55 protein-coding genes, 1 other RNA gene and 1 pseudogene (2 of these 57 running past the window's edge) are annotated in these 56,709 nt (G+C 71.3%); 45 read left to right on the forward strand and 12 right to left on the reverse strand.

Annotation, left to right across the window (positions count from 1 at the left end):
• Together APR04_RS10420 and APR04_RS10425 are read left to right on the forward strand one after the other, a co-directional pair.
• Positions 1-360: the end of an LCP family protein gene (locus APR04_RS10420; RefSeq protein WP_253869826.1), read on the forward strand. The gene continues 900 nt to the left of window position 1, outside the view; 360 of the gene's 1,260 nt are visible here — the last part of the coding sequence; its start codon lies beyond the left edge, outside the window; its stop codon occupies positions 358-360.
• Between the two features lie 197 nt (positions 361-557).
• Positions 558-1,874: an LCP family protein gene (locus tag APR04_RS10425; RefSeq protein WP_253869829.1), complete on the forward strand. Its 1,317-nt coding sequence runs from the start codon at positions 558-560 to the stop codon at positions 1,872-1,874.
• 59 nt (positions 1,875-1,933) lie between these two features.
• Here APR04_RS10425 and APR04_RS10430 read toward each other — a convergent pair whose 3' ends face one another.
• Positions 1,934-2,542 carry a LysE/ArgO family amino acid transporter gene (locus APR04_RS10430; RefSeq protein ID WP_253869832.1) on the reverse strand — a complete coding sequence of 203 codons (609 nt, stop codon included), beginning with the start codon at positions 2,540-2,542 and terminating at the stop codon, positions 1,934-1,936.
• Positions 2,543-2,638: 96 nt separating this feature from the next.
• Positions 2,639-3,550, reverse strand: a complete 912-nt coding sequence (locus tag APR04_RS10435; RefSeq protein ID WP_253869835.1) for a LysR family transcriptional regulator ArgP — start codon at positions 3,548-3,550, stop codon at positions 2,639-2,641.
• Between the two features lie 90 nt (positions 3,551-3,640).
• Between APR04_RS10435 and APR04_RS10440 the strand changes: the two genes are divergently transcribed.
• On the forward strand, positions 3,641-4,258 hold the full coding sequence (locus APR04_RS10440; RefSeq protein ID WP_253869837.1) for a LysE/ArgO family amino acid transporter: 618 nt from the start codon (positions 3,641-3,643) through the stop codon (positions 4,256-4,258).
• A gap of 18 nt (positions 4,259-4,276) precedes the next feature.
• Here the strand turns inward: APR04_RS10440 and APR04_RS10445 are convergent, their stop codons facing one another.
• Both APR04_RS10445 and APR04_RS10450 read right to left on the reverse strand, forming a co-directional pair.
• Positions 4,277-5,524: an aminotransferase class I/II-fold pyridoxal phosphate-dependent enzyme gene (locus APR04_RS10445; protein ID WP_253869839.1), complete on the reverse strand. Its 1,248-nt coding sequence runs from the start codon at positions 5,522-5,524 to the stop codon at positions 4,277-4,279.
• 446 nt (positions 5,525-5,970) lie between these two features.
• A complete protein-coding gene (locus APR04_RS10450) occupies positions 5,971-7,182 on the reverse strand; it encodes an ATP-binding protein (RefSeq protein ID WP_253869842.1) in 1,212 nt (403 codons plus the stop codon).
• Positions 7,183-7,598: 416 nt separating this feature from the next.
• Between APR04_RS10450 and APR04_RS10455 the strand changes: the two genes are divergently transcribed.
• From APR04_RS10455 to APR04_RS10480, 6 genes are read left to right on the forward strand one after another with little or no spacing between them, the layout of a single operon-like run.
• Positions 7,599-8,993, forward strand: a complete 1,395-nt coding sequence (locus tag APR04_RS10455) for a TadA family conjugal transfer-associated ATPase (protein WP_372496094.1) — start codon at positions 7,599-7,601, stop codon at positions 8,991-8,993.
• Positions 8,993-9,850, forward strand: coding sequence for a type II secretion system F family protein (locus tag APR04_RS10460; protein WP_253870493.1), 858 nt, complete (start codon positions 8,993-8,995; stop codon positions 9,848-9,850). The genes APR04_RS10455 and APR04_RS10460 overlap by 1 nt, the downstream gene beginning before the upstream one ends.
• Positions 9,847-10,764 (forward strand): type II secretion system F family protein, encoded by a 918-nt coding sequence (locus APR04_RS10465; RefSeq protein WP_253869845.1) that lies wholly within the window; start codon positions 9,847-9,849, stop codon positions 10,762-10,764. The genes APR04_RS10460 and APR04_RS10465 overlap by 4 nt, the downstream gene beginning before the upstream one ends.
• A gap of 40 nt (positions 10,765-10,804) precedes the next feature.
• On the forward strand, positions 10,805-10,981 hold the full coding sequence (locus tag APR04_RS10470) for a hypothetical protein (RefSeq protein ID WP_253869848.1): 177 nt from the start codon (positions 10,805-10,807) through the stop codon (positions 10,979-10,981).
• The gene (locus APR04_RS10475) at positions 10,978-11,361 is read left to right on the forward strand and encodes a TadE/TadG family type IV pilus assembly protein (protein WP_253869852.1); all 384 of its coding nucleotides are present in this window, start codon (positions 10,978-10,980) and stop codon (positions 11,359-11,361) included. Before APR04_RS10470 ends, APR04_RS10475 begins: the two co-directional genes overlap by 4 nt.
• On the forward strand, positions 11,358-11,798 hold the full coding sequence (locus APR04_RS10480) for a pilus assembly protein (protein ID WP_253869855.1): 441 nt from the start codon (positions 11,358-11,360) through the stop codon (positions 11,796-11,798). The genes APR04_RS10475 and APR04_RS10480 overlap by 4 nt, the downstream gene beginning before the upstream one ends.
• A gap of 173 nt (positions 11,799-11,971) precedes the next feature.
• Here APR04_RS10480 and APR04_RS10485 read toward each other — a convergent pair whose 3' ends face one another.
• On the reverse strand, positions 11,972-13,297 hold the full coding sequence (locus APR04_RS10485; RefSeq protein ID WP_253869857.1) for a glycoside hydrolase family 10 protein: 1,326 nt from the start codon (positions 13,295-13,297) through the stop codon (positions 11,972-11,974).
• A 192-nt stretch (positions 13,298-13,489) separates the two neighbouring features.
• Between APR04_RS10485 and APR04_RS10490 the strand changes: the two genes are divergently transcribed.
• The 8 genes from APR04_RS10490 (at position 13,490) to ssrA (ending at position 20,147) form a co-directional block, all read left to right on the forward strand.
• Positions 13,490-13,984: a hypothetical protein gene (locus APR04_RS10490; protein ID WP_253869860.1), complete on the forward strand. Its 495-nt coding sequence runs from the start codon at positions 13,490-13,492 to the stop codon at positions 13,982-13,984.
• A gap of 176 nt (positions 13,985-14,160) precedes the next feature.
• Positions 14,161-14,577: an ankyrin repeat domain-containing protein gene (locus APR04_RS10495; protein WP_253869863.1), complete on the forward strand. Its 417-nt coding sequence runs from the start codon at positions 14,161-14,163 to the stop codon at positions 14,575-14,577.
• Positions 14,578-14,724: 147 nt separating this feature from the next.
• Positions 14,725-15,834 (forward strand): peptide chain release factor 2, encoded by a 1,110-nt coding sequence (prfB, locus tag APR04_RS10500; RefSeq protein WP_253869865.1) that lies wholly within the window; start codon positions 14,725-14,727, stop codon positions 15,832-15,834.
• A 146-nt stretch (positions 15,835-15,980) separates the two neighbouring features.
• A complete protein-coding gene (gene ftsE, locus APR04_RS10505) occupies positions 15,981-16,757 on the forward strand; it encodes a cell division ATP-binding protein FtsE (protein WP_253869867.1) in 777 nt (258 codons plus the stop codon).
• Between the two features lie 2 nt (positions 16,758-16,759).
• The gene (gene ftsX / locus APR04_RS10510) at positions 16,760-17,671 is read left to right on the forward strand and encodes a permease-like cell division protein FtsX (RefSeq protein ID WP_253869870.1); all 912 of its coding nucleotides are present in this window, start codon (positions 16,760-16,762) and stop codon (positions 17,669-17,671) included.
• Positions 17,671-19,086, forward strand: coding sequence for a M23 family metallopeptidase (locus tag APR04_RS10515; RefSeq protein ID WP_253869873.1), 1,416 nt, complete (start codon positions 17,671-17,673; stop codon positions 19,084-19,086). Before ftsX ends, APR04_RS10515 begins: the two co-directional genes overlap by 1 nt.
• Before the next feature lie 90 nt (positions 19,087-19,176).
• Complete coding sequence (gene smpB, locus APR04_RS10520) at positions 19,177-19,653, forward strand: SsrA-binding protein SmpB (protein ID WP_253869876.1); 477 nt, start codon at positions 19,177-19,179, stop codon at positions 19,651-19,653.
• Between the two features lie 125 nt (positions 19,654-19,778).
• Positions 19,779-20,147, forward strand: a transfer-messenger RNA (tmRNA) gene (ssrA, locus tag APR04_RS10525).
• Positions 20,148-20,150: 3 nt separating this feature from the next.
• Here ssrA and APR04_RS10530 read toward each other — a convergent pair.
• Positions 20,151-21,038 carry a helix-turn-helix transcriptional regulator gene (locus tag APR04_RS10530; RefSeq protein WP_253869879.1) on the reverse strand — a complete coding sequence of 296 codons (888 nt, stop codon included), beginning with the start codon at positions 21,036-21,038 and terminating at the stop codon, positions 20,151-20,153.
• 128 nt (positions 21,039-21,166) lie between these two features.
• Here APR04_RS10530 and APR04_RS10535 point away from each other — a divergent pair, with 128 nt between their 5' ends.
• The 13 genes and pseudogenes from APR04_RS10535 to APR04_RS10595 all read left to right on the forward strand — a co-directional run bounded on the left by APR04_RS10535 (position 21,167) and on the right by APR04_RS10595 (position 37,218).
• Positions 21,167-22,069 (forward strand): MBL fold metallo-hydrolase, encoded by a 903-nt coding sequence (locus APR04_RS10535; protein ID WP_253869881.1) that lies wholly within the window; start codon positions 21,167-21,169, stop codon positions 22,067-22,069.
• A gap of 22 nt (positions 22,070-22,091) precedes the next feature.
• Positions 22,092-23,513 carry a carboxylesterase/lipase family protein gene (locus APR04_RS10540; protein WP_253869883.1) on the forward strand — a complete coding sequence of 474 codons (1,422 nt, stop codon included), beginning with the start codon at positions 22,092-22,094 and terminating at the stop codon, positions 23,511-23,513.
• A 210-nt stretch (positions 23,514-23,723) separates the two neighbouring features.
• Positions 23,724-25,210, forward strand: a pseudogene (locus tag APR04_RS10545) (HNH endonuclease).
• Positions 25,211-25,250: 40 nt separating this feature from the next.
• Positions 25,251-25,586 carry an ArsR/SmtB family transcription factor gene (locus APR04_RS10550; protein WP_253869886.1) on the forward strand — a complete coding sequence of 112 codons (336 nt, stop codon included), beginning with the start codon at positions 25,251-25,253 and terminating at the stop codon, positions 25,584-25,586.
• The gene (locus APR04_RS10555; RefSeq protein WP_253869890.1) at positions 25,583-26,050 is read left to right on the forward strand and encodes an SRPBCC domain-containing protein; all 468 of its coding nucleotides are present in this window, start codon (positions 25,583-25,585) and stop codon (positions 26,048-26,050) included. The genes APR04_RS10550 and APR04_RS10555 overlap by 4 nt, the downstream gene beginning before the upstream one ends.
• A gap of 109 nt (positions 26,051-26,159) precedes the next feature.
• Positions 26,160-28,040, forward strand: a complete 1,881-nt coding sequence (locus tag APR04_RS10560) for a propionyl-CoA synthetase (RefSeq protein ID WP_253869893.1) — start codon at positions 26,160-26,162, stop codon at positions 28,038-28,040.
• Between the two features lie 90 nt (positions 28,041-28,130).
• Positions 28,131-29,789: an alpha/beta hydrolase gene (locus APR04_RS10565; protein ID WP_253869896.1), complete on the forward strand. Its 1,659-nt coding sequence runs from the start codon at positions 28,131-28,133 to the stop codon at positions 29,787-29,789.
• Positions 29,790-29,864: 75 nt separating this feature from the next.
• Positions 29,865-31,787: a beta-N-acetylhexosaminidase gene (locus APR04_RS10570; RefSeq protein WP_253869899.1), complete on the forward strand. Its 1,923-nt coding sequence runs from the start codon at positions 29,865-29,867 to the stop codon at positions 31,785-31,787.
• The gene (locus APR04_RS10575) at positions 31,784-33,379 is read left to right on the forward strand and encodes an N-acyl-D-amino-acid deacylase family protein (RefSeq protein ID WP_253869902.1); all 1,596 of its coding nucleotides are present in this window, start codon (positions 31,784-31,786) and stop codon (positions 33,377-33,379) included. Before APR04_RS10570 ends, APR04_RS10575 begins: the two co-directional genes overlap by 4 nt.
• A 107-nt stretch (positions 33,380-33,486) precedes the next feature.
• Entirely contained in the window at positions 33,487-34,704 is a 1,218-nt protein-coding gene (locus APR04_RS10580; protein ID WP_253869905.1) for an alanine racemase, read from the forward strand.
• 67 nt (positions 34,705-34,771) lie between these two features.
• Positions 34,772-35,176: a RidA family protein gene (locus APR04_RS10585; protein ID WP_253869908.1), complete on the forward strand. Its 405-nt coding sequence runs from the start codon at positions 34,772-34,774 to the stop codon at positions 35,174-35,176.
• 52 nt (positions 35,177-35,228) lie between these two features.
• Positions 35,229-36,479, forward strand: coding sequence for an MFS transporter (locus APR04_RS10590; protein ID WP_253869910.1), 1,251 nt, complete (start codon positions 35,229-35,231; stop codon positions 36,477-36,479).
• Positions 36,472-37,218 (forward strand): MerR family transcriptional regulator, encoded by a 747-nt coding sequence (locus APR04_RS10595; RefSeq protein WP_253869912.1) that lies wholly within the window; start codon positions 36,472-36,474, stop codon positions 37,216-37,218. The genes APR04_RS10590 and APR04_RS10595 overlap by 8 nt, the downstream gene beginning before the upstream one ends.
• Before the next feature lie 33 nt (positions 37,219-37,251).
• Here the strand turns inward: APR04_RS10595 and APR04_RS10600 are convergent, their stop codons facing one another.
• Positions 37,252-38,235, reverse strand: a complete 984-nt coding sequence (locus APR04_RS10600) for a DUF4349 domain-containing protein (RefSeq protein WP_253869914.1) — start codon at positions 38,233-38,235, stop codon at positions 37,252-37,254.
• 307 nt (positions 38,236-38,542) lie between these two features.
• Here APR04_RS10600 and APR04_RS10605 point away from each other — a divergent pair, with 307 nt between their 5' ends.
• From APR04_RS10605 to nagB, 6 genes are all read left to right on the forward strand, one after another.
• Positions 38,543-39,697, forward strand: a complete 1,155-nt coding sequence (locus tag APR04_RS10605) for an ROK family transcriptional regulator (RefSeq protein WP_253869917.1) — start codon at positions 38,543-38,545, stop codon at positions 39,695-39,697.
• 102 nt (positions 39,698-39,799) lie between these two features.
• The gene (locus tag APR04_RS10610) at positions 39,800-41,092 is read left to right on the forward strand and encodes an extracellular solute-binding protein (protein WP_253869920.1); all 1,293 of its coding nucleotides are present in this window, start codon (positions 39,800-39,802) and stop codon (positions 41,090-41,092) included.
• 136 nt (positions 41,093-41,228) lie between these two features.
• Positions 41,229-42,176: a carbohydrate ABC transporter permease gene (locus APR04_RS10615; protein WP_253869923.1), complete on the forward strand. Its 948-nt coding sequence runs from the start codon at positions 41,229-41,231 to the stop codon at positions 42,174-42,176.
• The gene (locus APR04_RS10620) at positions 42,173-43,024 is read left to right on the forward strand and encodes a carbohydrate ABC transporter permease (RefSeq protein WP_253869926.1); all 852 of its coding nucleotides are present in this window, start codon (positions 42,173-42,175) and stop codon (positions 43,022-43,024) included. The genes APR04_RS10615 and APR04_RS10620 overlap by 4 nt, the downstream gene beginning before the upstream one ends.
• A complete protein-coding gene (locus APR04_RS10625; RefSeq protein ID WP_308292341.1) occupies positions 43,024-44,076 on the forward strand; it encodes an ROK family protein in 1,053 nt (350 codons plus the stop codon). Before APR04_RS10620 ends, APR04_RS10625 begins: the two co-directional genes overlap by 1 nt.
• A complete protein-coding gene (nagB, locus tag APR04_RS10630; protein ID WP_253869929.1) occupies positions 44,076-44,858 on the forward strand; it encodes a glucosamine-6-phosphate deaminase in 783 nt (260 codons plus the stop codon). Before APR04_RS10625 ends, nagB begins: the two co-directional genes overlap by 1 nt.
• 4 nt (positions 44,859-44,862) lie before the next feature.
• Here nagB and APR04_RS10635 read toward each other — a convergent pair whose 3' ends face one another.
• Entirely contained in the window at positions 44,863-46,305 is a 1,443-nt protein-coding gene (locus APR04_RS10635) for an AAA family ATPase (protein WP_253869932.1), read from the reverse strand.
• A gap of 158 nt (positions 46,306-46,463) precedes the next feature.
• Between APR04_RS10635 and APR04_RS10640 the strand changes: the two genes are divergently transcribed.
• From APR04_RS10640 to APR04_RS10670, 7 genes are all read left to right on the forward strand, one after another.
• Positions 46,464-46,766, forward strand: a complete 303-nt coding sequence (locus tag APR04_RS10640; protein ID WP_253869935.1) for a DUF3039 domain-containing protein — start codon at positions 46,464-46,466, stop codon at positions 46,764-46,766.
• On the forward strand, positions 46,763-48,568 hold the full coding sequence (locus tag APR04_RS10645; RefSeq protein ID WP_253869938.1) for a DEAD/DEAH box helicase: 1,806 nt from the start codon (positions 46,763-46,765) through the stop codon (positions 48,566-48,568). The genes APR04_RS10640 and APR04_RS10645 overlap by 4 nt, the downstream gene beginning before the upstream one ends.
• A gap of 108 nt (positions 48,569-48,676) precedes the next feature.
• Positions 48,677-50,125, forward strand: a complete 1,449-nt coding sequence (locus APR04_RS10650; protein ID WP_253869941.1) for a nicotinate phosphoribosyltransferase — start codon at positions 48,677-48,679, stop codon at positions 50,123-50,125.
• A 126-nt stretch (positions 50,126-50,251) separates the two neighbouring features.
• A complete protein-coding gene (gene clpS / locus APR04_RS10655) occupies positions 50,252-50,560 on the forward strand; it encodes an ATP-dependent Clp protease adapter ClpS (protein WP_253870495.1) in 309 nt (102 codons plus the stop codon).
• Positions 50,557-51,327, forward strand: a complete 771-nt coding sequence (locus APR04_RS10660; RefSeq protein WP_253869943.1) for a DUF2017 family protein — start codon at positions 50,557-50,559, stop codon at positions 51,325-51,327. Before clpS ends, APR04_RS10660 begins: the two co-directional genes overlap by 4 nt.
• Before the next feature lie 101 nt (positions 51,328-51,428).
• Complete coding sequence (gene murI, locus APR04_RS10665) at positions 51,429-52,232, forward strand: glutamate racemase (RefSeq protein ID WP_253869946.1); 804 nt, start codon at positions 51,429-51,431, stop codon at positions 52,230-52,232.
• Positions 52,232-53,059, forward strand: coding sequence for an MBL fold metallo-hydrolase (locus APR04_RS10670; RefSeq protein WP_253869949.1), 828 nt, complete (start codon positions 52,232-52,234; stop codon positions 53,057-53,059). The genes murI and APR04_RS10670 overlap by 1 nt, the downstream gene beginning before the upstream one ends.
• 6 nt (positions 53,060-53,065) lie before the next feature.
• Here the strand turns inward: APR04_RS10670 and APR04_RS10675 are convergent, their stop codons facing one another.
• Positions 53,066-53,344 (reverse strand): hypothetical protein, encoded by a 279-nt coding sequence (locus tag APR04_RS10675; RefSeq protein WP_253869952.1) that lies wholly within the window; start codon positions 53,342-53,344, stop codon positions 53,066-53,068.
• Positions 53,345-53,483: 139 nt separating this feature from the next.
• Between APR04_RS10675 and rph the strand changes: the two genes are divergently transcribed.
• Together rph and rdgB are read left to right on the forward strand one after the other, a co-directional pair.
• Complete coding sequence (gene rph, locus APR04_RS10680; RefSeq protein ID WP_253869954.1) at positions 53,484-54,239, forward strand: ribonuclease PH; 756 nt, start codon at positions 53,484-53,486, stop codon at positions 54,237-54,239.
• Positions 54,236-54,877, forward strand: coding sequence for an RdgB/HAM1 family non-canonical purine NTP pyrophosphatase (gene rdgB, locus APR04_RS10685; RefSeq protein WP_253869957.1), 642 nt, complete (start codon positions 54,236-54,238; stop codon positions 54,875-54,877). The genes rph and rdgB overlap by 4 nt, the downstream gene beginning before the upstream one ends.
• A gap of 66 nt (positions 54,878-54,943) precedes the next feature.
• Here rdgB and APR04_RS10690 read toward each other — a convergent pair whose 3' ends face one another.
• The 3 genes from APR04_RS10690 to APR04_RS10700 form a co-directional block, all read right to left on the reverse strand.
• Positions 54,944-55,318 (reverse strand): DUF3054 domain-containing protein, encoded by a 375-nt coding sequence (locus APR04_RS10690; RefSeq protein WP_253869960.1) that lies wholly within the window; start codon positions 55,316-55,318, stop codon positions 54,944-54,946.
• A gap of 9 nt (positions 55,319-55,327) precedes the next feature.
• Positions 55,328-56,539 (reverse strand): sulfotransferase family protein, encoded by a 1,212-nt coding sequence (locus tag APR04_RS10695; protein WP_253869963.1) that lies wholly within the window; start codon positions 56,537-56,539, stop codon positions 55,328-55,330.
• A gap of 107 nt (positions 56,540-56,646) precedes the next feature.
• Positions 56,647-56,709, reverse strand: partial view of a LytR/AlgR family response regulator transcription factor gene (locus APR04_RS10700; RefSeq protein WP_253869966.1) — the 3' end only. It continues 753 nt past the right edge of the window; 63 of the gene's 816 nt are visible here — the last part of the coding sequence; its start codon lies off the right edge, out of view — the gene reads right to left on this strand; its stop codon occupies positions 56,647-56,649.

Consider the following 56,709-nt stretch of genomic DNA (forward strand, 5'->3'; position numbering starts at 1 on the left):
GGTCTCGCCTACAGCATCCGGAACATCGACCCGGCAGAGATCGTGTTCACCGAGCTGCCCGTCGTGGCCTCCGCGACGGACGCCAACCGGGTGGTCTGGGCCGAGGACGCCGCGGCGATCTGGGAGCGGATCGCGGCCGACGAGGCGCCGCGCCGGGCCGAGCCGTCGGCATCGCCGTCGGGCAGCGAGAGCGGCCAGGGACCGGGTGAATCCTCGGGGGGCTCGTCGGGCGAGGCGTCGGGGCCGGCCGACGGCGCGGAGCCGGACGCAAAGACGGACACGGAGGGCGGGACGGCGCGGCCGGACACGCCTGACGCGTCTGCGTCGCCCTCGCGTCTGCCCGGCGTCTGTGCGGACTGAACCCGAAACATGGCCTGAAGAGTGCCTGGGAACGGCAGGACTTATTTACACGTTTGCCGCACTGAGGCCATAGTCTCCGGTGCGTGGTGAATGACTTCTGGACGGCGGTCCGACCTGTTGGCGAGGTACTGCGAGGCGTTCCCCGGCACGCGCGAGCGGGCGAACGGCAACCTCGTCACGTCCGCAGCTGGCGCAAGATGTTCTTGTTCCGCGGGGTCACGATGGGGGTCGTCGGCGCCATGGCGTTCGGCTCGGCCGCGGCCGCGACGGCCTATCACAACGCCGTCGGGCAGATCGATGTCCAGGACCTGGACGGTCTGGTGGCCGAGCAGGTCAAGCCGAAGGACCCGTCCGACCCGTTCAAGGACGAACCGGTCAACCTGCTCCTCATGGGTACGGACATCCGCGACGGCAGCAACGCCGACATCGGCGGATCCGTCGAAGGCATGCGGTCGGACACGACGATGCTCATGCACATCTCGGCGGACCGGGAGTGGATCGAGATCGTGTCGTTGCCCCGAGACACGTTCGTGGACATCCCGTCCTGCACGCTCCCGGACGGCAGCCAGTCTCAACCGCACCGGGACAAGTTCAACGCCTCCTTCACGGTCGGGAGCGGCGGTACGGATCTCAAGCATGCCGCCGCGTGCACGATCAACACGGTCAACGCCATGACCGGAATCACGGTGACGAACCACGCGGTGGTCAAGATGAACGGTGTCGTCGACGTCGTCGACGCCGTCGGCGGCGTGCGGATGTGCCTGCCTGAAGCGATCCACGGCGACCCGGCGTCGGCCCGCATCGACCTGCCGGCCGGCGAGAACCGGCTCGACGGCAAGACCGCCATCCAGTTCCTCCGGGTGCGCAAGGGCACCGGCATGGGGCTCGACATGGGTAGCGACATCACGCGCATCGTGCGGCAGCAGGCGTTCATCAACGCGACGCTGCGGCAGATCCTGTCCGCTGAGACGCTCGCCGACCCGACCAAGACGTTCCGCCTGATCAATGCGGCGCTCGGCTCCCTGAGCGCCGACCCGGACATCGCCAACCCCGGCAAGGTCGCGGGTCTCGCGTGGTCCCTGCGGGAGATCAACAAGCGGAACATCATCATGACGGAGGTTCCGGTGTACGACATCACCGAGGGCACCGCGAGCGGTCTGGCCTGGCAGCCGGAGGCGCAGGAGATCTTCACGCGCATCGCGGCAGACACGCCCCCGGACAGCGTGGTGCTGCCCGACGCGGAGCCGTCGGACGCACCGAGCACGAGCGGCGAGCCCAAGGAGGGCTCGGCCGACGACGGCGCAGGAGCTGGCGACGAGGGCGCTGGCACGGAGGGTGAGAGCGACGCGGAGGCAGGTGACACCGACACCGAAGCGCCGGCCGACGAGACCGGGGACGCCGGCGACGAGACCGGTACGGCCGACGAGACCGGTACGGCCGACGGTGGTACCGCGGACGAGCCGGCGAAGCCGAGCCCGAGCCCCGAGGTACTGCTCGAGGGCGTCTGCGCCTGACCCGTGTCAGGCGTACAGGTCGGTCGGGTGACCTGCACGCCTGATGTCTGCGGTCAGCTTCAGGCGCCACCGAGGATGAGGGACGCCGCCACGGCCAGCATGGTCAGCGCGATGACGGAGTCGAGGACCCGCCACGCACCGGGCTTCTCGAGCAGCGGCGCGAGGTAGCGCGCGCCGTAGCCGAGCGCGACGAACCACGTGGTGCTGGCGACGCACGCGCCGAGCCCGAACCACCAGCGGTCGTCGCCGTGCGTCGCCGCGAGCCCGCCCACGAGCACCACGGTGTCGAGATAGACGTGGGGGTTCAGCCAGGTCAGGGTGAGGGTGGTCGCGACCGCCGCGCCCACCGTGCGGTTGGTCATGCTGTGCCGCCCCATCACCACGCGCTGGCCCTTCACGGCGCGGTATCCCGCCATGCCGCCGTAGACCAGCACGACGACGGCGCCCGCCCACCGCGCGATCTCGACGACGAGGGGCGCGCTCTGGATCAGGGCGCCCAGTCCGCCGACCCCGGCCGAGATGAGCACCAGGTCGCTGACAGCGCAGATGCCCGCCACCAGCCCCACGTGCTCCCGCCGCAGTCCCTGGCGAAGGACGAAGATGTTCTGCGCCCCGACGGCGACGATGAGCGAGAGGCCGAAGGCCATGCCGGCAAGGGCGGAAAGCATGACTGAACCGTAGGAAGTCGGACAGCGAATGTCCGGTTCATGATTGGGAAGTGCGGCAGGGCTGGACCTGGGCTAATGATGGGGTATGTCCGGATTTCACGCAGGGAGCAGCCTGCGTGTTGCTTCTTTTCGCAGTGCGGCCGTGACCCGGTCGAGGACGCTGGACCGGAGCTTCCACTGCTGCAGGTAGAGCGGTACGTCGACCACCGTGTCGGCCTCGAGCGGCGTGATGTCGCCCCCGGCGGGACGGTCGCCGAGGGAGGGGCGGTCCAGCAGCATGCCCCAGCCCAGGCTGAGGTAGATGGCCTCCTCGTACTCGACGGTGCTCGGCACGTGGTGCCGCGGCGGCCTGGCCCTCGAGGCTCGCTCGCGCAGGAACATGTCCTGCAGGTCATCGGTCCGGTCGAAGACGATGACCGGCGCGGCGGCGAGCGCTTCCGGCGTCGGGCCGTGGGGGAACCAGCGCTCCGCGAAGGTGCGCGTGCATGCCGGGCGGTAGCGCATGACCCCGAGGGGGGTGCTGCGGCAGCCCTGCACCTGGGCGGTCTGCGAGGTGACCGCGGCCATGACCACACCCTCGCGGAGCAGGTCGGCGGTGCGGCTGTCGTCGGCTCGGTGCAGGTCGAAGGCGACGCCGTCGACCTGTGCCAGGGCTGGCAGTACCCAGGTGGCCAGCGAGTCGGCGCTGACCGCGAGGGGCACGGTCACGAAGCTGTCCGGCCCGCCGGACTCGTCCCGCTCGCCGGCGTCGTCCGCCCCGAGCTCCGCCGCAACCTCCGCGCCGAGCAGCTCCGTCTGCCGGGCGAGCCGCAGCAGGGCCTGCCCGGGCGCGGTGGCGACCACCGGTCGGGTGCGCCGCACCAGCACGCTGCCCGCCGTGTTCTCCAGCGCACGGATGCGCTGGCTGACCGCCGACGGCGTCACGTGCAGTGTTCGGGCCGCTGCGTCGAACGAGCCCTCGGCCACCACCGCGGCCAGCGCTTCGAGCTGGCGGGAGTCCCATCGCATGCCATCAGTCTGCCGCATCTTCAGTTCTGCTTACGCAGCCATAGAAACATGAACTGGTCTTCAGCCGCCGCGCTGCCTAGCGTGGAAGACATGCTCAACCTGCTCGCCGGACTCGGATTCGGTCTCTCGCTCATCGTCGCCATCGGCGCTCAGAACGCGTTCGTGCTGCGCCAGGGGCTGCGCCGTGAGCACGTGGCCGTCGTCGCGGCGATCTGCGCAATCTCCGACGCATTGCTCTACGCGGCGGGCGGGGCAGGGTTCGGGCCGCTGGTAGAGCGGTGGCCCGACGCGGTGGAGGTGATGCGCTGGCTGGGCGCCGCCGTCGTGCTCGGCTATGGGGCGATGGCTGCCTGGCGCGCCCTGCGCGGCGACACGAAGCTCGCGGCGGCCGAGGACGGCGCGCTGGGCGACAGCCCGGGCCGGCGCCTGCGGCCGGTGGTCCTCACGACGCTCGCGCTCACCTGGCTGAACCCGCACGTCTACCTCGACACCGTGCTGCTGCAGGGTTCGGTCGCGGCCACCTACGGCGACGACCGCTGGCTCTTCACGGCCGGGGCGATGGTGTCGAGCATCCTCTGGTTCTGCGGCCTCGGGTATGGCGCGCGGCTGCTCGCACCGGTGCTGAATCGGCCGGGAGCCTGGCGCGTGGTCGACGGCGTCATCGCGCTGATCATGCTGGCCGTGGCGGTCTCGCTGCTCGCGGGCTGACCGTCCGGGCTTCACCGGCTAGCTCAGCGGGACCCCCAGTCCGGCCAGGCGGGTCGCCGCCTCGCGCAGCACCTCATCGCGCTTGATGAAGGTGAACCGCACGTGGGAGGCGAGCGCCTTCGCCGTCGGAGAGCCGGCGCGGCAGAACGCCGCCGCCGGGATCGCCACCACGCCGGCGAGCTCGGGCAGCCGGCGGCACAGCTCGACGCCGTCGCGCAGGCCGAGGCGACCGAGCAGGTTCGACGCATCGGCCATCACGAAGTACGTGCCGGCCGGGCGGTTCACCGTGAAACCTGCCGCCTCCAGTCCCGCGCAGAGGAGGTCCCGACGCTCGGTGAGGGTTGCGGCCAGCGCGCGGGGGGTGTCGTCGTCGGCAAGGGCCTGGGCGATGGCAGGCTGGAATGGCGCGCCGGACGTGTACGTGAGGAACTGCTTGACCGTCCGGACGGCCGTGACGAGGTCGGCGGGCCCGTGCAGCCAGCCGATCTTCCAGCCGGTGAACGAGAACGTCTTGCCCGACGACGAGACGGTCAGCGTGCGCTCGGCCATGCCCGGCAGCGTGGCGATCGGGATGTGCTCGGCGCCGAACGTGAGGTGCTCGTAGACCTCGTCGGTCACGACTATCGCGTCACGCTCCTGTGCCACCGCTGCGACGGCCGCGAGCTCGTCCCGGGTGAGCACCGCCCCGGTCGGGTTGTGCGGGGAGTTGAGCACGATCATCCGCAGGCGAGGGGAGGCGGCCGCCCGGAGCGCCGCGACGTCGAGCCGGAAGCCGTCCGGCCCGGGGACCAGGGGAGCGGTCACATGCGTGGCGCCGGACATGCCGATCGCTGCAGCGTGCGAGTCGTAGAACGGTTCCAGGGTGAGCACCTCGTCGCCCGGACGGGTCAGCGCGAGGACCGAGGCGGTCAGCGCTTCGGTGGCGCCGGTGGTCACCAGCACCTCGGTGTCGGGGTCGACGTCCAGCCCGTAGTGCCGCTTCTGATGGTCCGCGACGGCCCGGCGCAGCTCCGGCACGCCGTCGCCCGGCGCGTACTGGTTGCGCCCCTCCTCGATGGCCCGGATCGCGGCCTGCTTGACGTACTCGGGGCCGTCGACGTCGGGAAAACCCTGGCCGAGGTTGATCGCACCGGTGCGGGCGGCGAACGCCGACATCTCGGCGAAGATCGTGACGGCGACACCGCCGTCGTCGGCGAGGAGACCCGCCGCGCTCGCGGTGTCCTGCCAGCGGTCCCGGCCGCGGCCGGGTGAATGGAGTGAGCTCATGGGGTCGACGATAGCCATCGCGCGTCTACCGGGAGTTCATCTCTGGCATCCCGGACAACCCTCTTTACCTGCGCGTTTGTGGACAACCCTGTGGATGTGGTGGATAACCCCGGTCCTTGGGGAAAGTTATCCACAGGGCGCCCTGCGGAGATGAACACTTGGCCTCATCGTCGAGCGCTTCGGCCTGGAGCGCGACGTCGTCCTCGCCTGCAAGGGCGTCTACGCCCTCATGACGAGCAACGTCTATAGCACCGACGGCACCGACGGTCGCTTCGCCTGGGTGCTCCGCCATGCTTGCCCGTCCGGACGTGCAGGCCGCCGCTGCGGCTCTCGCTGCGCACGCAGCGACCCGAGTCGAAGCGGTCTGACATGCAGGTGCAGGCGAGTCGGTATCCGCGACGCCGACTCGCGGCCGGACGCGGCCAGTGGCCGCGTGGCCGGCTGGTTCAGGGGCCGAGTAGTTCCGCAGGTATGACGGCGATCCCGTCGTCACGTCGGTATGCGGCGGGTCCGGTCGTGACGAGAACGGCGTCGAGCAGGTCGTCGCCCAACTTGTCCTGGAGCCACTTCAGGTGTTTGACGTCATCCCCGCCGGGGATTGCCGTGAGCTTCACCTCGATGGCCACGATCTTGCCGTCGCCGCGTTCGACGATGAGGTCGACCTCATGTTCGCCGCGTTTTGTCCGTAGGTGGCTGACATGTGCTCCGTGCGCTTCCGCGTATACCTGGACGGACAGCGTGACCAGGCTCTCGAAGAACGCCCCGATCAGCGAGCCGTTGCGGGGGAGCGGAACGGTACCGGGATTCGCACGTTCTAGGAGCGCGTCACTGCTGACGTTCAGGAGTCGTGCCGCCAGTGCGGGATCGCACATCTGGTGCTTCGGCGAGGCGCCAAGTGCCGCCATGATGCTGTCGATGCCCGTCCACGCCGGGACCTCTTCGACAAGCCACATGCGTTCCAGGATCTCGCGGTAGGCGACCGTCGTGGTACGCGCCGGCTTGTCGGCGTCCCCGGGTGTCGCGGCCTCGAGTATCGAGGCGTACGAGGCGGTCGTCGATGTCGCCGCCGCGTATGCCCGCAGCCAGGCACGGAGTGTTCCGGGACGGCGTACGACGTGACCGAGTTCCGGGAAGTCGCGATCTACCACGGCCGCCAGGTATCCGTCGAGAGCGTCCTTGCGGAAGCGCTCCGGGAGACGGCGTATCCCCGGAAAGCCTGAGGAGATGATCTCCTGGGCATAGTCCTCGAGGCTGGCCGAGGAGTCGCCCGACACCGGCGGGCGCCCTCCTGCGAGCAGTGCACCCAGCGACACCGAGGGCTCGCCGATCGCTCGCTCTGCGAGCGACATCGGACGCATGCGCAGCTGGACGATGCGGCCAGCGCCGGAGTGCATCGGCTTCTTCGTCGGGGCCGCCGAGCCGGTCAACAGGAAGTCTCCGGCATTCGCGCCGCGGTCGACGGCTCGCCGAACCGCATCCCAGACAGGCGGATGTACTTGCCATTCGTCGACGAGGACCGGGCGCTCCGCCTTCGTCAATCGGCCCGGATCATTCTGAATCAGGCTCAGCTCGAATTCGTCGCCCAGGTCCAGGACCGACCGCGCCCGCCGTGAGACTGTCTCGGTCTTCCCTACTGCCTTGGGGCCGACGATCGCCACGGCGGGAAGCCCTCGAGAAGGTCGTCCAACCGACGGTCGAGGATCCTCGGGATGTAGTCCACGGTCCTAGGCTGCAGATTTGCAGCATCCCACGCTACCGATGTTCGTACTCCTACGAGACGGATCTTCGCGGTCCTACGCTCCCGATATGCGGGATGGGCCCCTCGTGCACTCGTTGGCACAACTGCTGCATCGACTGGCGGGCATGGCGCTGGGGCGGAGATCCCGGGACTGTCCGGCATGCTCGCGCGTGGATGCCGTCGGGCGGGGCAAAAGTTATCCACAGGCATTCCTGCCGTGGCGCGCGGATACGGATAGATCCTTCTAAGGTCGGGGTCGGTGGCGATCCGCAGGGGGAGCGCGAGTAGCAAAAGCTCAGGGGGAGAACTATGTCCGCTGCGGTGGAACGGACGGAACTGCGTCGGCCGGCTCGGCCCGACGTCGGCGGCGAGCGTGCGGCCGGCTCGGCACGAGCCGACGGGATCGCCCTGCTGGAGGGTGAGGTGCGTGAGCTCGTCCGGCGTCGTGGCGTGGACCCGATGGCCGAGCCGGGACGGTTCGCCGAGCTGGTGCGCGAAGCGGCTGCGGACTACGCGGACCGTGCTGCGCGGGGTCTTCTCTCCGGGTTGCCCGACATGGAGCGCGTGGTCCGGGAGGTTTCGGACGCGGTTGGCGGTTTTGGGTCACTGCAGCCCTATCTTGATGATCCTGAAATAGAAGAGGTCTGGCTCAATTCGCCGACCCACGTGTACGTCGCACGGCGCGGTGTGCCGGAGCTGACCAGCACGGTCCTGACCACGGAGCAGGTCCGCGACCTGGTGGAGCGGATGCTCAAGACCTCTGGCCGACGGCTCGACCTGTCCAGCCCGTTCGTCGACGCCCGGTTGCCCGGCGGGGAGCGGCTCCACGTCGTCATCCCCGACATCACGCGCGCGCACTTCGCCGTGAACATCCGCAAGCACGTGGTGCGGGCGCACTCGCTGGCCGACATGGTCCGGCTCGGGTCGCTGACCGCCCAGGCAGCGACGTTCCTCGACGCCGCGGTGCGGGCGGGACTGAACGTGCTGGTGTCGGGGCAGACCCAGGCGGGCAAGACGACGATGCTGAACGCCCTCGCAGGGTCGATCCCCGGGTCCGAGCGGGTCATCTCGGCCGAGGAGGTCTGGGAGCTGCGGCTCCCCGTGCGCGACCACGTGGCCCTGCAGACGCGTCCGGCGAGCCTCGAGGGCACCGGGGAGGTGCCGCTGCGGCGCCTGGTCAAGGAGGCGCTGCGGATGCGCCCGGACCGGATAGTGATCGGCGAGGTCCGTGAGGCAGAGGCGTTCGACCTGCTCATCGCGCTGAACAGCGGCATCCCCGGCATGTGCACGCTGCACGCCAACACGGCACGCGAGGCGGTGGCCAAGATGACGACGCTGCCGCTGCTCGCCGGGGAGAACGTGTCCGACCGGTTCGTGATCCCCACCGTCGCCTCTGCGGTGGACCTCGTGGTGCACCTCGGCCTGAGCCGGACAGCGGACGGCGTGGTGCGGCGCCAGGTGCGCGAGATCGTGGCGGTGACCGGCCGTGTCGAGGAGGGCCGCATCGAGACGGCCGGGATCTTCGACCGGGACGCCGACGGCGACCTGCGGCGCGGAGACGGGATGCCGCCCGGCGAGGACCTCTTCGAGCGGGCAGGGTTCGACGTGCGGGCGATGCTCGCGGACCCACGAGCCGTCCCGGTCGGTGTGCGTCCGGGGGTCGGCGCCGTCGTCGGCCCGTGGGCGGGCGTCGGGACCCGGACGGGCGCCGGCCCCTGGACGGCCCGCTGATGGGCGTGGTGGTGGGCCTGCTCCTGGGCATCGGCGCCTTCTGCGTCTGGTGGTCGTTCTGGACCCCGATGCCGCGGCAGGCGGGGCGGGTGACCTGGCAGATGCGCACCCGCGACCTGCTGATCCAGGCCGGTGCGCCCTCCGTCACGCCCGGGATGCTTGTCGGTGCCTGCGCCGCGCTCGGCGTGGTGACCCTGCTGCTCGGGCTCGCGCTGACACGCTCGCCCGCCATCGCGGCGTGCTTCGCCGTGCTGGTTGCCCCCGGCCCTGTCGTGCTGGTGCGAGCGCGGGCCCGGCACCGCCGTCGGGCGCTGCGGGACGTGTGGCCGGAGGTGGTGGACCACCTCGCCTCCGGTGTGCGCGCCGGGCTGTCCCTGCCGGAGGCCGTCGCGCAGCTCGGCTACCGCGGCCCGGCGGAGCTGCGTGAGCCGTTCAGCCGCTTCGCGCACGACTACCGCGCCGGCGGCCGGTTCGGGGACGCGCTCGACGCGCTCAAGGAGCGACTGGCCGACCCCGTGGCCGACCGCATCGTCGAGGCCCTGCGCCTCACCCGCGAGGTCGGCGGACAGGACCTGGGCCGGTTGCTGCGCACCCTCAGTGGATTTCTGCGGGAGGACGCCGCTACGCGTGGCGAGCTCGAGGCGCGCCAGAGCTGGACCGTCAACGGCGCCCGCGTCGCGGTGGCCGCCCCATGGGTGGTGCTCGCCCTGCTCTCCACCCGTCCGGAGACGGCGAGCGCCTACGACTCGCCCGCCGGCATCACGGTCCTGATCACGGGTGGGCTCTGTGCGCTGGTCGCCTACCGGGTGATGCTGAGGATCGGCCGGCTGCCCGCCGAGCGGAGGGTGCTGCGGTGACGGGTTGGGCGGCAGGGGCGCTCGCCGGCCTCGGCGTCGCGCTGGGCCTCCTGATCGTGCTGGCCCGGCTGCGGGCGCGCGCCGTCACTCTCGACGAGCGGCTCGCGCCGTACCTGCGCCCGCGCGACGCCACGTCGACCCTGCTGCGAGAGGTCAGCCGCACCTCTGCGGTGGTCCGCCTGCTCGGCCTGCACGACGTCGGCGCGCGCCTCGAACGGTTCGGCTCCCCCCGCGCGGAGGTGCGGCGCAGGCTGGACCGCGCCGGGTCCGCCGAGTCGGTGGACCACTTCCGGGCCCGGCAGGTCGTGTGGACGGTGACCGGTCTGGCCACGGGCCTCGGCCTCGCGATGCTGCTCTCCGCGACGCGAGGGGCCGCGGTGATCCCGCTGGCGATGCTGGTCGTCGTCGCGGGCGGCTGCGGGTACGTGGCCTGCGACCAGGCCCTCACGACGCAGGTACGGCGACGCGAGGAGCGGCTGCTGGCCGAGCTGCCGACCATCGCGGAGCTGCTCGCCCTGGCCGTGGCCGCGGGGGAGAGCCCGCCGGCGGCCCTCGAACGGGTGGCCTCGACGGCGCGCGGCGAGCTGGCCGGTGAGATCAGGCGGATGGTCGCAGAGGTCCGGGCAGGGGCACCGGTGACCGCCGCGCTCACCGCGCTCGCGGACCGGTCGGGGCTGCCGCCCCTGTCGAGGTTCGCCGAGGGTGTCGTGGTGGCGCTCGAACGGGGCACCCCGTTGGCCGAAGTACTCCGTGCGCAGGCCGAGGACGTCCGGGAGGCCGGCCGCAGGTCCCTCCTGGAGGCAGGCGGTCGCAAGGAGATCCTGATGATGGTCCCGGTGGTGTTCCTGGTGCTTCCGGTCACCGTCGTCTTCGCCGTTTTTCCCAGCCTGGCCACCTTGCGGATCGGGCTCTGACATGACTCTGCGAACGGGTCTGCCGACGAAAGGAAGCGCCATGCGCGACAACCACGAGCTCGAGAGCGCGGACCACCGCGAACGGGGCGACGTACCCGGCTGGGTCCTGGTGACCTTGATGACGGCGGGACTCGTGGTCGCGCTCTGGGCGCTGGCCGGACCCCTGCTCGAGAACGCGTTCCGGCAGGCGATCAGCAGCGTCACGGGCCAGGGGTGAGGCACGGCGGTCCGGAGCACGGCTCCGCCGCTGCCGAGTTCCTCCTGGTGTCCGTGCTGGTCCTGGCATTGCTGCTCGGTGTGGTCCAGGTGGCGCTCGCGGTGCACGTACGGTCGCTCGCCACTGACGCGGCGGCCGAGGGCGCACGCGTGGCGGCCCGTGCGGACCGGGGACCGGCTGACGGCGTCGCGCGTACCCGGGCCCTCCTGACCGACGCGCTGACCGGTGACTACGCCCGCGACGTCACCGCGGGCCGCGCCACGCTCGACGGCGCCGCGGTGACGGAGGTGACGGTGCGTGCGCCGCTGCCCGTGGTCGGGCTGCTCGGGCCCGGTGGCACGCTGACGGTCCGGGGGCACGCGCTGGAGGAGGCGCCGTGACGCCGGGGGAGCGGGAGCGCGGCTCCGCGATGGTCGAGTTTCTCGGCGCCGCCCTGATCCTGCTGATCCCTTTGGTCTACCTCGTGGTGACGCTGGGCCGGGTCCAGGCGGGCGCGTTCGCCGCCGAGGGCGCGGCCCGCGAGGCCGTCCGCGCGATGGTCACTGCCGAGTCGTCGTCGGCCGGGGCGGTCCGCGCGAAGACTGCCGTCGGGATCGCCCTGTCCGACCAGGGCTTCGCCCGTGACCGCGGCGTGCTGTCCCTGGAGTGCTCCGCCTCCCCATGCCTGACGCCGGGCGCCGCAGTGGGCTCCGTCGTGCGGGTGGAGGTGCCACTGCCCCTGCTGCCCGACGCCGTGCGCGGCTGGGTCCCGTTGTCCGTCCCGGTCGAGGCGGCTCGCACCGGGACCGTCGACCGGTACTCGGAGGAGCGGCCCTGACCTGCATGGATGACCGGTTGCACCTGCCGCCTGCCACCTGCCACCTGCCACCTGCCGCCAGTGCGACCGGGGGCGACCCGCGGGTCGGTGGCGCTGCGACGGCCCGCATCTCCTCGGGGAGACGCGGACCGTCGTCGTGCCTGGCGGGCAGCCCGACTGACCAGCTCAGCCCGTCAGGGGACCGAGCAGGTCGCCGTCGGGAGGTTGGTGCTGCCGTTCTTGTAGACCGTGATGCCGAAGTTGTTGCCCGCCCCGTTCGGCGTCGCCGTCAGGGTGCCGCTGGTGCCGGAGACCGTGGCGTTCCACGAGTTCTGCAGGCTCTGCGCGCCCTGCAGCCCGATCGAGACCCGCCACGTCGAGCTGCCGGAGACCGCGAGCGAGACGTTGAACCGGTCGCCCCACTCGTTCGCCCTGCTGACGGTTACCGTGCAGCCGTCACCGGGCTCGGGGTCCGGGTCGGGTGTGCTGCCGCCGTTGAGAGCGTTGAGCGTGGAGGTGTAGGCGGCCTTCTTGTTGCCGTTGCCGTCGAAGAGGAGCGGGGTGCCGCTGGCCCGCCACGAGTCGGTGTCGCGGACGCCCCAGACGCTGATGCCGGTGCAGCGGGAGACGGCGAGGCAGGCCTCGACGACCCTGCGGTAGTTGTCGGCCTGCGCGCTGCCGGAGCCCTCGATGTCCAGCTCGGTGATCTGGACGTCGACGCCCAGTGCCGCGAAGCTCGACAGCGTGGTCTGGTAGTTGCTCGGCACGGGGCTCTGCGAGTTGAAGTGGGACTGGAGGCCCACGCAGTCGATCGGCACGCCCCGGGCCTTGAAGTCGCGGACCAGGTTGTACACGGCCTGCGTCTTCGCGTGCGTCCAGTCGTCCGTGTTGTAGTCGTTGTAGCAGAGCTTGGCGTTCGGGTCGGCTGCCCGAGCGGCGCGGAACGCCGCCTCGATCCAGTCGTTGCCGGTGCGCTGCAGGTTCGAGTCCCGGCGGGCGCCGGACGAACCGTCCGCGAAGGCCTCGTTCACCACGTCCCAGGAGTGGATCTGACCCCGGTAGTGGGTAGCGACCTGGGTGACGTGGTTGAGCATCGCGGAGCGCAGCGCCGAGCCGCTCATGTTCTGCATCCAGCCGGGCTGCTGCGAGTGCCACGCCAGGGTGTGCCCACGGACCTGCTTGCCGTTGCTGCGTGCCCAGCTCACGATGCGGTCGCCGTTGGTGAAGTTGAACTGGTTCTGGTTCGGCTCGGTCGCGTCGAGCTTCATCTCGTTCTCCGCGGTGATCATGTTGAACTCGCGGTTCGCGATGGTCGTGTAGGCCGACTCGGAGAGCTTGTTCGCCGCGATCGCGGTGCCGAAGTACCGGCCCGACTCCGCGGCGGCGGCCTGCAGCGTGCTCCCGGCGGCCTGCGCCGAGGTGGCCGCCACGCCTGCGGCGAGCACCACCGCGGTGACGGTGGCGAGCGAGATGGCTCGCAACCTGCGCCGGGGACGCGGTGGGGTGAGCGTTCGGGTCATCGTTGATCCCTTCGTGTGGGACGTGCCGTCCTTGGCCCGTCGAACATGGAAAAGGATTTCTATTCGGCTGCTCGCCTGTCAAGAGCTTCTACTAAACGTTTTCAAAGGTGAAACGTTTAGGTTGTGGGAGCCGCTGGCCGGGCCGCCCGGACCGGCCGTGCGGGAACTCATGGCTCGCCACATAATGAGCGCATGAAGCGCCCTCGCAGGCCAACCGTCTCCAACGCACCAGCGAGCGGTGTCATCGCGGCCAGGGACTTGGAGAGCGGCCGCATCATGCTGCTCACCTCGGCCTTCGTCGCGTTCGCCCTGATGCTCGTCGCGGTGGTCGCCTCGACGACCGCGGTCCACCTCGACCGCAAGGCGCTCTACGACGTCGCGGACCTCGCAGCGGCCGACGCCGCGAGCGCGATGTCTCCCGAGGCCTTCTACGCCGGTGCCGGGGTGCCTGCCGACGGCGCCCCGCTCACCCTGTCCGACGCCGACGTGCGCGCCGCCGTCGAGCAGTACCTCGCCGAGCACCCACCGGGGATCTCCGTGGCGGTGGCCGAGGCCTCGTCGCCGGACGGGCGGTCGGCCCGGGTGGCGCTGGAAGGAGTGTCCCGGCCGCCGCTGCTGCGCTGGTTCACCGATGCGTTCGGCGGCGGGATCGGGCTGTCGGCGTCGTCCACGGCGCGCGCGTGGTGAGCTCGGGCGGGTGCTCGTCGGCATGGGCTCGGCGGAGCAGTTCACTGATGGCTGCTCGACTGCAGTCGGCGAACCGGGCGGCGACCAAGTCTGCAGTCGACCCCCCGCTTCAGCTGGTCGGCGGAGGGCAGACCTGAAACCTCACGCGCCGCCCGGACGACCGCTAGATTGAGGCCATGAACGAGCAGGGCGACGAGCACGGCGCGAACGAGCAGGGCGACGAGCAGGGCGGCACGCGGCTCGAACCGCACCAGGTCTTCGACCTCGCCCGGCGGGGCGCTGACGTGCTGCTGGACCTCGTCGACGCGGGCCTGCCGGTGGACCTGGCCGACGAGTCCGACAACACACTCGTGATGCTCGCCGCCTACCACGGGCACGCGGAGCTCACGGCAGGCCTCGCAGAGCGGGGCGCCGACGTGAACCGGCTGAACGGCAAGAACCAGGCACCGCTCGCCGGGGCGGTCTTCAAGAACGAGACCGACGTGATCCGGGTGCTCGTCGAGCACGGCGCGGACGTCGACGCAGGCACCCCGAGCGCCCGCGCGACGGCGCAGATGTTCGGCCGTGAGCTGCCCGAGCCAGGAGCTCGCTGAGCCGTCGCCAGCCAGTGCCCAGGCAGTGCCGAGCCGGTGCCGGGCCAGTGTCGAGCCGTCGTCGAGCTATCACCGAGCCATAGCCGTGTCTTCGCCGCCGCGTTTTCCGGCGCCGGACATCACGATGCCCGGGTAACCTTGAACACCGTGGCATCCAACGACTTTCCCGCAGAGATCAAGGCGCTCCGCGCCACCCTCGAGTCCATCGAGGCCGTGAGCGACCCCACCGCGCTGCAGGCGAAGATCGCCGAGCTGTCGGAGCAGGCGTCGGCGCCGAACCTGTGGGACGACCCTGAGGAAGGGCAGCGGGTGTCTTCCGCGCTGTCGGCGGCGCAGGCCGAGCTCAGCCGGGTGGAGAAGCTGGCCGCTCGCATCGACGACACGGAGACGCTCGTCGAGCTCGGCATCGAGATGGACGACGCGGACTCGATCGCCGAGGCTGAGGAAGAGGTCGTCAAGATCCGCAAGGATCTCGCGGCCCTCGAGGTGCGCACGCTGCTGAACGGTGAGTACGACTCCCGCGAGGCCGTCGTCACGATCCGCTCGGGCGCCGGCGGCGTCGATGCCGCCGACTTCGCGGAGATGCTGATGCGCATGTACCTGCGCTGGGCCGAGCGCCACGGCTATCCCACCAAGGTGGGCGACACCTCGTACGCGGAAGAGGCGGGCCTCAAGTCCGCGACCTTCGAGGTCAACGTGCCGTACGCCTTCGGGAACCTGTCCGTCGAGGCGGGCACCCACCGCCTGGTACGGATCTCGCCGTTCGACAACCAGGGCCGCAGGCAGACGTCGTTCGCGGCGGTCGAGGTGATCCCGCTCATCGAGCAGACCGACCACATCGAGATCCCGGACTCCGAGCTGAAGATCGACGTGTACCGCTCGTCGGGCCCGGGTGGGCAGTCCGTGAACACCACCGACTCCGCGGTGCGCATGACGCACATCCCCACCGGCGTCGTCGTCGCCATGCAGAACGAGAAGTCGCAGATCCAGAACCGCGCTGCCGCCTACCGGGTGCTCCAGTCGCGCCTGCTGCTCCTGCGCAAGGCGGAGGAGGCGGCCACGCGGAAGGAGATGGCCGGCGACATCAAGGCCAGCTGGGGCGACCAGATGCGCTCCTACGTGCTGCAGCCGTACCAGATGGTCAAGGACCTGCGTACGGAGCACGAGTCGGGCAACCCGCAGGCGGTGTTCGACGGCGCGATCGACGACTTCATCGAGGCCGGCATCCGCTGGCGCCGGGGTACCTCGCCGAGCTGACCGCCCCGCCGGGCCGCATGCTCCGGGTGAAATGCCAACTGCGGCCGGATTTGCCTGAAATGCTGCCGCGCCTAGGGGCAACCGGGTGAGTGTCGTCGGCGTGTCTCCCCGACACGCCACCACTTCACCCCCCTAGTGTCGGGCTCGTGATCAGGTTCGAGAACGTGTCGAAGGTCTACACGCGCGGCGCACGACCTGCCCTCGACCAGGTCTCCGTGGACGTCGAGCGTGGCGAGTTCGTGTTCCTCGTGGGGGCCTCGGGCTCAGGCAAGTCGACGTTTCTGTCGCTGGTGCTGCGCGAGCAGCGGCCCACGCGCGGCCGCGTCTACGTGGCGGGCAGGGACGTGGCGAACCTCTCCGCCTGGCGCGTGCCGACGCTGCGCCGCCAGCTTGGGGTGGTGTTCCAGGACTTCCGGCTGCTGCAGAACAAGACGGTCCACGAGAACGTGGCGTTCGCCCTGCAGGTGATCGGCAAGCCCCGCCACGTCATCCGGGACACCGTGCCAGAGGTGCTGGACATGGTGGGCCTCGCGGGCAAGGGCAAGCGCATGCCGACGGAGCTGTCGGGCGGTGAGCAGCAGCGCGCCGCGATCGCCCGCGCCATCGTCAACCGGCCGCAGATCCTCCTGGCCGACGAGCCCACCGGAAACCTCGACCCCACCACCTCGCTGGGGATCATGCGCCTGCTGGACCGCATCAACCGCACCGGAACCACGGTGGTCATGGCCACGCACGACGACGAGATAGTCAACGAGATGCGGCGTCGGGTGGTCGAGCTGTCCGACGGCGTCGTCGTCCGGGACGAGGCGCGCGGCGGCTACGGCGAGCGCGAGGCGATCCTGCCCGACGTCGGCGCGTCGCCGGTGCTCGATGCCCCGGGCAGCGGCACTCGCGCCCCCGTCCAGACGGTGCGGGGAGGCTGACCGTGCGCTTCCAGTTCGTGCTGGGCGAGGTCCTCTCGGGCCTGCGCCGGAACACCACGATGGTCGTGGCCGTGGTGCTCGTGACCTTCGTGTCGCTGACGTTCGTCGGTGCCGCCGCGCTCCTCCAGGCCCAGATCGGCAAGCTCAAGGACGACTGGTACGACCTCGTCGAGGTCTCCGTGTTCCTCTGCCCGCAGGGTTCGGTGTCACCGACGTGCGCCACCGGCGAGGCCACCCAGCCCCAGATCGACGCCGTGCGGCAGATCATCGACACCGAGCTGTCCAGCGAGGTCAGCAAGGTGTACTTCGAGTCGAAGGCCCAGGCGTTCGACGCCTTCAGCGAGCGGTACCCCGACGGCTACCAGGGCACCCAGCTGACGGAGAAGGACATGCAGGCGTCCCTGCGCCTCAAGCTGTCCGACGCCGAGCAGTTCGCCGTCGTCAGCGACGTGCTCTCCGGGCGCGACGGCGTGGAGATCGTCGAGGACCAGCGTGCCGTCTTCGAACCGCTGTTCCGCACGCTCAACGTGGCGACCCTGCTCGCGGCCGGGCTGGCCGGCGTCATGCTCCTGGCCGCGGTGCTGCTGATCACCACCACCATCCGGCTCAGTGCCGTCTCGCGGCGCAAGGAGACCGAGATCATGCGCCTGGTAGGCGCGTCCAACCTGTTCATCCAGCTGCCCTTCCTGCTGGAGGGTGCGCTGGCCGCCGTGCTGGGCTCGCTGCTGGCCGGAGGTGGGCTGTGGCTCGCCGTGCGGTTCATGGTCAGCGACTGGCTCGAACGGTCGGTCGACTGGGTGGCCTACGTGTCGGAGGTCGACGTGCTCCGCGTCGCGCCACTGCTCGTGATCATGGCCGTCGCCCTGGCCGCGCTCGCGTCCTTCTTCACCCTGAACCGGTACACGAGGATCTGATGCTCGCTCCCCGAAACCTTCCCTCGAGAGTCCGTGGCCGCGGGCCGGTCGCCGCCCTGCTCGCGATCGTCCTCCTGCTGGGCGGCGCGCCCGCCGTCCACGCGGACGACCTCGACGACCGCCGCGCCGCCGCCGAGCGGGAGCAGCAGGCCAAGGAGGACGAACGTGAGGGCCTCGAGGCCGAGCTGGAGCACACGGACTCCCAGCTGGCCGCCGCGGTGCTCAAGCTGAACGAGGTCGAGGGGCGCCTGCCCGTTGCCGAGGCGGAGCTGGCCGCCGCGGAGGCCGAGCTGGAGCGCGCGGAGCGGGAGGCGGCGATCCTCGCGCAGCGCCTGGCCGACGCCGAGCTCGAGGAGGCGAAGGTCACCCAGCAGCTCAAGGACGGCTCCGGCAAGGTCGAGGACGCCCGTGCCGACATCGCGCAGATGGCTCGCGAGGAGTTCCGTGGCTCGGGCGACAACTCCACGATCGGGCTCGTGACCGGCGCGCAGAGCACCGAGGAGTTCATCGACGGGTACTCGGTGTCGTCGTCGGCCGCGCGGATCCGGGCGCGGACGCTCGCCGAGCTGCAGGACGCCGAGGCGACCGCCCGCAATCTGGAGGCGAGGCTGTCCGCCATCCGGGAGATCGTCACGGAGCTCAAGCGCCTGGCTGACGAGAACGTGCGGGCCAAGGAACGGGCCAAGCAGGCGGCGGTGGAGCGCAAGGCCGAGATCGAGCGGCTCATCGCGGAGCAGGAGCGGCTCAAGGCCCGCATCGAGCAGCGCAAGCACGTCGCGGTGCGGAACATGCGGGACAACGAGCAGGAGCTCAGCTCGATCGAGGCCGACCTCAAGGGGATCATCCGCGAGCAAGAGGACCGGGACCAGCGGCTGGCCCAGGATCGGGCAGAGCGCGAGGCACGGGAGAACGCGCCGGGCGGCGGGTCCGCAGGGGGCGGCTCGTCGGGCGGCGGATCGTCCGGCGGCGGCAGCGCCGGTGGTGGCGGTGCGGGTGGCGGCAGCGCGGGGACCCTGCCGTTCCTCGGCTACCCGACGGCGAGCCCCGTCGTCACCTCCTCGTACGGCATGCGGTTCCACCCGGTGCTGCAGTACTCCCGCCTGCACGCGGGCACCGACTTCCGGGCGTACTGCGGCACGCCGATCCTGGCTCCCGCCGACGGCACCGTGCTGTACGCGCGCTATCTCGACGGCCTGGGCAACCAGGTGCTGATCAACCACGGCTACTCGTCCGGCGGCAGCAGCGTCATGACGAGCGCGAACCACCTCACCTCGTTCGCCGTCTCGTCGGGCCAGCAGGTCTCGCGCGGGCAGGTGATCGGCTACTCCGGGACCACCGGAACGTCCACGGCCTGCCACCTGCACTTCGAGGTGTACATCGACGGTTCGGCCGTTGACCCGATGACCTGGCTGTAAAAGCCTGGTCCACCCAGGCCGGGTGCGTAAACTGGGACGTCGCGCTGCCCGCACGGGGCACGGCGCACCAGCAGATCCCGGAGGGAGACCATGGCCAAGAAGGACGATCCGCGCAAGATCGTGGCGAACAACAAGAAGGCCCGTCATGACTACGTGATCGAGGACGTCTTCGAGGCCGGGCTCGTTCTCTCGGGTACCGAGGTCAAAGCCTTGCGGATGGGGCGGGCGTCGCTCACCGACGGCTACGCCAACATCGACCGTGGCGAGGCGTGGCTCGAGAACGTGCACATCCCCGCGTACTTCCAGGGCACGTGGAACAACCACGCCCCGCGACGCCGGCGCAAGCTCCTGCTGCACCGGGATGAGATCGATCGGCTGGCGTCGAAGTCACGGGAGAAGGGGCACACCCTCATCCCGCTGTCGCTGTACTTCCTGGACGGTCGGGCCAAGGTCGAGATCGCCCTGGCGCGCGGCAAGAAGGAGTACGACAAGCGGCACACCCTCCGCGAGCAGCAGGACATGCGCGAGGCGCAGCGTGCGATGCGGCAGAAGGAGATGCTCCGCTGACCGGGTCCGGCTCGTCGCCGTCGGCTGACTGTTATGGAAATAACGTTCCCGTCTGCGGCGTTGTGACCTAGACTGGAGATGTTCCGCACGAGCCTGGCTCGGGCGGGGCGGTTGACAACAACATAGGGGCTGATCGGTTTCGACGGTGGTCGTGCTTCGAGGAGAAGCGGGCCGAGGATGCAGGCTTATCTCGTAAACGATGTCTGCAAACACATAGTTGCCGATAACTCGCGCAACGAGTTCGCCCTCGCCGCCTGAGCGAGCCCGAACTCCGTCGGTCTGGGAGCTGCTTCCGTCCCAGTAGCCGGCGTCATCTAGGAAGCCACTGCTCGTAGTCCTCGTCATCGGGGCTGCGGGAACATTTAGATGACTGGGCCTGTCCGCGAACGTGTCTGCGCGAGTGCGGGGGCCGAGAAAATCCATAGCAGACTGCGCCCGGAGAAGTACTCGAAAAGCGTCACCGGACCCGGGTTCGATTCCCGGCAGCTCCACCAGCCCTATGTAGAAGGCCTCGCCGTGACCGGCGGGGCCTTCGTTGTGCTCGTGAAGGCCCCACCCAGCAGCTTGATGGCGTCCGCAGAGCTCGAGCCTGCCTTCGTGGTGACCACGGTGACGGACTGCTCCGGGGCGCGCGCGAGCTGGAGAATCTGCTGTGTGACCGTGAGCGCGCCGACCACAGGATGGCGGAGCTCGTGCTCGTCGGCCTCGCACGGCTTGACCCGGTGGTCCCGCCACAGCGCGACGAACTCCGGGCTCTTCATGGACAGCTCGCCGACGAGGGCGGCGAGCAGGGCGTCCTCCGGGTGGCGCCCCGCGACGAGGCGCAGGTTGCCGACGACGGCGCGCGCCTTGCGGTTCCAGTCCACGTAGAGCTCGCGGGTGTGCCGGTCGAGGAACAGCATCCGGGCCAGGTTCGGCCGGTCAGCGGGACGCTCGGGCGTGGTGCGGTCGACGTGCCCGGCCAGCAGAGCGTGCCCCGGCCTGTTCCAGGCCAGCACGTCGGTCCTCCGGCCGAGCACCATGGCGGGCGCGTCGCCGAGCGCGCGCAGCAGATCGAGCGTCATGTGGTCGACCCGCTCGGAGGGCGGCTTCCGCAGCGGCCGGGGCCGCTGGGTCGCGAGCTCGCGCAGGTGGCCACGCTCGGCGTCGTCGAGCTGCAGGGCTCCGGCGAGGGCGTCGAGGACGGCGTCGGACGCGTTGACCGACTGCCCCTGCTCCAGACGCGTGTAGTACGACACGCTGACTCCCGCGAGCTGTGCAAGCTCCTCGCGCCGCAGCCCGGTGACACGCCGTCGGTCGGTGTATCGGGGCAGGTCGACGTCCTCTGGGCGTAGGCGGCCGCGGCGGGCACGGAGAAAACCGCCCAGCGTTCCGGAAGCGCTCATGGACCCAGTATGTGCCGCCGCGCCGCCCTCGTGCCTGACCCTGGCAGGGGTATGCAGGACCGGGGCTGGTGGGCACGGCCTCGGCCACCGCAGGGTGGCCGGGAGCCAATCGAGCACCGGGAGCAGACATGCACGAGATCGTGCTGGGTGACGTCACGGTCACCCGGGTCATGGAGTACTTCGGTCCGGTGGGGATGACCCCGGACGCCTTCTTTCCCGAGAGTCCCGACGGGGCGTGGCAGCGGAACGAGTCGTGGCTGACGCCGGACTTCGTCGACCCGGAGACCCACGTCTGCCAGTCGGCGATCCAGACCTGGCTGCTGCGCAGCGAGGGCAGGACGATCCTGGTCGACACCGGCGTGGGCAACCACAAGGAGCGGCCGTACTCACCGGTGTGGAGCCGGCTGAACACGGACTTTCTCGGCAATCTCGCCCGGGCCGGGGTGCGGCCCGAGGACGTCGACCTGGTGATCAACACCCACCTGCACGTGGACCACGTGGGCTGGAACACCTACCTCGACGACAGGGACTGGGTGCCGACGTTCCCCAACGCCACCTACCTGATGCCCCGGCGCGACTTCGACTTCTGGAACCCTGCGGGCGGCCATGAGCCCAACCTTGGCCGAGGTAACCAGAACGTCTTCGAGGACAGCGTCGCTCCGGTGCACGCGGCCGGCCAGGCGCTGCTGTGGGACGACAGCCACCAGATCGACGCGAACCTGCGTCTCGACCTCGCGCCCGGGCACACGCCCGGTTCGTCGGTGGTCACCCTGGAGTCGGGCACGGACCGGGCGCTCCTTGTCGGCGACCTGCTGCACACGCCGCTGCAGATCGTCGAGCCCGACACCAACAGCTGCTTCTGCGAGCAGCCCGCGCAGGCGAGGGCGACCCGACGGCGCCTGCTCGGCTGGGCGGCCGACAACAACGCGCTCGTGCTGCCCGCGCACCTCGGCGGCCACGGCGGCGTCCAGGTGGAGCGGGACGGCGGCCGGTTCGCCATCACGTCCTGGGCACCGTTCGACCGCGTCTGAGCTGGAACGACAGGAGAAGAACATGTCAGATCTGATCGTCACCACGACCGAGGGCCACGTTCGCGGCCGCGCCGACGCCGGAGCGCACGTCTACCTCGGCATCCCGTACGCGGCGGGTCCGGTGGGTGCTGCCCGGTTCGCCGAGCCGGCCGACCACGCCCCCTGGACCGACGTGCTGGACGGGACACAGCCCGGCCCGACGGCGCCCCAGCTGCGCCGCGACGGATTCGGCGCCCTGGACATGGCGCCGTTCTTCGGGCCGGGGTGGATCAAGGGTGAGGACTACCTGACGGCCGACGTGTGGGCCCCGGCCGAGGCCCGGAACAGACCCGTCATGGTGTTCGTGCACGGCGGCGGGTTCACCGCCGGTTCCAGCAGGACGCCGCTGTACGACGGCCGAGCCTTCGCCCGCGACGGGGTGGTGCTCGTGACGCTCAACTACCGGCTGGGCATAGCCGGCTTCCTGGACATCCCGGGCGCACCCGCCAACCGGGGGCTGCTCGACGTCGTGGCCGCGCTGCGCTGGGTCCGGCGGAACATCGAGGCCTTCGGCGGCGACCCGGACGACGTCACGTTGTTCGGCCAGTCCGCCGGCGCGACGATCGTCAGCGGGATCCTGGCGACGCCGAGCGCCGACGGCCTCTTCCGGCGCGCCATCGTGCAGAGCGGCAACGCGATGGGCGCGTTCAGCACGGAGCAGGCGGCACGGGTCACGGCGGCCGCGGCAGCCGACCTGGGCGTCGAACCGGACGTCGCCGGGATCGGTCAGGTGCCGGACGACCGGCTCGTCGAGGCGGCGGGGCGACTCGGCGGGGTCGATCTGCGAACGGACACGCGGTTCGACCCGCTGGTCGGTCTCAGCCCGTTCAGCCTGGTGCTCGACACCCAGCCGGCCGAGGCCGTCGCGGCGGGCGCGGGCGCCGACGTGACCCTCCTCGTCGGCACCGCTGCTGACGAGGGCAACCTCTATCTGGTACCGCAAGGCAAGCTGGTCACGTCGACAGAGGACGACCTGCACGACCTCGCGGCCCGGATACACCCTGACCCAGCCGCGGTGGTGGCGCTCTTCCGCGAACGACGACCGCTGGCCGGGGCCGGGGAGCTTCGCTCAGCGATCCTGGGGGAGGCGCTCTTCGGCGCGGGAAGCCGCGCCCTCGCGGACGCGCACGCGGCACAGCGCCGGGCGCCGACCTACACCTACGAGTTCGCCTGGCGGTCCGACGCCGTGGGCGGTCTGCTCGGCGCTGCCCACACCATGGAGCTGCCGTACGTGTTCGACACCCTGAGCCTGCCGGCCCTGCACGGTGCGGGCAGCCTGCTCGGGACCGGAGAGGCGCCGGCGGCGCTCGCGGCAGAGGTGCACGGGGCGTGGGTCAGCTTTGCGACGACCGGGGACCCGGGCTGGGCGCGCACGGAGAGGCACCGGTTCACGGGACCGAGGTGAGAACGCCGTTCTGCTCTTGGCAGAGGACTGAGATCTCGACGAGCGAATCGAACGGGTGTGCCATATGTTGATGGCATGACGTTCATCGCTGACGCGGCATTGGAAGGCACCGACGAGTCCCTCTCGTCGGTGCCTTCCGGTGCCGGTCCCGCGGACGGTGCGGCCACGCGCGTCGCCGAGGTCCACGCGGTGCGTGAGCTCATCGCGTCCATGATTCTGCCGGGTGCCGGTGACACGCCCGGGTCGGTCTCGCAGTTGACCCGGGCCGTGTGGGTGGATCTGCTCGGTGAGCTGGGGGCGGTGAAGAACGCGGTGACGGCCACGCAGGCGCGGTTGGCTGTCGCTCTGGAGGAGGCGACCCGGTCCGAGGAGGCCGCGCAGGGCGTCCGGGCGGAGCGGCGGGGTCGTGGTGTGCCCAACCAGGTGGGTGCGGCGATGCGGTGCAGCCCGCACGCGGGGGCCTCGTTCCTGAGTACGGCCCGGGCGTGGATCACTCAGATGCCGCACACCTTCGACGCCCTGCGCGCGGGTGTCCTCTCGCAGTGGCGCGCGACGCTCATGGTGCGGGAGACGTCGCACCTCACGCCGGAGCACCGTGCGCGGATCGATGACGAGATCTGCGGGCCCGCGGGTCTGGCGGACCTGGCCCGGATGGGCACCAGGCGACTGATCGCCCGGATCAAGAAGCTGGCAGCAGAGCTGGACGTGCACGCGTGTGTGAAGCGGAACGCGAAGGCCGTGACGGAGCGGCGGGTCTCGGTACGCCCGGCACCCGACCTGATGGTCTACCTGACCGCGCTCGTGCCGATGCAGCAGGGCGTGCAGGCCTACGCGCAGCTCAAGGCGCACGCCGACGCCGCCAGGGCCACCGGTGACGAGCGCGGTGCCGGGCAGATCATGGTCGACACCCTGATCGAACGCGTCACCGGCCGCGAACAGGGGCACGCGGATGATGTGCCGGTGATGATCAATCTGCTGGTCTCCGACCAGGCCCTCTTCGCTGGTGGTGATGAGCCTGCCGTGGTGCCGGAGGGTATGCCTGCGGGCGCAGGCACCGTCCCGGGCCCGGTGGCACGCAACCTCGTCGCGCACGGGATCGATGCCGGTGCGGCGTGGTTGCGTGCGATCTACGTCGACCCGCGTGGGCGGTTGCTGGCGACGACGTCGGCGTCCCGGTTCTACCCCAGGGCCTGGCTGCGTTGTTGCGGGCGAGGGGGCAGGGCGTCTGTGGCACGTCGTGGTGTGACGCGTCGGTGCGGCACCTCGACCACGTCCTTCCGCACGCCGAGGGCGGTCAGACCAGCCTGGACAACGGGCAGGGGTTGTGTGTCCGGTGCAACCACGCGAAGCAAGCACCGGGGTGGAGGCAGAGGGTCATCGAGGTCGACGGCCGGCACGCGGTGGAGACGGTCACGCCGACAGGGCACACCCATGTCTCCGTGGCGCCCGCACCACCGGAACCGGTGCGAGAACCGGAACCGGTCGATCGCGAGGTCCGGGACGGCACCGGGCAACCGCCCCTGGCGTGGACCCGTGCCGTCGGCGTGACCGGCCCCGCGCCCGGGCGCGTCCCCCGCAGCCGGTACAGCAGCGCTTGTCAGGTCGGGTACCCGAGGGGCGCGATCGCCTACCGGCCCCCGGCGACTCGCCGCCGCCAGAGGCGGTCCGGAGCCGATCTTTCCTGGACCAACACTTAGCCCTTGCGCTAAGTGTTGGTCCCGGTCAATACTTAGCCACATGGCTCAGCATTCGACAGTGCTCGACGGCGTCTTCACCGCTCTCGCCGACCCGACGAGGCGCGCGGTCGTCCGGCGCCTCGGCGGGGGTCCGGCGAGCGTGGGCGATCTCGCCCGCGAGGCACCCATGACGCTGCCGTCGTTCATGAAGCACGTCCGGGTGCTCGAGTCGAACGGCCTGATCCGCACCGCCAAGACCGGCCGGGTGCGCACCTGCGAGCTCAACCAGGAGCGGTTCGCGCTCGTGGAGGACTGGCTCGCCGAGCAGCGCAGCCTCTGGGCCGGTCGCACCGACCGCATGGAGCGGTTCGTCACCCAGTCCAAGGAGAACCAATGAACCCCGATCTCGACCTCCGCATCGAGCGAGTCATCCGCGCACCGCGCAAGGACGTCTGGGCAGCGTGGATCGACCCCGCGAGCCTCGCCCAGTGGTGGATCCCCGCCCCCACCCGGTGCCGCGTCGACCGGCTCGACGTCCGGCCCGGCGGTGCCTTCGTCACCCAGATGAGCGACGACGGTACGGAGTTCGTGCCGCACCTCGACGCCTGCTTCCTGGTCGTAGAGGCCCACGAGCGCATCGTGTTCACCAACGCGATCGACGGCGAGTGGCGCCCCACCAGCCCCGCCCCGGTCCCGATGACGGCAGAGATCCAGCTGCGGGACCACCCGGAGGGCACCGACTACCGGATCACCGTCCGCCACGGCGACCCGGCAGCCCGGGCGCGGCACGCGGAGCTGGGCTTCGCCGACGGCTGGGGGACGGTCGTCGGCCAGCTGGCGCGGCTGGTCGAGAGCGACTGACCCATCCGGCCCGGTCCAGGCCTGCCGCTCGACGCCGGGACCGGGCCGGGGCAGACTGACGACGTCGCGCACACCGGTGTGCGTGGCGCCGGACGGGAGGGCACACCACATGGCCGACTACGCGGACGTCTACCGGCGCAGCCTCGCCGACCCCGAGGGGTTCTGGGGTGAGCAGGCGGCCCTGGTCTCGTGGTTCCGCAAGCCGACCCGCGCGCTCGACGGCGACAGCCCACCGTTCTACCGCTGGTTTCCCGACGGCCGGCTCAACACCTGCTACAACGCACTGGACCGGCACGTCATCGCAGGCCGTGGGGACCAGGCCGCGCTGATCTACGACAGCCCGGTGACGGGGTCCACCGCGACGATCACGTACGCGTCGCTGCTGCAGGACGTCGCCGCGTTCGCCGGCGGCCTGCGCGACCTCGGCGTCGGGCCGGGCGACCGCGTGGTGCTCTACCTGCCGATGGTGCCTGAGGCGGTCGTCGCGATGCTGGCCTGCGCGCGGCTGGGCGCCGTGCACTCGGTGGTGTTCGGCGGGTTCGCCGCGAACGAGGTGGCCCTCCGGATCGACGACGCCCAGCCGAAGGTGGTCGTGTCGGCGTCGTGCGGTGTGGAGCCCACGCGGATCGTTGAGTACAAGCCGCTGCTCGACAAGGCGCTCGAGCTGGCCGACCACGAGCCGGCGTCGTGCGTGGTGCTGCAGCGGCCGCAGGCCGTCGCCACGCTGGTCGAGGGGCGAGACCTGGACTGGGACAGCGTCATGCGCGCCGGGCGGACCAACCCCGCGCCGTGCGCCGAGGTCGCGGCGACCGACCCGCTCTACATCCTGTACACGTCGGGCACCACGGGGAAGCCCAAGGGCATCCTGCGCGACAACGGCGGCCACGCCGTCGCCATGGCGTGGTCGATGCGCAACGTGTACGACGTCGGACCCGGTCAGGTCTGGTGGACGGCGTCCGACGTCGGCTGGGTGGTCGGCCACTCGTACATCGTCTACGGGCCGCTGATCGCGGGCGCCACCTCCGTGCTGTACGAGGGCAAACCGGTCGGCACGCCGGACGCCGGTGCGTTCTGGCGGGTGGTCGCCGACCACGGCGTCGAGGCCCTGTTCACCGCACCGACCGCGATCCGCGCGATCAAGAAGGAGGACCCGGAGGGGATCCTCCTGGCCGAGCACGACACGTCGTCCCTGCGACACCTGTTCCTCGCGGGGGAGCGGCTCGACCCCGGCACGTACGAGTGGGCGGGACGAGTCCTCAGGGTCCCCGTCATCGACCACTGGTGGCAGACCGAGACCGGATGGGCCGTCGTCGCCAACCTGCGTGGGCTGGACCCGATGCCGACCCGGCCCGGTTCGCCGTCGGTCCCGGTGCCGGGCTTCGACGTACAGGTGCTGCTCCCGGACGGCACGGTCGCCGGGCCGGGGCAGGAGGGCAGCCTCGCGATCCGGCTGCCGCTCCCGCCCGGCACCCTGCAGACGCTGTGGCGCGACGACGAGCGGTACGTGTCCTCGTACCTTGCCGCCTACGACGGGTACTACCTCTCCGGCGACGGCGGCTACATCGACGACGACGGGTACGTCTACGTCATGGGCCGCACCGACGACGTCATCAACGTCGCCGGGCACCGCCTGTCCACCGGCGCGATCGAAGGTGTGCTCGCGGCGCACCCGGCCGTGGCGGAGTGCGCGGTGATCGGGGCCGCCGACCCGATCAAGGGGCAGGTGCCGCGCGGGCTCGTGGTGCTCAAGGCCGGCGCCGACCCCAACGGTGTCGCGGCGGAGCTCGTCGCGGCGGTGCGCGACCAGATCGGTCCGGTCGCGGCGTTCAAGGACGTCCAGGTGGTCGCAGGGCTGCCGAAGACCCGCTCGGGCAAGATCCTGCGGCGCACCATGCGCCAGCTGGCCGACGGCGAGCACCCGCAGGTGCCGTCCACGATCGAGGACCCGGCAGTGCTGGAGGCGCTGGAGCCCGTGCTGCGGCGGGAGTGACATCTGTCATGCACCGACCGTGTGTTTCTCAGCCAGGCTGATGACTTGGTGACACTTACCTGCGCGCATGCGCCGTCGGAGGGTGGGTGCATGAAGCCAACCCACTTCAGGTCCCCACATCCGATCCCTGCCGACGCGCCGCAGCACGGTGGTGCGTCCGACGGCGCGCAGCATCAGGGCCGATCACGACGAGCGCGGCGCCGGGGCGTGGCCCTGCTGACCGTGCTGGGCCTGGCAGGCACGCTCGCGGTGCCCGCAGCGGCCGACGTCCGTCCGGACGGCGCTGAGCCCGGCGGCGAGCCTGCCGCGCAGGTGGAGTGGGGCGCGTGCCCCGCGGACGTCGCGGCAGGGGCAGTGCCCTACGTCCTGACCTGTGCCAGCGTGCCTGTGCCGTTGGACTACTCCGATCCGGACGGAGAGCAGATCACGATCGAGATCTCCCGGATGGCCAGCGACAACCCGGCCGAGCGGCGCGGCGTGCTCCTGCTCAACCCGGGTGGCCCCGGCGGCTCCGGTCTCACGCAGTCGACGCTCTTGGCCTCCCAGGGCCTGCCGGACACCGTGCTGGATGCCTACGACCTGATCGGCATGGACACCCGCGGGGTGGGCCACTCGACCCGGGTGGACTGCGAGTTCACCGTCGGCGGCGACTACTTCGGCAACGTCCCGCCGTACGCGGTCGACGACGCGGCGGTCGTCGAGCGGGCGAAGGTCGTCGAGGCCGCGGCCGAGCAGTGTGCGGCGAACGACGAGAACGGTCTGCTCCGTCACGTGTCGACGGCGAACATGGCCCGTGACCTGGACAGCATCCGGGCCGCGCTGGGCGAGGAGAAGGCCAGCTTCCTGGGGTACTCCTACGGTTCGTCGCTGGGTGCCGCGTATGCGTCGATGTTCCCCGGGACGGCCGACCGGGTGGTGCTCGACAGCATCGTCGGCGACACGCACCTCGACCGGGAGGGCCTGCGCAGGTTCGCCCAGGGGATGGAGCAGACGTTCCCGGACTTCGCGCGGTGGGCAGCCAAGCGTGACACCGCCTACGGCCTGGGCCGGACTCCGGCGCAGGTGCGCGCCGACTACTTCGAGACCGCCGAGCAGCTGGACCGTAGTCCCGTCCAGGGTGTCGACGGCACCCTGTTCCGCCAGGTCGTCTTCGTGGGGCTCTACAGCGAGCGGAGCTACGGCAGGACGGCGCAGGCGTGGCAGTCGCTGCGGGCCGGTGACGGAGCAGCCGCCCGGAGCCTGCTGGAGACGGACCTCTTCGAGGGTGTCCCGTCCAGCGGCACCGTGCCGAGCAGTGGCGCGTCCAGCGGCGAGGTGTCGCCGATCTCCAACGCTCTGTCGGTGTTCCTTGCCACGACCTGCAACGACGTCGAATGGCCCGAGGACGTCAACACCTACCGCAAGGCCGTGGCAGAGGACCGCAAGAAGTTCCCGCTGTTCGGCGCGGCGTCGGCCAACATCGTGCCCTGTGCCTACTGGCCCGAGCCGATCGAGCCGCCGGTGCAGGTCGCCGAGGCGGGCCGGAGCAACGTGCTGATCCTCCAGAACCGGCGGGACCCCGTCACCCCGCTGGCCGGTGGCAAGCAGCTGCACGAGAAGTTCGGTGACCGGTCGCGGCTGGTGACCGTCGACGGCAGCGGTCACGGTGTCTACGTGCTCGGGGGCAACGCGTGTGCGCTGAACGTCGCGACGACCTATCTGGTCGACGGTGAGATGCCGCGGCGCGACGTGTCCTGCCGGGCGGCCTGACCGATCCGAGATCCGGGACGAGGTGGAGCGCGCGGTCCCAGGGACCGCGCGCTCTCGCCGCGTTAGGGTGACGCCGTGCACTACCCCCGAGACCCTTGCCTCGTCCCAAAGCCTGCGTCGACGCAGGTGCGGGGCGGCTCGGTGATGATCGAGGACGGCGCGCGGGTCATGAGCGACCCCGCGCTGCGGCCTGCCGCGCGCTGGTGGCGCCGCGTCACGGAGGAGGCTTTCGGCCTTGACCTGGTGCCATCGGTCGCCGACGAGGTCGCAGACAAGGGCGCCGACCCTCGGACGGGCTCAGGACAGGGCGTCGTCTTCGCCCTCGCTGCCGACCTGTCGGTCGGGGGCTACCGGATCGATGTGCGCCCGGCAGCGTCGGACAGCGCGGAGCCCGCCGGCGCGGTGTCGGGCACCGTGCACGTCGAGGCCGCGGACCTCGCCGGTGCGCATGCCGCCGCGCAGACCCTGCGCCAGCTCGCCGGACCGGTGGCCTACCGCCGCGCGGCCGCGGCCTTCCGCGGCCCGGCGGGCGGTCGGCCCGGTGCACCGGGGCCTGCCCCGTCAGGTGGCTCGTTCGAGCTCCCGGCAGTGCGCATCGAGGACCACCCCCGCTTCGAGTGGCGCGGCGTGCTGCTCGACGTCGCACGCCATTTCCTGCCCAAGCACGACGTGCTCCGGTTCATCGACCTCGCAGCCGCCCACCGGCTGAACGTGCTGCAGCTGCACCTCACCGACGACCAGGGCTGGCGCATGCAGGTCAACCGCTACCCGGAGCTGACCAGGACCGGCGCGTGGCGCCGTGAGTCGACGGTCGGCACTTGGCGCACCGGCTCGCGGGACGGCCGCCCGCACGGCGGGTTCTACACGCAGGACGACCTGCGCGAGATCGTGGCCTTCGCCCGCGACCGGGACATCACCGTGGTCCCGGAGATCGACGTCCCTGGCCACGTCGAGGCGGCCGTCGCCGCCTACCCGGAGCTCGGGACGCGCAAGGACCGCAGCGGGGTCCGCACCACGTGGGGCATCAGCCAGGACGTGCTCGACCCGTCCGAGGGGTCCCTCGCGTTCTTCCGCCACGTGCTGGACGAGGTCTTCGACGTCTTCGACACGCCATGGATCGGCCTCGGCGGCGACGAGGTGCCGCCCACCCTGTGGCGCGGGTCGCCCCACATCGTCGAGCGCGCCAGGTCGCTGGGGCTGGTCGGCGCGGACCCCTCGACCCCGGACGTGGCGCAGCTGCACGGCTGGTTCGTCGCCCGCCTCGCGGAGCACGTGTCCGACGCCGGCCGCCGTGCCGTGGTCTGGGACGAGGCGATGTCGCCCATGCTGCCGCGCGACGCGATAGTCACGTCCTGGCGCGGCTACGCCCAGGGTGCGGCCGCGCTCGAGTCCGGGTACGACGTCGTCATGGCACCAGAGCAGGCCGTCTACCTCGACCACCGCGCCGGTGAGCATCCGGCGGAGCCGATCCCGGTCGGCTTCCTCCGCACGGTCGAGGACGTCCTGTCCTTCGAGCCCCTCCCGGCCTCGTTGAGTGCTGGCGACCTGCCGGGTCAGCGGGCCTCGACGCAACGGACAGCCGGCACGCGACGAGGACCCGGGCGTCTGCTCGGCACGCAGGCGCAGGTCTGGACCGAGCACCTCGACAGCGCGCGGCGCGTCGACTACGCGACCTTTCCCCGGCTGGCGGCCTTCGCGGAGGTCGCCTGGTCGCAGCAGGCCGACCGGGCACCGGGGTCCGCGGCATCGAGGGAGTTCCTGGACCGCCTGGAGCGGCAGCACCTGCCGCGCCTCGACGCGTACGGCGTCGAGTACCGGCCGCTCGCCGGGCCGCACCCGTGGCAGACCCGCCCCGGCGTCGACGGCTACCCCCGAGACCTGGCGGCGGAGACCGCCGTCGGCGGCTGGGCAGGGATCGGCGGCTGGCGCGAGGACGGCGGCGTCGAGAACCGGCCCACCGAAGCCCCCGACACCGAGACCTCGGAGAGTGACGCATGACCGGCACGATCCTGATCCGCGGCGCCCGGGTGCCGCAGCCTGACGGCACCGTGTCCGAGCCGGTGGACCTGCACGTCGCGCGCGGCAGGCTCGCCGCGATCACCAGCCCGGGTACGCGCCCCGCCGTCGGGCAGGACGTCCTCGAGCGCGACGTCCGGACGCTCGACGCGCATGGCCGGGTGGCGATGCCAGGGTTCGTGGACGCGCACACGCACGCGGAGGCCGCCGTCTTCGAGCCGGAGGTGCAGCTCGCCATGCTGCGCCAGGGCATCACCACGGTAGTGACGGGGCAGGACGGCGTCTCGTTCGCCCCGGGCGACCGCGCGACCTACGACTGGGCGAGCACGTACTTCGCCGCCATCAACGGGGTGCACCCCACGTTCGACGGCGGGTCCGTCGGTGATCTGCTGGGCACGTACCACCGCACCGTCCCGGTGAACGTCGCGTACCTCGCCCCGCACGGCACCCTGCGCTACCGGGTGCTCGGAGCCGCGCAGCGCCCGGCGTCCGACGACGAGGTGGCCGCGATGGTGGGCCTGCTGGAGCAGGCCCTGGACGACGGCGCCTGCGGGTTCTCGACCGGTCTCGAGTACGTGCCCGCCGCCTATGCCGACGAGCGCGAGCTCGTGGCGCTCGCGAAGGTGGCGGCCGCGCGAGGGCTGCCGCACGTGAGCCACATGCGCGGGTACGAGGACCGGGGCGTCGCCGGACTCGACGAGCTGGTGCGGATCGCCCGCGCGTCCGGCGTCGCGACGCACGTGTCCCACCTGCACGGCCCCGCGGACGAGCTCCTGGAACGCGTCGGGGCGGCGCGCGCCGGGGGGCTCGACGTCACCTACGACTCCTACCCGTACCTGCGCGGATGTTCCATCCTGTCGATGGTCGCCCTGCCGACGTGGCTGCCGCTGGCCGACGCCGCCGCGACCGTCGAGGCCCTGCGCGACCCCGCGACGGCTGCTCGGCTGGGCGAACACTTCGCCGGCCTGACCGACCTCTGGCCCCGCATCACGTTCGCGTCCGTCCCCGGCCTGGAGTGGGCGGAGGGCATGACCCTGCCCGACGTCGCCGCGCGGCTCGGGCGCTCGGCCCCCGACACGGTGATCGAGGTGCTCACGACGACCGCGCTGCGTGCGAGCTGCGTGTTCGCGCAGCCGCCGACGAACTCGGCCGGGTCCGTCCACGCGCTGGCCGGGTACGAGGCGCACCTGGCGGGCTCGGACGCCATCTACTGGGGCGGACGGCCGCACCCGCGCGGCTGGGGCGCCTTCGCCCGGCTGCTCGACGAGCACGTGCGGCGTGGGTCGTGGACCTGGTGGGACGCGGCCGAGCACCTGTCGGCCCGTGCCGCGCGCCGGTTCGCCCTGGCGGGCCGCGGGGAGATCGTGCCGGGTGGCGTCGCCGACATCGCGCTCGTCGACCCCGGCCAGGTCCGCTCCGATGCGACCTACGAGGAGCCACGCACACCGGCGACGGGCATCGAGGACGTGCTCGTCGGCGGGGTGCCGGTGCTGGCGGCGGGCAGGCTCACCGGTGCGACGCCGGGCCGGGGCCTGCGGCCGGCGGCACGCCCCGCGCTCTCCTTCGAGACCTAAGTTTCTTCGCTTTCCGGGGCCGGAAAGCGAAGAAACTTAGGTCTCGAAGAGGAGAGAGCAGCGGGCGACACGTGCGTAGGAGGCCGGGGACACGGCAGGATGTGGGTGTGCTGCGCATCGACGACCCCACGTTCACCTGGCCCCTGCTGACCCTCGACGAGGCGGCGCTGGACCACAACATCGCGACCGTGGCTCGCGTGCTGGCCGAGGGCGGGGTGGAGCACGCGCCGCACGTGAAGACGCACATGTCCCGCGAGATCTGGCAGCGGCAGGCCGCTGTCGGGTCGTGGGGCGCCACCGTCGCGACACCCGCGCAGCTCCGCACGATGCTCGGCTGGGGCGTCCCGGGCGCCGGACGCCGTGCCTTCCTCGCCAACGAGCTGGTCGACCCCCGCGACGTCGCCTGGCTGCGCGCGGCACTCACCGACGGCACCGCCGGCCGGGCCGCCGACGAGGTCTGGGTGTATGTGGACTCCGTCCGGGGGATCGACCTGCTCGCCGCGGGTTTCGCCGACGCCGCGCCCGAGGACGCCGCACGGCTGGGCGTGCTCGTGGAGCTCGGTGTGCCCGGGGGCCGCACCGGGGTGCGCACGGTGCCCGACGCGGTGACCCTCGCGGGCCGGGTGCACGACGCCGGCCTGCGGCTGGTCGGCGTCGCCGGCTACGAGGGGCCGGTGGCGGGCGGCACCAGCTCCGACGAGCTGGCCGCCGTCGGCCGGTGGTGCGACCAGCTGCGCGAGGTCGCCGCCGGGATCGCGGGGCTCGTGGCGGGGCCGGTCGTGCTGAGCGCGGGCGGCAGCGCCTTCGCCGACGTCGTCACCCGGCGCCTCGCGGTACCGGTCCAGGACGCGGCGGGCGAGACCGTGCCGACCCGAGCGGTCGTGCGGTCCGGCGCGTACGTGACCCACGACCACGGGCACTACCTGCGCACCGACCCGTGGACGCGGCTGGGTGCGCCGGCGCTGCGCCCCGCGATCACGGTCTGGGCCTCCGTGCTGTCCGCGCCGGAGCCCGGGCTCGTCATCTGCGGCATGGGACGCAGGGACGTGTCGTTCGACATCGACCTGCCGACGCCGCTCGTCGCGCGCGCCGTCGACGCGGCGGGCCGCCTCGGCGAGGCCCGTGAGCTGACCGGCGTGCGCGTGACCGCGCTCAACGACCAGCACGCCTACCTCGCCGTCGAGCCGGTGAGCGAGGGGGCGCTCCGGCCGGGCGACGTCATCGGGTTCGGCATCTCGCACCCGTGCACCACGTTCGACAAGTACCGCACCGCCCTGGTGACCCGCGGCGACGAGGTCGCCGAGCAGGTCACGCTCGACTTCTGAGCCGGCAGACCCACCTGACGTACCCGACGTACCTGACCCACCGCACGACCCGAGCAAGGAGAACCCGATGACCGCGAAGACCGCCATCTCCACCCCGGACGCCCCGGCGCCCGCGCACACGTTCCACCAGGGCGTACGCAAGGGGCCGTTCGTCCAGGTCTCCGGGCAGGGCCCCACGGACCCGGCGACGGGGGAGTACGTGCACCTCGGCGACGTCGCCGCGCAGACCACGCGCACGCTGGAGAACGTGCGGGCGATCGTCGAGGCCGGCGGCGCGATGTTCGACGACGTCGTGATGCTGCGCGTCTACCTGCTCGAGCGCGAGGACTTCGCGCCGATGAACGAGGCCTACGGCGAGTTCGTGACGAAGCACTGCCCGAGCGGCGTGCTGCCGAGCCGGACCACCGTGTTCGTGGGTCTGCCGCGCGAGGAGATGCTGGTCGAGATCGACGCGCTGGCGATCACCGACTGAGTGCGGCCGGCGGGCTTGACCCCGCCCCTACGTGATGGTTCTGACTGTCTCCATGAGGCTCATTCCCGTCGCGTACCTGTCGTCCTACCTGCTCTCGCTGCTGGGGAACTCCATCGCGGGAGTCGCGTTCCCGCTGATCGTCCTCCAGATCACCGGGAGCGCCCTTGGCGCCGGCACGGTGGCCGCGGCGACCGCCGTGCCCGCCGTGCTCGCCGGCCTGGTCATGGGCGTCGTGATCGACCGGATCAATCGCCGCACCTCGTCCGTCGTCACGGACCTGGTGTCGGCGGTCTCGGTGGCCGCGCTGCCCGTCGTCGACATGGTCTCTGGCCTGAGCCTTGGCTGGTTCATCCTGTTCGGGATCATCGGGTCGCTCGGCGACGTGCCTGGAATGACGGCTCGTGATGCCCTGCTGCCCGCGATCGTGCGCCACGGCGGGATCAGCTCCGAACGGCTGGTCGGCATCAGGGAGGGGCTCGGTGCGGTCGCGCTGCTGCTGGGTCCGGCGGTGGCCGGAACCCTGATGGTGCTCTTCGACGGCTCGACCGTCCTGTGGATCACGGCGGCGACCTCGCTGCTCGCTGCCCTGCTGACCCTGTTGATCCCGCACCGGGTGGGAGAGGTCGTCGTCGAACGTGACCTCGTCCCGCCGGGCAGCGGCTGGGCGCAGCTCCGCGACGGCTGGCAGGTGCTGCTGCGCAGCCCGTTCCTGATCGCCACGACGGCGCTCACCGTGGTCTCGGTGCTGGTCCTGGCCTCGTTGCAAGGCCTGGTCCTGCCGGTCTGGTTCACCCAGATCGACCAGCCAGGGATGCTGGGCTTCGTCCTGACCGCCCTCGCCGCCGGGATGCTCGTTGGTGCCGGGGTCTATGCGGGCGCCGGTGCGCGCGGGGCACGCAGGACCTGGTTCCTCACCGGGCTCGTCGGGACGACGGTCGGGTTCGGTGTCGTCGCCACGCTGTCCTCGGTGTGGGTGGTCCTCGCGGGTGCCTTCGTGGTCGGGCTCTCCAGCGGGCTGTTCGGCAGCCTGATGGGGGTGCTCATGATCGAGCGCATCCCCGAGCGGATGCGCGGACGGATCATGGGCACGCAGAATGCGGTCATGACTGCCGCTCCGCCGGTCGGGCTGCTTGCCGCCGCCGTGCTGACCGAGTACATCAGCGTCGAGGTCGCGGCGATCGCGCTGGCCGGCGTCTGGCTGATCGCCGTCGCCGTCGGCCTGTTCGCGCGGTCTCTGCGCCACCTGGAACCGGAGCCTGCGGCGACGACGGACGACGCGAAGGTGGGGGCGGCACGTGCGTAGCGGCGAGCTGGCCCGCCTCGCCGGAGTCACGGTGCGGGCGCTGCGCCACTACCACGAGGTGGGGGTGCTCGCCGAGCCCCGGCGAGACAGCAACGACTACCGCGACTACGACCTGCACGACCTCGTCCGGCTCCTGCGCATCAAGCGTCTCGCGGCCGTCGGCATACCGCTCGAACGGATGCCGGACCTGCTCGACGACGCGCCCGGCGACACAGGGGCTCTCCTGGACGAGCTGGACGCGGAGCTGGCCGGGCAGATCGACCGGCTGACCAGCCAGCGGGCACTGATCGCCCACCTGCGTGAGCACCGTGTCGCGCCGGACCTCCCGCCGGAGCTGGCACCGTTCGTCGCCATGTTCGCGGCAGCCGACCTCCCGCCGGAGCTGATGCGGTTCGACCGGGACCAGACAGTGCTCCTGGCCCACCTGGTCGGTGAGGCGGCGATGCCGCACCTGACTCGCTTCTACCGACGGATCAGCGATCCCACGATGGTCCCGCTCGTCAGCGCCGTCGTCGGACGGTTCAGCCGGCTGGGCGCTGACAGCACCGACCAGGAGATCTCGTCCGTCGTCGACAGCTTCACGACGACGTTCCACGGGCTGGTCACCGAGTTCGCGGAGCAGGACCTGCTCGACCTCGGCAGCTCCGCCGATCTCGTCAGCGAGCACACGGCGGACCTGCTCAACGAACAGCAGCTGCAGGCGCTCGCGCAGATCGAGGCCCGGTTCGCCGCTCCGTAGGACGAAGGGTCGGTGAGCCGCCCGAGCTCGAGGTCAGGGCTCGACGGGCTCCGGCTCGGCGGTGACCGGCGCCGGTCCGTCGGGCTCGCCCTTGGCGAGCTGCCTGCGCACGCCGACCACCACGAGCAGCACCAGCCCGCCCAGCGCGAGCCACGGGATGATCGCCCCGAGCACCAGGACTACCACGTTGAACGTCTTGACCAGGGCGCTCCAGCCCGCGGACAGGCCACCGAGGAAGCCGCCCGGCTGGGCCTGGGCCGCCGGGGTGCCCTCCGCGACGATCTCGACGTTCAGCGTGGACATCGCGACCTCGTCCGAGAGCCGGCTGCGCTCGGAGACCCGGGAGTCCAGCTCGGCCTGCCGCGTCGCGAGCTCCGCCTCGATCTCGATGAGGTCTGCGGTGCGGTCCGCGTCCGCCAGGAGCTCGCGCAGCCGGTCGGTCGAGGTACGCAGCGCGGCGATCCGGGCGTCGAGGTCCTGTGCGGTGCCGGTGACGTCCACCGTCTCGACATGGCGGTCGCGCACCTCGCCGAGCTTGTCGAGTGCGTCCAGCGTGGCCGAGACCCGGTCGGCGGGGATACGGAGCGTCATCGACGCGCTGCCGGGCTCGTCGTCGGTCCCGGCCCGCTCGTCGCGCGCCTCCACCCTGCCACCGGCTGTCTCGACGAGGTCCGCGATCTGCTCCGCCGCCTCGAACGGGTCCTCGACGGCGAGCGTCGCGTCGCCCGTGGTGATGAGCTCCCGGTTGATCGCTTCCTCAGGAGCCTCTGCGAGGCCGACGGCGCCCGCCGCGCCGGTGACCGCGTCCTCGGCCGAGCCCGGTGCTACCGCCTCGCTGCGCGCGCCGTCGCGGTCGTTGGCCGCCTCCGCCCCGCTGCCGGAATCGCTCGCGCCGCCCCCGGAACAGGCCGCGAGGGTGACCGCGAGGGTCGCCCCGACGGCCGCTGCCAGGAGATGACGGGCGAGTCGGCGAGCGGGCATGCCCACGTCCCCCCTGGCTGACCGGATGCGCTTCATGGGACGAGCGTATGAGGCCGACAGTGCAGGAACCGACCCCACCTGAGAACTGTGATCCCTTTGTGAACTTGCGGGCCCGGTGACCCGATTTTTCATCGGTTTTGCGCTGTTTTTGATCACGCTGCGGTCACGCTGTGCCGATAACGCCAAGGTGGGGCAGTCTCGGGTTCGTCAGGTACGTGAAGTAATCCGAAGACGGCGGCAGAGCGCGTTCGTCGCCCGGCGCAGCGTGAGCCACGTAACAGTCTTGTTACGGGTCAATCCGGGCGATAGACAGGGACTCTGTTAAGGAGGTCTACTAACAAACATGGCGACGACGACAGAGCGGAACGGCACCGGGCGAGGGCTCGGCGCACGCCTGCGCGCGACGTCCAAGGTGCTCCCCGAGCACGCCAGGGCACACAACCGGTCCCTCGTGCTGCAGCACCTCTTCCACGAGGGGCCCACCTCCCGGGCCGATCTCGCCCGAGCGACCTCCCTCACCCGCGTCACCATCTCGGACCTGGTCTCGGTGCTCATCACCGAGGGCCTGGTGGAGGAGCTCGGTACCCGGCCCGGTCAGCGCGTCGGCAAGCCCGCGATCCTGGTGGGCCTGCGGACCGACGCCTACCAGATCGTGGCCGTCGACCTCACCGAGTACGGCCGCATGCGCGGTGCCGTCCTCAGCCTCACCGGCGAGATCGTGGTGCGTCGTCAGCTCGACATCGACGGCCGCACGGGCGACGAGCTGGTCGACCTGCTCACGCGCTTCATCCGTCGGCTCGTGGCCGCCGCGAACCACCCGGTGATCGGCGTCGGCGTCGGTTCGCCCGGCATCGTCGGGCTGGACGGGCGCGTGGTCGAGGCCCCCAACCGCGGGTGGTACGACGTCCCCCTCGCCGAGATCCTTGGCGAGCGCACGGGTCTGCCCGTCCACGTCGCGAACGACGCCAACACGGCGGCGCTCGGCGAGTTCACCTACGGCGGCGGTAGCTCCGGCATGCTCGTGGTCACGGTCGGCGCGGGCGTCGGCGCCGGCGTGGTGGTCGACGGCGTGCGCGTGCACGGGCAGGGCGACGCCGCCGGCGAGATCGGCCACGTCACCGTGGTGGACGACGGGGACGAGTGCGCCTGCGGCCGGACCGGCTGCCTCGAGACCGTCCTGTCCGTGCCGGCGCTGCGGCGCGCGGTCGCGAACAAGAACAAAGAAGATTCCGACGCCGCTCTGGCGTCGGCTGGCCGGGTGCTTGGCGTGACCCTCGCCCCGGTCGTCAGCGCGCTCAACCTCTCGGAGGTGTTGCTGAGCGGTCCCCGCGGACTGCTCGACGGCGCCCTGCGCGAGGCCGCGCTGGACACCATCCGTCAGCGCACGATGCCGGCCATCAACTCTGGCCTGCAGCTGCGGATGGCCGCACTCGACGAGGACGTGGTGCTGGCGGGCGCCGCCGTCCTCGTGCTTTCCGCCCAGCTGGGGGTCTCGTGAGCATCCGTGCGCACGTGTCGGCGGCAGGCGTCTCATCGAGCTTCCACTCGAGTCATCACCACGCACCGCGACACAAAGTCGTATCCCGGGAGGAACACAAACGTGAACAGAAACCGTCTCGTCGGCGCTGCGGCGTCGGCGATCACCCTGACCCTCGCGCTCAGCGCCTGCGGTAACGCGGGCGGCGCAGCGACCGCCGAAGAGACCGGCCCCGGCGAGGTCCGGGTCTGGCTCGTCGGCACCGACACGCCGCCAGAGGCGCGCGACTACCTGAAGAAGACCTTCGAGGAGCAGAACGAGGGCAGCACCCTCGTCATCGAGGAGCAGGCCTGGGACGGCCTGGTCGACAAGTACACGACGGCGCTGGCCGGCTCGGACGCTCCCGACGTGGTCGAGATCGGCAACACCCAGGCCGCCGCGTTCACCGAGGCGGGCTACTTCCGCGAGATCACCGGGGACGAGTTCGAGTCCCTGGGCGGCGACGACCTGCTGCCCGGCTTCGTCGAGGCCGGTGACTGGGAGGGCAAGCACTACGCTCTGCCGTACTACTCGGGCTCGCGCGTCGTCTTCTACTCCGAGCAGGTCCTCGGCGACACCGAGGTGCCGACCACGCTCGACGAGTACGTCGAGACCGCCGTCGACCTGAAGACCGACGACCTGTCCGGCGTCTACTGGCCCGGCCAGGACTGGTACAACGCCCTGCCCTTCATCTGGGAGAACGGCGGCTACGTCGCCGAGCAGGCAGAGGACGGCACCTGGGACGCCGGATTCTCCTCCGAGGGTGGGCTCGCAGGCCTGGAGCAGATCCAGACCATCATGACCGAGGGCAACAACGCCCCGGCCGACGCGCAGGAGACGGACCTGCAGGTGCCGTTCTGCGAGGGCAAGGTCGCCTTCCTCTCGGCGCCGAGCTGGATCCAGTGGTCCATCAACGCTCCGGAGGAGCCGGAGGAGCCGGAGGGCGTGCCGGGCTGTGCTTCCACGTACGGCAAGGACCTCGAGGGCATGGCACTGCCGGGCAAGGACGGCGGCGCCGCGCAGGTGTTCGCCGGCGGTTCGAACATCGCCATCGCGCAGAAGTCGGCCCGTCCGGACCTCGCGATGAGCGCCTACGAGATCCTGCTCAGCGACGAGTACCAGACGATCCTCGCGGGCAACGGGCTGATCCCGGCCAAGACCTCGCTCTTCGAGCAGGTCGACCAGGAGACGTCGATCGGCAAGGCCGCCGTCGAGGCGGCCGCCAACGCGAAGCTCACGCCGGCCTCCCCCAAGTGGGCCGACGTCGAGTCGAAGATGCTCCTGCAGAGCGCCTTCACGAAGATCGCCTCCGGTGACGACGTCAAGGCAGTGGCCGAGCAGCTCGACGCGGACATCGAGGAGATCCTCAACAGCTGACCTCGGTCAGCACGACTTCCCGCCCCGCCCGGTGCGACCCCAGAAGCCCGGGCGGGGCGGGACACCACTGCCCGCCTGATGCTCGCGGCCGCTCTTCCAGGGAGAGGCTGCCGGCCGCTTCCGAGGAAGACAGGACATGAGCTCGACACTTCTCGATCCACCGGCGCCACCTCGCCAGCTGATCCGGCAGAAACGCCGGCGGTCCTACCTGCCCTGGCTACTGCTCTCCGCCACCATGGTCATCCTCGGGGTGATGACGGGGTACCCCGTCGTCCGGCTGCTCGTCATGTCGTTCCAGGAGTACGAGCGCGCTCAGCTCATGGGCGTCCCTGCCGAGTGGGTCGGGTTCGACAACTACGCGGCGGTGCTGACCGACGTCGAGGGCTTCTGGACCGTGTTCGCGCGCAGCTTCGCGCTCATGATCGTCCTCGTCGTCATCACGATGGTGCTCGGCATGCTCGTGGCGCTGCTCATGATCCGCGTCGGCAAGCGCATGCGGCTCCTGATGTCCGTGGGCCTGCTGCTGGCCTGGGCCATGCCGACGCTGGCCGCGACCACCGTGTGGGGCTGGGTGTTCGACACGCAGTACGGCGTGGTGAACAACCTGCTCACCGCCATCACCGGCGACCGATGGTTCGGCTACTCCTGGCTGATCAACCCTTTGTCGTTCTTCGTGATCCTGACCTGCATCGTCGTCTGGGGCGCGGTCCCGTTCGTCGCGTTCACGCTGTACGCGGGGCTCACGCAGGTCCCCGAGGAGGTCATGGAGGCCGCGCAGCTCGACGGCGCGAGCGCGTTCCAGCGCTTCCGGCTCATCCAGGTGCCCTACGTGCGCGGCATCATCACCGTGCTCGTGGTGCTGTCGATGATCTGGGACCTGAAGGTCTTCACGCAGGTGTTCGTGCTGCAGGACATCGGCGGCGACCGCGAGCTGACCAACACCATCGGCGTCTACATCTATCAGACGGGCATGGCACAGGGGCACTACGGGATGGCGAGCGCGATCGGCGTCATCTTCGTGGTCGTCATGCTGACCATCGCCTACCCCTATGTGCGGCGCACGCTGCGGGAGGACGAGCAGTGATCAAGATCCGCAAGCGCCTCGCCGACACCGGCTTCGGTGTCCTCGCCCTGGTCGTCTTCGCCGTCGCGGCCTTCCCTGTGTACTGGATGGTCAGCACGTCGTTCCTGCCGAACAACCGGATCCGCGGGGAGAACCTGGCGTTCTTCCCGACCCCGGACGTGTTCACGCTGGACAACTACCGCACGGCGATGTTCAACGCGCGGGCGCCGTTCCCGCCTGCCGTGCTGAACTCGATCAGCGTCACGTTCCTGACCCTGGTCATCGCCCTGGTCGTGGGCTTCGTCGCGGCGCTCGCCCTCACGCGGTTCCAGTTCAAGGGCCGACGCACCTTCATCGTGCTGATCCTGGTCGTCCAGATGATCCCAGGAGAGGCGATGATCATCTCGATGTACCGGATCATCGACGGCTGGCAGCTGCTCAACACGATCATCGGCTTGACGCTCGTGTACGCGGCCGGCGTGCTGCCGTTCACCATCTGGACGTTGCGCGGATTCGTCAACGGTGTACCCAAGGAGCTGGAGGAGGCGGCGATGATCGACGGGTGTTCCCCTGCCGGTGCCTTCTGGCGGGTCACGTTCCCGCTGCTCGCCCCCGGCCTGGTGGCAACGGGTGTGTTCGCGTTCATCCAGGCGTGGAACGAGTTCGTCACTGCGCTGGTGATCATGCAACGGCCCGATGCGATGACACTGACCCTGTGGCTGCGTACGTTCCTGCAGGCCACGCAGGCCACCAACTGGGGAGCGGTCATGGCAGGGTCGGTGCTCATCGCGATCCCCGCTGTCGTCTTCTTCCTGATCGTCCAGGGTCGGATGACCGGTGGTCTGGTGTCCGGCGCGGTGAAGGGCTGATGGACAGCAAGTCCGGTTCGGGCACGTCCGACCAGGGCGAACCCAGCAAGCGAGAGGTCGGGATGGGAAAGGTCGGCAAGCGGAAGGGGAGCGCCCGGTCCGAGACGGGGCGGGAGCCCGCGTACACGGTCGGCCTCGACATCGGCGGGACGAAGATCCTCGGCGCGCTCCTCGACCCGGAGGGCGAGGTGGTCGGCACGGTGCGCCGGTCCACGGTGCACGGCGCGGACGGGCTGGTGGCGGGCGCGGTGCAGGCGGTGCGAGACGTCGTCGCGTCGGTCGGGGTGGACCTCGCGGACCTGGCCGGCGTCGGGCTGGGTATACCCGGCATCGTCGACCACCGCTGCGGCACCGTGAAGCATGCGGTCAACCTGGGTGTGCACGACGACGAGCTCCCGCTCGCCGAGCTGCTGTCCGCCGAGCTGGGCGGGGTGCCGGTGGTGGTCGAGAACGACCTCAACGTGGCCGCCGTCGGCGCGGCGCACGTGCTGGAGCGTGCGGGTGGGGAACGGGACCACGAGGACCTGGCGTTCCTGGCGCTCGGCACCGGGCTCGCGTCCGGTCTGGTGCTCGACGGGCAGCTGCGCCGCGGCGTGAGCGGTGCGGCGGGCGAGATCGGGCACATCCCCGTGGACCCGCTGGGCCCGGAGTGCACGTGCGGGCAGCGCGGCTGCCTGGAGCGGTTCGCGTCGGGCAAGGCGCTGGAGGCGGCGTGGCCGTCCCGGCACGGGAAGCCGTCGCCTGTGGAGCTGTTCGAGGCGGCGCGCGCAGGCGACCAGGAGGCGATAGTGGTCAAGGACCGGTTCGCCGATGCCACGGCCTCGGCGGTTCGCCTGCTCGTGCTGACCACCGACGTGCGGCACGTGGTGCTCGGCGGCGGTGTGGCACAGCTCGGGACGGAGCTCCTGGATGCCGTGCAGGACGCGCTCCGGAAGCAGGCGAAGGCATCGCCGTTCCTCGGGTCGCTCAAGCTGGCGGAGCGGGTGCGGCTCGCGCCGACCCACGTGCCGGTCGCGGCGGTCGGCGCCGCGGTCCTGGGAAGGAGAAGCTGATGGAGGTCGTGATCGCGCCGGCGGGTGAGCTCGCGCGGCTGGCGGCGGACGCGGTGCAGGGGCTGTTGACGGCGCGGCCCGGTGTGGTGCTGGGGCTGGCGACCGGCTCCTCACCGCTCGCGGTGTACGACGAGCTGGCTCGCCGTCATGCCGAGGAGGGGCTGTCGTTCGCGCGGGCGCGGGCGTTCATGCTCGACGAGTACGTCGGCCTGGCCGCGGACCATCCGCAGCGGTACCGCAACGTGATCGACAAGGAGTTCGCCGCCCGGGTCGACCTCGCCCCGGGCGCGGTGCGGGGCCCGGACGGTCTGGCCGAGGACCTGCCCGCGGCGTGCGCCGCCTACGAGGCGGACATCGCGCAGGCCGGGGGTGTGGACCTGCAGCTCCTCGGGATCGGGACGGACGGGCACATCGCGTTCAACGAGCCCGGTTCCTCGCTCGCGTCCCGCACCCGGATCAAGACCCTGACCCGGCAGACCCGGGAGGACAACGCGCGGTTCTTCGGCGGGTCCGTCGAGCAGGTGCCGCGGCACTGCCTGACCCAGGGCCTTGCCACGATCATGTCCGCGCGGCACCTGGTGCTCCTGGCCTCGGGGCGGGCCAAGGCCGAGGCGGTCCACCAGCTGGTCGAGGGACCGATCTCGGCGATGTGGCCCGCCACCATCATGCAGACCCACCCGCACGCCACGGTCCTGGTCGACGACGCAGCGGCCTCCCGCCTCCAGCTCGCCGACTACTACCGCCAGACCTACGCCGGCAAACCCGACTGGCAAGGGCTGTAGCGGATCAGAGGTAGTTGCCGGCCACCGGTGCGGACTTCCACCGGCCGGACGTCGCCACGTCGGTGACCCGGTCGGTCGTCAGCCCGTCGGGGCCGTGCTCCAGGATCGAGCGGCGGGCGACCTCGCGCAGGTCCGCACCCGTGGCGCCGTCCAGGTAGGAGGCCACCAGGGCGACGTCGACAGCGGAGTCCGGGGGCAGGAACAGACGCAGGATCTCCGTGCGCCCCGGCTGGTCCGGTGGCGGCACCTCGATGATGGTGTCGAAGCGGCCGGGCCGCTTCACGGCCGGGTCGAGGGACTCGGGGTCGTTCGTGGTGGCGACGGTCAGCACGTCGTCCGAGCTGCGGGTGCCGTCGAGGGCGTCGAGGAACTCGGCGAACGAGGTCTCGCCGCGCGAGCCCTTCGACGCCACCGAGTCGATCTCCTCCAGCACGACCAGGCAGGGGCCAAGGCCCCGGATCTCCTCGTACAGCTCGGTCATCCAGCCGCGCAGCACCTCCGCCGTGACCAGCACGACCGTGAGCGGTCCCGCGAGCTCCGTGGCGATCACCCTGGTGAGCTTCGTCTTGCCGACGCCAGGCTTGCCGGCGAGCAGCAGGCCGCGCGACGTCGTGTGGCCCAGCGCGCGCAGGGCGGCGCGGCGCGTGGTGACGCTGGAGCAGAACAGGTCGACCTCGTGCCACAGGTCGGCGGGCAGCACGACGTCGCCGCGCACCTGCACGGTGTGCTTGACCGGCGTCAGCTCGACGGAGCCGCTCGGCGCCCGCACGGACAGGACGCCGCCGCGGTACGGGTGGTCGACCTCCAGCGTGCGGGTCAGGTCCGCGAGGACCTGCTCGGCGAGCGCCAGGCCCCCTGGCGGGGCGAAGGCGGTGACCGTGGGCGTGCCGTAGCGGTAGGCCACCTCGACGGCCACCGGCGTCTCGTACGCGGAACCGGCGGGGAAGAGGACGGTCGCCACGGCCGGCACGCTCACGGAGGTGCCGTTGCCCAGGTCGAGTGCCGCGCGCTGCGGCGCTCCGCCCGGACCGAACACGGCGACGTCGTCCGGGTGCCGTTCGACCCAGCGCTGGAGGGCGTAGGCGTGCAGCCGCTGCAGGGTGCGCGACATGTCGCGCGAGACGTTGACCAGCGCGCTCTCGTCGACGTCCCACTGGCGGGCGAGCCACTCGCTCGACGAGCGGGGGTCCTTTGGACGCTCCGGGACGGGACGGCCGAGCATCGCGGCCACGGCGGCCACCGCGCGGCGTGCGGCCTCGTCGTGGTCGCCGAAGTCGGGCCAGACGGGCTCGGGCAGGCCGTCCGACAGCTCGCGGGCCAGATCGTCGGCCAGGTCATCGGCCAGACCGGTGGGGAGAGTCGTGGACAGGGAGTCGGCGAGGTCGGCAGGGGAGGCGGCGCCGTCGTCGGGCAGGGTGAGGCTCCTCTCGGGGTGGGGATGTGACATGCGTCAGTTATATCTGTGGTCACCGACACCACCGCAAGCAATTCCGCGCCCCGATTCCCCGCACAGGCCACCCGAACGGCCCCGGACCTGCCCCGGGACGGATCCCAGGGTGTGTTCCGCAGAAGTTGCTGTCGGTGGTCCCGCGTAGACTTCTCGCCATGACCGAACCACTCTCGAACCCGCAGGACGAGCCCAGTACGCAGGGCGGTACGAGCGTCCTCGAGCGCGAGGAGACCCGGGAGGAGACAGAACCCGGGGACCACGAACGCTTTGCGCACTATGTGCGCAAGGAGAAGATCATGAAGTCCGCCATGAGCGGCAAGCCCGTGATCGCGCTCTGCGGCAAGGTGTGGGTCCCGGGCCGGGACCCGAAGAAGTTCCCGGTGTGCCCCCGGTGCAAGGAGATCTACGACGGTCTCCGCGAACCTGAGGACGGCGGCGAGGGCGACTCCTCGAAGTGACGAGCCAGCCGCAGCAGCTGCCCCACACACCGTCGTCTGCGGCCGCATCGTCGCTCAGCCCTGCCTTTCCACGCCGCGCCCCCTGGGGCACGGCGTCGAGCCTGCGCGCCTGGCAGGCGGAGGCCCTGGAGCTCTACCGCGAGAAGAACCCGCGGGACTTCCTGGCCGTCGCCACCCCTGGCGCGGGCAAGACGACGTTCGCGCTCCGCATCGCCACCGAGCTCCTCGAGCAGGGCGTGGTCCGACGGGTCACGGTCGTGGCACCCACCGAGCACCTGAAGACCCAGTGGGCCGACGCCGCAGCGCGCGTCGGTATCCGCATCGACCCGCACTTCAAGAACTCGCAGGGCCGGCACGGCTCGCACTACGACGGCGTCGCGGTCACCTACGCGCAGGTCGCCGCCAAGCCTGCGCTGCACCGCGCCCGCACCGAGGCAGCGCGCACCCTGGTGATCCTTGACGAGGTCCACCACGGTGGTGACGCCCTGAGCTGGGGCGACGCCGTCCGCGAGGCCTTCGAGGTGGCGGACCGCCGCCTCGCGCTGACCGGCACCCCGTTCCGCAGCGACACGTCAGCGATCCCGTTCGTGGAGTACGAGGCCGACGCTGAGGGCATCCGCCGCTCGAAGGCCGACTACACCTACGGCTACGGCGAGGCGCTGCGCGACCACGTGGTCCGCCCCGTCCTGTTCATGTCCTACGCGGGCGACATGCGCTGGCGCACCAAGATGGGCGACGAGGTCAGCGCCCGCCTCGGCGAGGCGATGACCAAGGACATGACCGGGCAGGCGTGGCGCACGGCCCTGGACCCGGAGGGCCAGTGGATCCCGTCGGTGCTCTCGGCCGCGGACAAGCGCCTCGCCGAGGTGCGCCGCACCGTCCCGGACGCGGGCGGCCTGGTCATCGCGACCGACCAGGACAACGCACGGGCCTACGCCACGCACCTGCAGGAGATCACGGGCAAGCGCCCCGTCGTCGTCCTGTCCGACGACGAGGGCGCGTCCGGGCGCATCGAGGAGTACGCGCAGGGCGAGGACCGCTGGATGGTCGCGGTGCGCATGGTGTCGGAGGGCGTGGACGTGCCGCGCCTCGCCGTCGGCGTGTACGCAACGAGCGCCTCCACGCCGCTGTACTTCGCGCAGGCGATCGGCCGGTTCGTGCGGGCCCGGAAGCGGGGCGAGACGGCGTCGATCTTCCTGCCCAGCGTCGCGCCGCTGCTGAACCTGGCGGGCTCCATGGAGCAGGAGCGCGACCACGCGCTCGACCGGCCGCGCACGGCCGAGGAGCAGGGCATCGAGTACGACCCGGAGGCCGCGCTCGTCGCGGAGGCCAACAAGGAGGAGAAGGCGTCGAGCGAGCTGCTGGGCTCGTTCCAGGCGCTGGAGGCCCAGGCCTCGTTCGACCGGGTCCTGTTCGACGGCGGCGAGTTCGGCACGAGCGCCGACCTCGGCTCCGCGGAGGAGCAGGACTTTCTCGGGCTGCCCGGTCTGTTGGAGCCGGACCAGGTGGCGACGCTGCTGCGGCAGCGCCAGGCGGACCACCTCAAGGCCCGCGGGGGAGCACCCACGTCCCGCGAGGTGGAGAACGAGCGGTCGGAGCAGGAGCACCGCCGCGCGGCCGAGCTGCGCAAGGAGCTCTCCAAGCTCGTCTCCGCGTGGGCCAAGCGCAGCGGGCAGCCGCACGGCATGGTCCACACCGAGCTGCGCCGCACGTGCGGGGGGCCCGAGGTGCCGCTCGCGACCGCCGACCAGCTCGCGGCGCGCGTGGCCCAGGTCCGTCGTTGGTTCGTCGGGCAGAAATAGCCCGGACCGAGGAAATGTCAGGAGCACGACGATCCGCATGCTGAGACAAGAGGCCACCATGACCCTTTTCACGCCACCCAGGTGGCCGCACTGGCCTACCGTGAGTGCATGACCGACGAGCTTCGGGGCATCGGCGCCTCGCTCACAGACTCGTGGCCTGCGTTCGACAACGGTGTCGAAGAACCGCAGCCGCTCCCTGCAGCACCTCTGCCGGCGGTACGCCCGTCGGTCGCACTCCTGACCGACCGCTATGAGCTGACCATGCTCCAGGCGGCGCTCGCGGACGGTACGGCGCACCGGCACTGCGTGTTCGAGGTGTTCACCCGGCGCCTACCACCGGGCCGCCGCTACGGCGTCCTGGCGGGGACCGGCCGTGTGCTGGAAGCGCTGCCACACTTCGTGTTCGAGGACGCCGAGCTGGCGTATCTCGAGCAGAACGGCATAGTGGACCGCCGGACTCTCGACTATCTCGCGAGCTACCGGTTCACGGGCACGATCCAGGGCTACGCCGAGGGCGAGGTGTTCTTCCCCGGCTCGCCCGTGCTGCAGGTCGAGGGCACGTTCGCAGAGGCCGTCCTCCTGGAGACCCTGATCCTGTCGATCCTGAACTACGACTCGGCGGTGGCCTCGGCCGCGTCGCGCATGACGAGCGCGGCGGGCGGACGTCCCGTGCTGGAGATGGGTTCGCGCAGGGCGAGCGAGCAGGCCGCCGTCGCGGCGGCACGGGCCGCCGTGATCGGTGGCTTCGCCGGCACCTCCAACCTCGAGGCAGGGATGCGGTACGGGCTGGACACCATCGGGACCGCCGCGCACTCCTTCACGCTGCTGCACGACACCGAGCGGGACGCCTTCGCCTCGCAGGTCGCCTCCATGGGCTCCGGCGCCACCCTGCTGGTGGACACGTACGACGTGAAGCACGGCGTGGCGACCGCCGTCGAGGTGGCGGGGACCGGGCTGGGCGCCGTGCGTCTCGACTCGGGCGACCTCGGCGGCCTGGCGCAGGAGGTGCGCAGGCAGCTCGACGACCTCGGCGCCAGGGAAACGAAGATCGTGGTCACGTCCGACCTCGACGAGTACGCGATAGCGTCTCTTGCCGCCGCGCCGGTGGACGTGTACGGCGTCGGGACGTCGGTCGTGACCGGGTCGGGCGCGCCGACCTGCGGCATGGTCTACAAGCTGGTCGCGCGAGCCGACTCGTCGGGTGTGCTGCAGCCGGTGGCGAAGGCGTCGGCCAACAAGGCGTCGGTCGGCGGGCGCAAGGCCGCGGCGCGACGGTACGGCCGCGACGGGCACGCCGTCGAGGAGCTCATGGTGACGGGTCCGGACGCGGCGGTGGCCGAGTGGACGCCGCAGAGCGACGACCTGCGCCCGCTGCTCGCGCCGATGGTCGTCGACGGCGCCGTCGACTCGCGCTGGGTGGGCCCCTACGGGGTGGCGAACGCGGCGATCAACCATGGCATGGTGCGCGCGGAGCTCCCGCGTGGCGCGCGGCGGCTGTCCGACGGCGACCCGGCGATCCCGACGGTGGACCTCCGCCTGGACGACCTGCTGGACTGAGTCGACGCGGCAGGTCACAGCCCGGCGACAACTTCGGGAAAATTGCAGACAAGGGTGTCCAGGGAAGGGACCAAACCGCCTAGAGTGAGACTTGTGACTTCTTCCCCACCGCCGCTGCTCAAGACCATGGGGTCAGCCGGGACGGCCGTCGAGGAGGACACCGAGGTGGACATCGCCTCGGGGGTCGCCGACCCGTGGGTGACGATCGTCTGGAACGACCCGGTGAACCTGATGTCGTACTTGTCGTACGTCTTCGAGAGCTACTTCGGGTACCCGCGGGCCAAGGCGGAGCAGCTCATGACTCAGGTGCACAAGAACGGTCGCGCGGTCGTGTCCACCGGGGGACGCGAACGCATGGAGGTGGATGTGCAGGCGATGCACGGGTTCGGTCTGTGGGCGACGCTGCAGGAGTCGGGCGCGCGAGGAGCCGCATGACGCCGTTCCGCGCCATGCGGCGGGGCTACGAGGCCAGGTTCGAGCCGGTGGAACGGGTCGTCCTGGCCCGGGTGGCCCGCGACGTCGCGGAGATGCTGCGCGACGAGGCCGGCCTCGACCTCTTCCCCGACGGCGGCGAGCTCGGCTTCTCGACGCACCCCGCCCCCGGCAAGGGGCAGGCGTGGGCCAACGGTCTGCTCGCGCCGGACGAGCTGACCGACGCCGACCTGGCGCGGCTCACGGGCGTCACCGGTGTGGGGCGCGTCCCGACGGACCCCGCGGCGAGGCGGCTCCTGCCGGACGCGAGCAAGGACGACGCGGAGGTGGCCGACGAGTTCCGCCGGCTCACGCAGAACGACGTGGCGAGTGCGAAGGTGGACCGGCTGGAGGCGTTCGCCGCGCTGCTGGACCTGCCGACGGGAGAGGACGCGCCCTCGCCGCTGGGCCGGCACGGTGCTCCGCCGCCGGTGCGGGTACCGCGAGAGGACGCCGAGCAGTTCGCGGGGGCGCTCACCGACGTGCGGCTCGTGATCGCGGAGCGGCTCGGCCTGAAGTCGGACGACCAGGTCATGCAGCTCACCGACGAGATCATGTGGGACCGGCAGGCAGGCCGCGAGATCCCCGTGGCGACCGACGGGCGCGCGGCCCGGCGCTTCTGGTCCGGGGTGTTCGTCGCTGCGGGGTACGCGCAGGAGACCCTGATGGACGTGATGCTCGGGGAGCTGCGGGGGCGGCGTCCGCCAGACGCGGCCGCTGCATCCGAGTGACTCCGGTCGAGGCGCTGACCTGCCCGAACGTGTCGCGCGTCACGCGTGGCACGGCTCACGAGCACGGGTGACAGTACGTGGTCGTCGCTAGGCTTCACCCCGTGAACGACGCGCCCATCGGGATCTTCGACTCCGGCCTCGGCGGCCTCACGGTGGCGCGGGCCATCCTGGACCAGCTGCCCAACGAGCAGGTCAGGTACCTCGGCGACACCGTCAACAGCCCTTACGGACCCAAGCCGATCGCCGCAGTGCGCGCCATGGCGCTCGACGCCATGGACCGGCTCGTGGCCGACGGCGTGAAGATGCTGGTCATCGCCTGCAACACGGCGTCGTCGGCGATGATGCGCGACGCCCGCGAGCGGTACACGCAGCGGCACGGCATCCCCGTGGTCGAGGTCATCCTGCCGGCGGCGCGCGCCGCGGTGACCGCCACCCGGTCGGGCCGGATCGGCGTCATCGGCACGCGCACGACCGTGCAGTCGCGGGCCTACGACGACGCCTTCCACGTGACGCCCGGCCTGACGATCACGAGCCAGGCCTGCCCGGAGTTCGTGCGCTTCGTCGAGGAGGGCAGGACGTCGGGCCCGGAGGTGCAGAAGTTCGCGCACGAGTACCTCGACCCGGTCAAGGCGGCCGGTGTCGACACGCTCGTCCTTGGTTGCACGCACTATCCGCTGCTCGCCGGCGCCATCTCCTACGTCATGGGCGAGGAGGTCACGCTGGTCTCCAGTGCCGACGAGACCGCGAAGGACGTGTACCGCACCCTGGTGGCCCACGACCTGGAGCGCGCGCCCGACGCGGGTGCCCCGGTGCACCGGTTCCTGACCACCGGCGACCCCGCACCGTTCGGGCAGCTCGCCGGCCGGTTCCTCGGCCCCGAGGTGTCCCTCGTGGAGGCCGTCTGATGCGCCTGATCCCGATCGGTGTCTCCGGTTCGTTCCCGGGGCCCGCGACGCCCGCGTCGTCGTACGTGGTGCGGGTCCCGGCCGCGGAAGCCGCCGCCGCCGGCCACGAGGCGCGCGACTGGAACATCCTGCTCGACCTCGGCAACGGTGCGTTCGGGGCGCTGCAGCGGTTCATGGACCCCATGGAGCTCGACGCCGTGTCGATCTCGCACCTGCACCCCGACCACTGCGCCGACCTCTCGGGGCTGTACGTGTACCTGCGGTACCACCCCGAGCGCGGCTCGCTGCGGACGGGCCCCCGGGACACCCCCCTGCCGGTCTACGGTCCGTCGACGGCGGAGCGGCACGTCGCGCTGTCCTACGGGCTGAGCGAGGGGGAGTCCATGGACAACGACTTCGACTTCCGGTCGTGGGCGGAGTATCCGTCGGTCCAGGTGGGGCCGCTGACCATCGAGCCGCACCGGGTCTTCCACCCCGTCGAGACGTACGGAGTGCGGGTGACGGGCCCGTCGGCGTCCGGCGGTACGACGACCCTGGCGTACACGGGCGACACCGACGCGTGCCCGTCCGTGGTGGAGCTGGCGCGCGACGTGGACCTGCTGCTCAGCGAGGCCGCCTTTCTCGAGGGCCGCGACGACGGCGTCGAGCCCGGCATCCACCTCACCGGCCGACGCGCGGGGCAGGTGGCGACCGACGCGGGCGCCCGCCGTCTGCTGCTCACGCACCTGCCCGTGTGGAACGACCCCGCGGACTCCCTGGCGGAGGCGCGCGGCTCGTTCGCGGGCCCGGTGGACGTCGCGGAGCCGGGCACGGTCTACGAGCTCTGACGGCGGCTAGAAGCCGGCCCACGGCAGCAACCGACCGGTGAACAGCACCATCGTCCCGGACCAGACGGACAGCACGATCGCGACGGCCGCCACCCAGGGCCGCCGTCGTGCGACCACCAGCGAGACGAGCGTGCCGACCAGGCACAGACCTGCCGCGAACTGGCCGAGTACGGCGAGGCTGCCCAGGACCGCGAGCCACAGTGGCGGAAACGGGCCGCCGGTCCAGGAAGACGCGGCGGCGGTGCTCGTGGCCGCATGAGTCTCGGCGGGTGTGGTGTCAGTCATCGTGCACCGTCCTCCGTGTCGCTCTGACCGAGCGGTATGCCCGGCGTGTGAACCTACCGCGGCGCGCGAACGGCGCACAGCATCGACGCGGGTGACAGAGCAGGGTTCGGGAAGGCACACCCATCGTTAGGGTGGGTGCATGACCTCCAGCATCAACACGACCGTCCGCGCCGACGGGCGCGCCACCGACCAGCTCCGCCCCGTGCAGATCACCCGGGGGTGGCTCGACGAGGCCGAGGGATCGGTCCTCGTGGAGTTCGGGCGCACGCGCGTGCTGTGCGTCGCGTCGTTCACCGAGGGTGTGCCGCGCTGGCGCAAGGGCTCCGGCGAGGGCTGGGTCACCGCCGAGTACGCGATGCTGCCGCGCGCCACCAACGAGCGCAGCCCGCGCGAGTCCGTGAAGGGCAAGATCGGCGGCCGCACGCACGAGATCTCGCGGCTCATCGGCCGGTCGCTGCGCGCCGTCGTCGACATGAGCGCGCTCGGCGAGAACTCCATCGTGCTGGACTGCGACGTGCTCCAGGCCGACGGCGGGACGCGCACCGCCGCGATCACCGGTGCGTACGTGGCTCTCGTCGACGCGATCGCGTGGGGGCGCCGGCACGGGCACATCAAGGGCGGCAAGCAGGTGCTCGCAGACTCCGTGTCCGCCGTGTCCGTCGGCATCATCGACGGCACCCCGATGCTCGACCTGCCCTACGTCGAGGACGTGCGCGCGGACACCGACATGAACGTGGTGGTCACGGGCGCCGGCAAGTTCGTCGAGGTGCAGGGCACCGCCGAGCACGCGCCCTTCGACCGTGCGGAGCTCGACTCGCTGCTCGACCTCGCCGTCGGCGGCACGGCCGAGCTCGCCAAGATCCAGCAGGAAGCCCTCGCGCGGGAGCTCGCGTGACGGCCCGGATCGTCCTCGCGACGCACAACGCCAAGAAGGTCGGTGAGCTGCGGGCCATCCTCGCCGCGGCCGGTCTGGAGCTGCCCGACGGCGGCCTGGTCACCTCAGGTGATCTGGGCGCGCCCGAGCCGGTCGAGGACGGCGTGACGTTCGCCGAGAACGCGCTCATCAAGGCACGGGCGGTGTGCGCGGCGACCGGGCTGCCCGCCGTCGCCGACGACTCAGGGCTGGCCGTTGACGTGCTGGGCGGCGCCCCCGGGATCTTCTCGGCGCGCTGGGCCGGCAAGCACGGGGACGACCAGGCGAACCTCGACCTGCTGCTCGGGCAGCTCGGGGACGTGCGCCCAGAGCACCGCCAGGCGGGATTCGTGTGCGCCGCCGCCCTCGTCACGCCCGACGGACGCGAGGAGGTGCGCCTCGGCGAGATGCGGGGCGTGCTGACGACGGCGCCGCGGGGGCTCAACGGGTTCGGCTACGACCCGATCCTGGTCCCGGACGAGACGGCGCCCGGTGCCGACGGCGGCGGCCGTCGGACGGCCGCGGAGCTCGACCCCGAGGAGAAGAACGCGATCTCGCACCGGGGCAAGGCGTTCCGCGCCCTGGCCCCGCTGATCCTCGAGGTGCTGGCCTCTCGCTGAGATCGGTCCGATGGGATGAGATCGGTCGGTCAACCGACCGGTCTCATCCCCTCCGACCGATCTCGCTCAGCTCGGTCCCTTGGCGCGGCGCACGGCCGCCACCACGCCGCGCCAGCCGAGCATCGTCAGCGCCAGGAACAGTGTTGTCACCAGTACGAACGTCCAGGCCAGGCCCTGTCCGGAGATGCCGCGCAGCGCCAGCCCGCCGAGCACGGTCATGAACCAGATCAGCACGCCCGTCGGCCAGACGCGGGCCGGGTCGTGCCAGGCGCGCGTCAGGACCCAGCCGAGCGCGGCGGCCAGCGCGAACGGCCACACCACACGGCCGAGGGCGGCCACCATCGACCCGTCGTGCGACGCGATGCCGGTGACCGCGAAGACGAGGACACAGGCGGCATCGGCCACGACGGCGGGCCAGACCAGGACACGGGTAGTACTCATCAGCGCATCTTAAGCACCGTGCGGCAGGGCAGGGAGCAGCTCCACGTAGTCGGCGAACGCCGCCTGTACCTCGTCCGGCTCCAGCCCGTACCGCTCCAGGGAGTACCGGTGCGGCGCCCGCTGCCGCGGCGCCTCGCGGGCAGCCGCCAGGTTCGCCTGGTCCTCGGCTCCCCAGCGAGCACCGAGCCGCCCGAACAGCTCCGGCAGCGCCGTGCCCGGGTCGCCGGTGAGCCGCTCGTACGGCAGGTCGAGCACGACGTCGGAGCCCAGCTCGGCGCGCTGGGCCAGGGCCCGCGACACCCCGCTGGACATGATCGCCAGCCACTGCCGGCCGGTCTCCGCCAGGTCGACCGCCTCCGGGCGCCGGTGCAGCCGCTCCGTGGCCTCGGCCAGCGAGCACAGGGACGCCAGTGCCACCTCGGGGTCCCGGTGGGTCCACACGAAGCGGGCGTCGGGGAACACGTCGCGGATCGCGGACATGTGGAAGAGGTTCGCCGGGTGCTTCAGCACCCACCGGCGGGCCGGGCGCTCGTAGGAGAGCACCTGGAGCGCGTCGCGCAGGAACCGGTAGTCCGGCCGGTGGTCGAAGGTCCGCAGGCGTTCGACGTAGCCGGGCACGGGCACGGCTGAGGCGTGCAGCTCCGAGTGGGTCCTGATGAAGGTGTCCTCCTCCTCGGCCTCCGCGTAGAGCGGGTGGATGGTGTCCCACCTGGGGCTGAGCCGCGAAACCATGGCGTACTTCTTCCGGGTGCGCCGGATCAGTGCTGCCTCGGTTGTGCTGTCGACGGCGAGGCCCAGGTGGGTCATCTCCCAGAGCTTGGGCCCGCGGTGGGCCGGCGACCGGGACAGGAGGTTGTACGTGAGGGTGGTGCCGGTCCTTGGCATGCCCACCACGAACACCGGCGCTTCCACCGGCTCGTCCGCGATCTCGGGGAACCGGGCGTGCAGGTCGCCCACCACCGCGTGGTTCTGGACGCGCGACTCCACCAGCGCCTGCCCCGCCATCCAGCCGAGCGGACTCAGGCCAGGAAAGCCGGCGAAGGCGCGGAGGACGAGCCGGAGGTGGTCGAGGTCGGCCGTGTACTCGGCGTTCAGTGGTACGCGGCCCCGGGTGGCGCGCGCGACCAGGCGGTCGAAGACGGCGTCGGGGTCCTTGCGGGTGCGGGTGCCGGAGGTGAGGAGCAGGTTGGTGAGGCGAAGGGCAGGCGTGGTCTGGGACACGTCTTCTCCAGGGTCGGGCGCGCCGGCAGGCGGGACGATTCCGCATATCGTCTCGTACGGGGCATTTCGGGTAAAGGAAAGTGGTCCGACCCGCCCGAGACCTGCGGTCAGACGCCCAGGCGCCGACGCAGCTCGCGGGCCTGCCGGCGGGACACCTCTACCCGGCTGCG

This window comes from Promicromonospora umidemergens (assembly GCF_024171995.1).
GTDB lineage: Bacteria > Actinomycetota > Actinomycetes > Actinomycetales > Cellulomonadaceae > Promicromonospora > Promicromonospora umidemergens.

Coding starts and splice junctions, on each gene's coding strand:
- APR04_RS10425 (WP_253869829.1), top strand. CDS start 558: ATGTTCTTGTTCCGCGGGGTCACGATGGGGGTCGTCGGCGCCATGGCG.
- APR04_RS10430 (WP_253869832.1), bottom strand. CDS start 2,542: ATGCTTTCCGCCCTTGCCGGCATGGCCTTCGGCCTCTCGCTCATCGTC.
- APR04_RS10435 (WP_253869835.1), bottom strand. CDS start 3,550: ATGCGATGGGACTCCCGCCAGCTCGAAGCGCTGGCCGCGGTGGTGGCC.
- APR04_RS10440 (WP_253869837.1), top strand. CDS start 3,641: ATGCTCAACCTGCTCGCCGGACTCGGATTCGGTCTCTCGCTCATCGTC.
- APR04_RS10445 (WP_253869839.1), bottom strand. CDS start 5,524: ATGAGCTCACTCCATTCACCCGGCCGCGGCCGGGACCGCTGGCAGGAC.
- APR04_RS10460 (WP_253870493.1), top strand. CDS start 8,993: ATGGGCGTGGTGGTGGGCCTGCTCCTGGGCATCGGCGCCTTCTGCGTC.
- APR04_RS10470 (WP_253869848.1), top strand. CDS start 10,805: ATGCGCGACAACCACGAGCTCGAGAGCGCGGACCACCGCGAACGGGGC.
- APR04_RS10485 (WP_253869857.1), bottom strand. CDS start 13,297: ATGACCCGAACGCTCACCCCACCGCGTCCCCGGCGCAGGTTGCGAGCC.
- APR04_RS10490 (WP_253869860.1), top strand. CDS start 13,490: ATGAAGCGCCCTCGCAGGCCAACCGTCTCCAACGCACCAGCGAGCGGT.
- APR04_RS10495 (WP_253869863.1), top strand. CDS start 14,161: ATGAACGAGCAGGGCGACGAGCACGGCGCGAACGAGCAGGGCGACGAG.
- APR04_RS10515 (WP_253869873.1), top strand. CDS start 17,671: ATGCTCGCTCCCCGAAACCTTCCCTCGAGAGTCCGTGGCCGCGGGCCG.
- smpB (WP_253869876.1), top strand. CDS start 19,177: ATGGCCAAGAAGGACGATCCGCGCAAGATCGTGGCGAACAACAAGAAG.
- APR04_RS10530 (WP_253869879.1), bottom strand. CDS start 21,038: ATGAGCGCTTCCGGAACGCTGGGCGGTTTTCTCCGTGCCCGCCGCGGC.
- APR04_RS10535 (WP_253869881.1), top strand. CDS start 21,167: ATGCACGAGATCGTGCTGGGTGACGTCACGGTCACCCGGGTCATGGAG.
- APR04_RS10540 (WP_253869883.1), top strand. CDS start 22,092: ATGTCAGATCTGATCGTCACCACGACCGAGGGCCACGTTCGCGGCCGC.
- APR04_RS10550 (WP_253869886.1), top strand. CDS start 25,251: ATGGCTCAGCATTCGACAGTGCTCGACGGCGTCTTCACCGCTCTCGCC.
- APR04_RS10555 (WP_253869890.1), top strand. CDS start 25,583: ATGAACCCCGATCTCGACCTCCGCATCGAGCGAGTCATCCGCGCACCG.
- APR04_RS10560 (WP_253869893.1), top strand. CDS start 26,160: ATGGCCGACTACGCGGACGTCTACCGGCGCAGCCTCGCCGACCCCGAG.
- APR04_RS10565 (WP_253869896.1), top strand. CDS start 28,131: ATGAAGCCAACCCACTTCAGGTCCCCACATCCGATCCCTGCCGACGCG.
- APR04_RS10575 (WP_253869902.1), top strand. CDS start 31,784: ATGACCGGCACGATCCTGATCCGCGGCGCCCGGGTGCCGCAGCCTGAC.
- APR04_RS10585 (WP_253869908.1), top strand. CDS start 34,772: ATGACCGCGAAGACCGCCATCTCCACCCCGGACGCCCCGGCGCCCGCG.
- APR04_RS10590 (WP_253869910.1), top strand. CDS start 35,229: ATGAGGCTCATTCCCGTCGCGTACCTGTCGTCCTACCTGCTCTCGCTG.
- APR04_RS10600 (WP_253869914.1), bottom strand. CDS start 38,235: ATGAAGCGCATCCGGTCAGCCAGGGGGGACGTGGGCATGCCCGCTCGC.
- APR04_RS10605 (WP_253869917.1), top strand. CDS start 38,543: ATGGCGACGACGACAGAGCGGAACGGCACCGGGCGAGGGCTCGGCGCA.
- APR04_RS10615 (WP_253869923.1), top strand. CDS start 41,229: ATGAGCTCGACACTTCTCGATCCACCGGCGCCACCTCGCCAGCTGATC.
- APR04_RS10625 (WP_308292341.1), top strand. CDS start 43,024: ATGGACAGCAAGTCCGGTTCGGGCACGTCCGACCAGGGCGAACCCAGC.
- nagB (WP_253869929.1), top strand. CDS start 44,076: ATGGAGGTCGTGATCGCGCCGGCGGGTGAGCTCGCGCGGCTGGCGGCG.
- APR04_RS10635 (WP_253869932.1), bottom strand. CDS start 46,305: ATGTCACATCCCCACCCCGAGAGGAGCCTCACCCTGCCCGACGACGGC.
- APR04_RS10640 (WP_253869935.1), top strand. CDS start 46,464: ATGACCGAACCACTCTCGAACCCGCAGGACGAGCCCAGTACGCAGGGC.
- APR04_RS10650 (WP_253869941.1), top strand. CDS start 48,677: ATGACCGACGAGCTTCGGGGCATCGGCGCCTCGCTCACAGACTCGTGG.
- clpS (WP_253870495.1), top strand. CDS start 50,252: ATGGGGTCAGCCGGGACGGCCGTCGAGGAGGACACCGAGGTGGACATC.
- APR04_RS10660 (WP_253869943.1), top strand. CDS start 50,557: ATGACGCCGTTCCGCGCCATGCGGCGGGGCTACGAGGCCAGGTTCGAG.
- APR04_RS10670 (WP_253869949.1), top strand. CDS start 52,232: ATGCGCCTGATCCCGATCGGTGTCTCCGGTTCGTTCCCGGGGCCCGCG.
- APR04_RS10675 (WP_253869952.1), bottom strand. CDS start 53,344: ATGACTGACACCACACCCGCCGAGACTCATGCGGCCACGAGCACCGCC.
- rph (WP_253869954.1), top strand. CDS start 53,484: ATGACCTCCAGCATCAACACGACCGTCCGCGCCGACGGGCGCGCCACC.
- APR04_RS10690 (WP_253869960.1), bottom strand. CDS start 55,318: ATGAGTACTACCCGTGTCCTGGTCTGGCCCGCCGTCGTGGCCGATGCC.